Below are 45434 nucleotides of genomic sequence, written 5' to 3' on the forward strand. Positions count from 1 at the left end.
CTCAAGCTACTGGCCAAACCCGTCGAGCGCATGCCCGCATGGCACGGTGCCGCCGGCAGCAAAGCCTGGCTCATGGTAGACGAAATCGTGATCAACTAGTTGGTTACCAAAGGAAAGGGGAATCAAAGACGTGCTGTGGGAACTGAGAAAAAAAACAAAACGAAAGAATATCCAGGATGCAACAAGATAGAAAAGTTGAGTGCCAGGTAGCGTTGGTTTTATTTGTGTTGCTTTTAGCACTTCTAGGTTCCTGTTTTACAAAACGGGAAATTGGTATACAACCAATAACTACCTCACTTGAGGAACTCCGATTTTCCGTGACAGAGGCGCCGGATTATACAAATTTGTTTCAACGAACAACTGGTTGGTTTGGCGGTGATGGTGTTTTTACAATCCCGCTAAACGGTGTCGAACAAACCCGTTTCGATACCGTAGGTAGCGTATTGGTTTTGTTTAGCGATAGCCTTATCGGACAAATTACTGATGGAAAGCTTGACAGCCCGTTTGTCATGATCAATAATTCTGCCGCATGGATGGAGGCGGTGTGGGAGGATACTACGTCCATCTCCTTTCATTGGGCGACAGACATTCAGGGTGCTCCACAGTCACTGTTCGTGCCCCGTACACCGAATGCCATTCATGGACAATATTACTGGCTAGGTGATGGTTTTACGAATCAGGAAAAGAACTACGATACCTATCTGTTCGGTTACCGCATTATAACCACCGGGACGGATGCTTTTAATTTCAAAGAAGTAGGGAACGCATTGATCGTTATTCCCTCCGGAAGTAAGCCTCCCTTTGCAGACCATCGTCAATTGGATACACCATTTTACTTCGAGGGGACGGCAGAAAGTACCGGGTCCTTTGGAGCAGGTATTTTGGTCAATACAAAAGAAGCGGGAGCGCTGCGTCCAGACGGCTATGTTTACATTTACGGCGTCAAGGGTGCGAAAAAGGAAGTAATGGTAGCACGAGTGAAACCCAGGGACATAGAAGTATTTCATAGATGGAGGTTTTGGGATGGTATGGCATGGCAGGATGATTTCAAGAAAGCAGCTGTCATCGCCGATCGTGCATCTAATGAATTGAGTGTAACCTCTCTTGAGGATGGAAGGTATGCCTTAGTTTTCCAGAAAGACGGTATCGCGCCCACGGTAGGTCTGCGGTTGTCCCTATCACCGGAAGGACCATTTGGCCCAATCATCACAGTTTGGGACACTTCCGATGACATTCGTGCTGGAAGCCAGCTTATAAGCTACAATGCAAAAGCACATCCAAGCCTATCGAAACCTGGGGAGCTGGTCATTAGCTATAACATCAATTCCTTTGACTTTTTTGAAGACGTAAAGATTTCCCCGGATTTCTACAGGCCAAGGTTTATTCGAGTAAAATTTAACGAATAAAATAATTACTCTCTTGAGTACTCCCCGTATATTTCTACCACGTACCTACCCTTTCTGAGCGTCCACCCAGTTCTTTGCGTTGATAAAGGCTTGAATCCAGGGAGTTACCTCCTGCTGTCGATCGCCCTCCGGGAAATAGGGCCAGTTCCAGGGAGCAAGGGAGCGCTCAATATGGGGCATGATGGCCAGGTGCCTGCCATCTTTGGAGGCCAAACCGGCCACCGCACGGTCCGAACCGTTGGGGTTACCGGGATAGCTCGTGTAGGAATAGTGCATGCAACTGTGATAATCCGAGGCATCCATCGGTAGATGGAACTTGCCCTCTCCATGCGCTACCCATACACCCAGTCGCAGCCCGGAAAGGGAGTGCAACATCACCGAATTGTTTTCGGGTATGGTCACGTTGACGAATGCCGATTCGAATTTATGACTTTCGTTGTGCAACATTTTGGTTTTTTGCGCATGTTCTGGGTTGACCAGCCCCAGTTCCACCATCAACTGACATCCGTTGCAGACGCCCAGGCTCAAGGTATCCTCCCTTGCGTAAAATCGGTCCAGGGCCTGTTTGGCTGTTTCATTGTAAAGAAAGGCACCAGCCCATCCTTTCGCTGATCCCAATACATCGGAATTGGAGAAACCACCTACAAAAACGATCATGTTTACGTCCGCAAGGGTTTCTCTCCCCGAAATCAGATCGGTCATGTGAATGTCTTTGACGTCAAAACCAGCAAGCCACAGGGCATAGGCCATTTCCCGATCCCCGTTGACCCCTTTTTCCCGAATGATTGCCGCTCGGGTACCGGTGGCATTTTTTCGTGCCGGATTTAGATGCAGCGATTGGTAGGTGCCTTGCCAGGCTGCCGGAAAGGTGTATGCCAAGGGTTGATTTTTGTAGTGCTCGTACCGCTCCTTGGCTAATTGTTCGCCAGACTGTTGCCGGTCCAACAGGTAGGAAGAGCGGTACCAGGTATCCCGAAGCTCCGCTACGTTCCAATCGAGATCCAGCGCTGGAATGCGCAACGCGCCGTCGGAAGCAATGCTGGCAATGGAAATGGCGTCAATTCCTTCCGCTTTCAGGCGGGCGCTTACACTATCCGGGTTTTGGACCTGAATAACCAATCCCGGATTTTCCGAAAACAGGGCCTTTACCGGGTCTTTTTCTTTCAGGTTTTCCACATGCACCTGCAAGCCGGAATTCTCATTAGGGAAGCACATTTCCAGCAGGCTAGTGATCAACCCACCCGAAGAAATATCGTGACCGGCCAGAACCATATCCTCCCGGATCAGTTGTTGAACCGCTGCAAACGCACGAACGAAATAGGTCGCATCGATCACATCTGGCGCATCGGCACCGATGCGTTGACGGATTTGGGCAAAGGCGCTTCCTCCCAATCTTGCCTCGTCTTTGGAAAAGTCCAGGTACAGCAGGCCACTGCCGACTATTGGTTTCAGTGTGGGAAATACGATGCGGTTGATGTCGGCGCATTCCCCAACCGTAGAGATGATGACCGTTCCGGGTGCCAGCACGGTCTTCCCGTCCGGGTATTTTTGGGTCATGGAAAGGGAGTCCTTCCCGGTAGGGATATTGATCCCCAGATCGATGGCAAACTGGCTACACGCTTCTACCGCTCGGTACAAGCGGTCATTCTCACCGGGGTTTTTTGCCGGCCACATCCAATTCGCGCTCAAGGACACGCCCTTTAGCCCCTCTGTTAGTGGTGCCCATATCAAGTTGGTCAACGCCTCGGCGATCGCCAGCCGGGAGCCTTTCTCCGGACTGGATAAGGCCGCTACAGGTGCATGGCCGAGGGAGGTGGCTATACCCTTGGCTCCGCTGTAGTCCATGGCCATCACAGCCACGTTATTTAGCGGCAGTTGCAAAGGCCCGGTAGTTTGCTGGCAGGCCACTCGTCCGGTGACAGAACGGTCCACTTTATTGGTCAGCCAATCTTTGCAGGCCACTGCTTCCAACTGCAAAACCTGATGCAGGTATTCGCCTAGCTCCCGCTGGCTGTATTCGGGATTCGCAAAAGAAAGGTCGGAACGTTGGTCTTCCAGGACGGTTTTTGGAGAGGATCCAAACATGTGCTGCAAGCTCCAGTCAATAGGTTTTTCGCCCGTTTCGCTGTTTTCAAACCGAAAATGAAAATCTCCGGTGGTTTCTCCGATTTCGTAGAAAGGGGCTCGTTCGCGTGCCGCTATCTTTTTGATGGTTTCCAACTGCGATTTTTCCAGTACCAGTCCCATTCGTTCCTGAGACTCGTTGCCGATAATTTCCTTGGCCGATAGGGTGGGATCACCCAAAGGTAATTTTTCCAGATGGATGGTGCCTCCGGTTTCTTCCACCAATTCGGAAAGGCAATTCAGGTGCCCTCCCGCTCCGTGGTCGTGAATGGAAAGGATGGGATTGTCCTCGCTTTCGGCCATGGCGCGGATGACATTCGCCACTCGTTTTTGCATTTCCGGATTGGATCGCTGCACGGCATTCAGCTCCAGCGCATGCGTAAGTTCCCCCGTATTCAGCGAGGATACCGCACTGCCTCCCATGCCGATACGGTAATTGTCACCCCCCATCAATACGATGCTGTTCCCTTTGCTGGCTTGTTTCTTCAGGCTGTAGGGTGCCCGGGTAAAACCCACGCCTCCGGCCAGCATGATGACTTTATCAAACCCCCAGGTTCGGTCGTGTTCCTGATGCTCGAAGGTTACCAAACTCCCGCAAATCAGCGGTTGCCCAAATTTGTTACCGAAATCACTTGCTCCGTTGGAGGCTTTGATTAGGATATCCAGCGGGCTTTGGTACAGCCAGTTTCGTTCTTGCAGCCCGGCTTCCCAGGTTCGGTCGGGAGCTGTTCGCGGATAGGAGGTCATGTACACGGCGGTGCCGGCCAGCGGAATGGAGGCGGTACCTCCTGCCATCCGGTCCCGTATCTCTCCTCCGGAACCCGTCGCTGCGCCATTAAACGGTTCTACTGTGGTGGGAAAGTTATGGGTCTCTGCCTTTAGGGAGAGCACGGTTTCAATCTCCCGGATCGCAAAAAAGTCCGCTTTTTCTTGATTTACCGGAGCAAATTGGAGGGCTTTTGGACCTTTGACAAAGGCTACGTTGTCTTTATAGGCAGAGACAATTCCATTTGAATTGGCTTGTGAGGTCTTTTTGATCCACTGAAAAAGGGAAAGGGGTTTTTCTTCCCCGTCAATGACGAAGGTGCCGTTAAAAATTTTGTGTCGGCAATGCTCGGAATTCACCTGGCTAAAGCCAAATACTTCGCTATCGGTCAGGGGTCTACCCAGGGATTCGCTCACTCCCTGCAGGTAGGCCACTTCCTCGGCGTTGAGGGCCAGCCCTTCCTGCGCATTGTAAGCGTTAATATCGTCGATCGAAAGGATCGGATCGGGCGTCTTTTCAACGAAGAATAGCGCTTGATCCAGCTCGGGATAGAGGCGTTGCAACATGGGGTCCAGGGCGAGGTCTTCAGACCAGGGCACGAATGCTTCGATCCTTCGGATACCGCTAATGCCCATGTTTTGGCAGATTTCCACCGCATTGGTAGACCAGGGAGTGATCATTTCTTTTCTCGGCCCAAAAAATTTCCCTGGAATGCGGTCTTTTTCCAGAAACTCCGCCCCGCCGAAGAGCCAGCTTAGTTTTTGTAGGGTGTTTGAATCCATGGCCTGCCCGCTTTCCAGGGCGTATACCGTTTTTTCCGGCGATTGAAAAAAGAAAATAGTCATAGAGAATGTGATGGTAAAATGAAGCAGCAAAGGTACAAAATTGCTTTGGAAAATTACCGCCTATCGTCATCACAAACCGCTCTGCTGCGCGCGTACCTGTTCGCAATCGGATATTTTTTCCGTAATACGTTCATTATCGGACAAGGGAATGGCATTGGCCGGTACCGTTGCTCCGATTATTTGAAAGAATACGATCATTCTCCGGGTATCTATCGATGAATTCGGACAGATAGAAACGGGGTTTTGATGCGAAAAATGTAGCTTTTTCTTCTTTATTAAAAAAAATAGTTAATTTCACGGAAACTTTGAACCTTTCGAAAGTTTCCAGAGTTTTTTGGCAGGAAGTTTATAGAAGAATAGTTGGAAACAAGAGAGAAAATAATTCAGGTAGCTTTGGAGCAATTTTTTGTCTTTGGTGTACGTGCCGTCACCATGGATGAAATTGCCCGGCAGGCAGGCATGTCTAAGAAAACCATTTATGAGGAATTTGCAAGTAAAGAAGATCTGGTAACGGCTGCTTTCGATGCAGCGCTTGAAGCGGACGAGTGTGCGTTTTATGAAATGATGGAGTCGGAAGAGGGGGTGATTGATCACCTTTTGCAGATGACCCGGTACCTGCGGGAGCGTTTTTCCAAAATGAACCCTTTGTTGCTGCACGATGTGCAGCGGTTTTACCCCAAATGCTGGAAAAAGCTGGAGGAATTCAAACGGGAGCATGCCTGGAAAGGGATTGTGCAGATTTTGGAAGAGGGTAAACAATCGGGGGATTTCAGGAGCGAAATCAATTCAGAAATTTTGGCATTCATGCGATTGAATCAGATTACTAGTTTTATCTCCGGAAATTTACCCCAGGAAAAATACACGTTGCTGGATTACCACCTGCAGCTATTGGACCATTTTATACATGGAATACTTACCGATCAGGGAAGAAATACCTATTACAAAAAACTACAAACACAGGAATCTTAATTTTATGAAGTTTAAACCGGTAATTTTATTCGTTTTTGTTTGGGTGGTTGGAAGCAGCACGCTGGTGCACGCCCAACAAGTGCCGTTCACACTGGAAGAAAGTGTCGCCTATGCCCTGGAAAACAACGTGGAGGCCAGAAATGCCCGGCTGGAAATAGAAGCAGCAAGGGGCCTCGTGGGAGAACGTACCGCAGAAGGGCTTCCCCAAATCAATGCAAATCTCAATGCCACGAAAAATCTGGTCGTTCCGGTTACTCCGTTTCCGGCGATCATTTTCGACCCCGAAGCGCCCGAGGGAGAATTTATTGGCGTGCAGTTTTCCCCGGAATATACCGCGGGGTTGACGGCAACGGTTTCGCAGATGATTTTTAATGGCTCGTATTTTATCGGTCTGAAGGCAGCCAAAACCTACCGGCAGCTGGCAGAGGTCGACCGGAAATATACCGAACTGGAGGTGATCGAAAATGTCAAGAAAGCCTACTATTCGGTATTGGTCAGTCGGGAACGCGAAGCGTTGGTTCGGGCAAATTTAAGCCGAATCGATACCCTGTTGAAAGAGACGGAAATCTTGTACGAAGAGGGTTTTGCAGAGAAGATCGACGTTACCCGAATCCGGGTGCAGCACAACAACATTCAAACGGAACTGGACAAGGCTGAGACGGCAAGTCGCATCAGTTTGCGCTTGCTGAAATTTCAGATGGGGCTACCCCAAGACCAGGAAATCAACCTTGTAGACACCATTTTGGCTATGGAAGCCCTGCTCGATGCTGAGCGATTGCTTTTGGAAGAAGGAGAGCGCCGGATAGAAATCGACCAGATCAATACCAATTACGAGTTGGCCACCCTGGACCTCAAAAACAACCAGATTCAATACATGCCGCGCCTCGATGCAAATTTTACCTACCAACGAAACTCTTTCGGTGGTAATTTTCCTGGGCTTTGGTCCGGCGAATGGTTTACCGGTTCCGTCCTGGGGGTAACCCTACAGATCCCCATCTTTGATGGTTTTACCAAGAAATACAAAATTCAGCAGAACCGGGTACAACTGCGGCAGTTAGAGGTGCAGAAGGAGTCGCTGCTCCAGAATATCGTCGTAGAAAAATACCAAGCCCGTCAGAACCTGGTAAATAGCCTAAAGTCTCTGGAAGTGCAACGCGAAAACCGGGATCTGGCACTGGAGGTATACGATATGGCCAAAATAAAATACCAGGAGGGCGTAGGCTCAAACCTGGAAGTAGTCGAGGCGGATTCCGCGCTGAAGGAAGCCGAGACCAATTATTTTTCTGCCTTATACGATGCCTTCATTGCGAAGGTTGATTTGGAAAAAGCATTGGGAATTTTAAACTAAAGAAACGAATACCATACCTTTATGAAAAATACAATTAAGTTTTTAAGCCTGGCCCTGATCATCGGGGTAGTTTCCTGTTCGGCGCCTAAGGACGAGCTAACCGAAAAGAAGGAGCAGCTGGATGCGTATAAATCGGAGGCCGCAGCGCTGAAGGTAAAAATTGAGGAACTGGAAACCGAACTTTCCCAACTGGACCCCGAATTCCGGAAAAACCAGCGGAAATCGGTATTGATCACGACCCTCCAACCCGAAAAGGGAAATTTTGAGCATTACGTGGAAGTAACCGGCTCGGTCCTTTCGAAGAAAAATGTCAACATCAGTGCCGAAGTTTCCGGACGTATCGAAGAGGTGGTCACCCGGGAGGGAATGTCCATCCGAAAAGGACAGGTGATTGCGAAAATAAATGCAGAGTCTGTCGAACGAAACCTGGAGGAGATTGAGACCCAATTGGAGTTGGCCAGAACCATGTTTGAAAAGCAGGAGCGCTTGTGGAATCAGCAGATTGGGACAGAAATGCAATACCTGGAGGCAAAAAACCGGAAGAAGACGCTTGAAAAAAACCTTTCTTCCCTGCAGCTGCAAAAGGATCGTACCACCGTAAGGGCACCATTTGATGGCACCGTTGAGGAATTGCTGGTACGTGTAGGCGAGCTGGTTCAACCGGGGACGCCCATCGTCAACATGGTAGGAGAGGACGACCTGTTTATCGAAGGAGATATATCGGAACGGTACGTGGGCATCCTGGACAAGGGAGATTCTGTAAGTATTCACTTTCCTTCCATTGACAAGTCCTTGGATACGAAAGTAACCGCAATCGGCAGGATAATTGACCCCAACAACCGGACCTTTAAAGTGGAAGTATTTTTGCCAAAAATGGAAAATGTAAAACCCAACATGCTGTCGGTGCTCAATATACAGGATTACCAGAATACGGACGCTGTGACGGTACCTACTTACTTGATTTTGCAAGACAACAAGGGAAGTTATGTGTTCGTGGTAGAAGAGGGTATGGCGCGTAAGCGGTACGTGGAGCGTGGCATGACCTATGAGGGGAAAACCGAGATTCTGGAAGGATTGAATGGTTCCGAAACCCTCGTTGACAAAGGCTTCAGGGAAGTTGGAGATAATTTTAGTGTAAACATCGCATCCTAACGCATTTATGGCTATAGAAGAAAATTCAAAAAAAGGCGTGATCAGAGAGTTTGGGATATCCTCGCTTTCGGTAGACAACCGGACGAGTGTGGTCATCCTGACGCTAATCATCACATTTTTGGGCATTTTTGCCTACCGCACCATGCCGAAGGAAAGTTTTCCGGAGATCGTCATACCGACCGTCTACGTGGGAACGGCCTATCCCGGAAACTCTCCGGTGGACATGGAAAATTTGATTACCCGACCCATTGAGAAAGAACTCAAATCCATCAATAACCTGAAGGACGTGAGCTCTACTTCCATACAGGATTTTTCGTCCATCGTGGTGGAGTTCAATCCCAACGTGGATATTTCTAAAGCCCTTCAGGACGTGAAGGATGCCGTGGACAAAGCCAAAAGCGAGCTGCCTTCCGATCTGGACCGGGACCCCGATGTTTTGGAAATCAATACCTCGGAATTCCCCATCATGAACGTCAATATTTCTGGAAACTACACGGAACAGGAACTCAAAAAATACGGGGAGTTTCTGGAAGATGAGATCGAGAAGCTTTCGGAAATTTCCAGTGCCGACCTGAGTGGAACCATCGAACGGGAAATTCGCATTGATGCCGATTTGTACAAAATGGAATCGCACGGAGTGACCTTTTCGGACATTTCTGGTGCGGTGGCGGATGAGAACGTGACCATTTCCGGAGGGAATATCCTTTCCGGGGATTACCGCAGAACCTTGCGGATAGCGGGAGAGTTTACCGATCCCATGCAGCTTGAAAACGTCATCGTAAAAACGGAAAATGAAAAGATCGTATACCTGCGGGATGTGGCATCCGTGAGCGATACGTACAAAGAGCGGGAAAGCTACGCCCGAAGCAACAAACTTCCGGTCGTTACCATCAACGTGGTCAAGAGAAGTGGAGAAAACCTGTTGGATGCATCCGATAAAATCAAAGCGCTGATCGAAGAAGTAAAGATCAACCGTTTCCCGGAAGATCTGGAAGTGACGATTACCAATGATCAGTCCAAGGCTACCCGGTCGCAAGTGGATAATTTGGAGAATAGCATCATTTCCGGAGTGATCCTCGTGGTGTTGGTACTCATGTTTTTTCTCGGATTCAGAAATGCGCTGTTTGTGGGGATCGCTATCCCCTTATCCATGTTTATTTCGTTCCTGGTGCTAAACTCCCTGGGGGTGACCCTAAACTTAATGGTGTTGTTTTCCCTGATCCTGGCATTGGGAATGTTGGTCGATAACGGGATCGTAGTGGTGGAGAATATCTATCGCCTCATGCAGGAAGGCAAATCCGCCGTCCGTGCGGCCAAAGAAGGGGTGGGAGAAGTAGCCTGGCCCATCATTACTTCCACGGCCACCACGCTGGCCGCTTTCCTTCCCCTAGCTTTCTGGGACGATATCATCGGGGAGTTTATGAAGTACCTGCCGATAACGCTGATCATCGTATTATCTTCCTCCCTTTTTGTTGCCCTGGTGATCAATCCTGTGCTTACTGCCCTGTACATGAAGATACAGGACGTGGACCAAAACAAACCGGTAAAGAAACCGGTGATCGTAGCAGCAGTCCTTACGTTTGTGGCCATTGTCTGCTTCTTCGCTGGCTGGATCGCCCTTGGAAACCTGTTATTTTTGGGTGCATTGCTGACTTTGTTTAACGTTTTCGCACTCCGAAAGGCCATACGTTGGTTTCAAAATTCCTTTTTGGTGAAGCTCGAAAACCTGTACGAAAAAACGTTGCATTTTGCGTTGAAGGGAAAAGGGCCCTATTTGTTTTTTGGCGGCACGGTTCTGTTGCTGATAATATCGTTGGTATTGCTAGGGGTTCGGGCGCCTAAAATTCTATTCTTCCCGGACAATCAGCCCTCCCTTGTCAGTATTTACATGGAAAAACCCATTGGCACGGATATCGAAGCTACCAATGACTTTGTGAATAAAATGGAAAATGACCTGTTTGAGGTTCTGGAACCGTACGAGGACATCATTGAGTCGGTCATTACGCAAATAGGAGAGGGTACCGGAGATCCCTTGGAAGGCCCGAGTCAGGCCTCTACACCCCATAAGGCAAAAATTACCATCGGCTTTGTTGAATACCAATTTAGAAACGGTGTTAATACCAACGAGGTCATGGAGAAAATTCGGAAACTCGCTGAAGGTTATCCCGGGGTATTGCTGACCGTGGATAAACAGCGTAACGGGCCGCCGGTAGGAAAACCAATCAATATTGAGGTCAGTGGGGAGAATTTTGACCAGTTGATCGCCTTCGTCAATCAGATGCGGGAGCAGATCAACGAATCGGGAATCGAGGGGATTGAGGAACTGAAGACCGATTTGGAAACGGGAAACCCGGAGTTGATACTGGATATTGACCGGGAAAAGGCCCGTAGGTTTGGCTTGTCTACGTCCACCATCGCCAACGAGCTCCGGACTGCGCTCTTTGGCCTGGAAGTGTCCAAATTCAAGGAAGGAGAAGACGATTACCCCATACAACTTCGTCTGGCAGACGAATACCGATACGATATCGGTGCGCTGCTCAACAAGAAAATCAGTTTCCGGGATAAGTTTGGCAATCAAAAGGAAATTCCTATTTCTTCCGTAGCGAGTCTGGAATACAGCTCTACCTATGGTTCGGTGAAACGAAAAGACCTGGAGCGGGTGATTACCTTATTTTCCAACGTAAACGACGGGTACAATGCTACTGAAATCAATAACGAAATCAAGCGGCTCATTCAGGATATTGAGATTCCGGAGAGCATCGATGTGAGTTTTACCGGAGAGCAGGAGGAGCAGGCCAAATCTGCGGAATTTCTTACCCGGGCACTGGCTATTTCCATCTCTTTGATCTTTCTTATCATCGTTGCTCAGTTTAATTCGGTTACCACGCCCTTCATTATCATGGCTTCGGTGGTTTTTAGTACCATCGGCGTATTCTTGGGCTTGGTAGCATTTAACATGAACTTTGTGATTATCATGACCGGCATCGGGATTATCTCCCTGGCGGGGGTGGTGGTAAACAATGCCATCGTACTCATCGATTACACCAACCTGGTGCGGGAACGAAGGAGACAGGAATTGAATGTGCCGGAGGATGGGTTCCTTTCCAAAGAAGAATTGCTGGATAGCATCATTCAGGGAGGGAAGATTCGTTTACGTCCGGTACTGCTTACCGCCATCACTACGGTGCTGGGATTGATCCCACTGGCGCTGGGGATGAACATTGATTTCTACGGATTGCTCTCCTCCTTTGATCCCAAGTTTTACATTGGGGGGGATAATGCAGATTTTTGGGGGCCGATGGCATGGACGGTGATATTCGGCCTAACCTTTGCGACCTTTTTAACGTTAGTAATAGTACCTGTCATGTATTTATTGGCAGATAAATTAAATTCAATTGCTCGCAAGAGCAATCAATGAGTTTTAATTAAAGGTTGGTGGTTTTTTTAAGTGTTCAAACCTCCGGAACGTTGTTCCGGAGGTTTTTTGTGCTGTACCCGGTCAGCAGCCTTCTTGCCCATAATAGGCGCCTGCTCCGTGTTTTCGGTCGTAATGCTTTTGTATCAGTGAGGCTTTTAATGGGCGTGCATCGGGATTAATCTGCAGGGTCAGGTAGGCCATGCGGGCAATTTCTTCCAACACCCGGCTGTTGTACACGGCTTTTTGGGCGTCTTTTCCCCAGGTAAACGGACCGTGGTTTCCAATCAAAACCATTTCTACTTCCTGGTAGGACAACTGCTTGTCTTGAAAGCAATCCAGAATTTGCTGTCCGGTCATGTATTCGTAATCGCCGGCGATCAGGTCGTCGGCCATGGGTGGTGCACAAGGAATAGCCCGGGTGTTGTGGTCGGCGTGGGTGGTACCAAAAATGGGGATATCCCGCAGGGCCTGGGCCCAGGAAACGGCATAGGTGGAGTGGGTATGGCATATCCCGCCAATTCCCTTCCATCGCTGGTACAAAAATCCATGCGTACGTGTGTCGGAAGAGGGGCGCATTTTTCCCTCGACCACCTGGTTCTCAAAATCAACCACCACCATGTCTTCGGCTGTAAGTTCTTCGTACGGAATACCGCTGGGCTTGATGGCAAAAACGCCGGCGTCGGCATCTGCCTGGCTGACGTTACCAAAGGTATATACCACCAGGTTTAATTTGGGTAAGGCCATATTCGCCTCAAAGCAAGCCCTTTTTAGCTCTTTGTACGTACTCATAGTCTTCGTTCTATTGTAAAAAAAACTGCTGTCCTTCAGCAGCAGGCTCAGAAGAAACCGGCCCGTTTGCTACGGGAAGCCTGGCAAACGGGCTCCCATTTTTAGTAGACTTGCCGTCGGGGTTTTTCTGGCTTTCGGGAGAAAGTTAGCAATTATTTTTTATTCTATTTTTTTGTTTTCAAATTTAGGTGTAATTATGACATTTAAGAAATCCCAAGTACAGCGATGATGCAGTTAAACGCCCTAAAAATATGGTTGGTTACCGGTAGCCAACATTTGTATGGCCCGGAGGTACTTGCCGAAGTAGCCGATCATGCCCAAACGGTAGCCAGGTATTTGAATGATTCCGAAGCCCTGTCGGTTTCTGTGGAGTACCGACCAATAGTCACCCGGACAGAAGAAATTACCAGGGTCTTTCAGGAGGCCAATAGCGATGCTTCCTGCATCGGGGTGATTGCCTGGATGCATACGTTTTCTCCGGCAAAAATGTGGATTAATGGATTGAAAACCTTTCAAAAACCCCTGCTTCACTTGCATACCCAATACCGGGAATCAATCCCCTGGGCTACCATTGACATGGACTACATGAACCTCAATCAAAGTGCACATGGAGACCGGGAATTTGGACACATCTGCACCCGAATGAAGGTCCGAAGAAAGGTAGTAGTCGGGCACTGGAAGGATCCTCAGGTGCATAAGGAAATTGACTTTTGGAGCCGGGCAGCCGCTGGATGGCACGATTGGCAGGGGGCGAAATTTGTTCGGTTTGGCGACAATATGCGTCAGGTGGCCGTCACCGAAGGAGATAAGGTTGGTGCCGAAATGCAGTTTGGGTTTTCGGTGAACACCCATGCCGTGGGAGATTTGGTACAGCAAATTGATCAAATTCAGCAGCAGGCGGTAGACCAACTGGTCGAGGAATACGAATCTAAGTATATTTTGGATGAAAAGCTGAAAATGGGGGGAGCACAGCGTTCTTCTCTAGTAGAAGCGGCACGTATTGAGTTGGGACTGCACCATTTTTTGCAGGAAGGTGCGTACAAGGGCTTTACCAATACCTTCGAAGACCTGTACGGGATGCACCAACTTCCCGGAATTGCGGTGCAGCGCCTCATGCGAATGGGTTACGGCTATGCCGGAGAGGGTGATTGGAAAACCATGGCACTGGTACGTGCCATGAAGGTGATGGGTACGGGCCTGCCCGGAGGCAACGCATTTATGGAGGATTATACCTACGATTTCCAAGAGCAGGGAGGTCTGGTCCTTGGTGCGCACATGCTGGAAGTGGACGAGTGCCTGGCGGAAGGCCCGATCCGGTGCGAAATCCATCCATTGGGTATCGGAGGAAAAGCAGATCCGGTCCGGCTGGTATTTACCGCCGGCGAAGGAAATGCCCTGAATGCATCACTGGTCGACCTCGGGAATTCCTATCGTTTGCTCGTAAACGAGGTTCGTGCAATTCAACCTCCCCACGAGCTACCAAAGCTTCCGGTGGCACGAACCATGTGGCTGCCGCTTCCGGATTTTAAAACAGCTTGTGCAGCCTGGATTTTGGCAGGAGGTGCCCACCATACCTGCTTCAGCCAAAACCTGCCCGTTGAAATTCTGGAAGATTTTGCAGAAATCGCCGGATTGGAGTGTCTGCTTATTGATGCGCATACAACACTTAGGAGTTTTAAGGCCATCCTAAGGGCTGGCATCTGAGAAGGCCTGTTTTCAAGGTGCCCCCGGGCATGGTTAATCCGCATTAAACGCTTAGGGTTCTTCGCAGGGGAGTACCATCAGGGGGGTCTCCCCTTCGTGTACCAAATCGCTGATAAAAAATTTCCGGAAAAGTTGGTCGTTTAAGGTCCGTGACCCCTTTTGAAGCACAATATAATCGTCAGGAAAACCCCGCAACCTGTTTTTGATTGTATCAAAGGCATCCACGTGTTCATACAACGAAATTGAACAGGAGTAGTCAGCGCCTAGTTTTTTCTGAAGATCGTTTAAGTATTCTTCGGTTGCCTGCCTTTCCGACGGATCGGAGAGGATGGTCAGCAGTTCGATTTCCGTAAGGGTACTTCCGATGGTTTGCAGCAAAAGCGATAAGGCTTGCTCGTTAAAGGGGTACTTCACATGACAGGCCAGGACCAGTTTTTTTGGAATGGTTTGCTCGATTGACTTCGGCAAAGCGATAATAAGCCGATCAAGCCGATTGATAATATCGGTAGCAGTGCTGCCCACAAGCAGTTTTTTCAGGAAACCGGTACCTTTCAATCCCAGGAGAAGTAAATCTTCCGGGCTCGTTTTTTCCTGTAAAAACCGAATTAGTGGGTCACTTATTGCCAGGAAGGAAGCCTCATCTTCGGAGACACCCAGCTTTGTAGCTTGTTCCGAAAATTTGGTTTTTGCTTCCTTTTTCTCAAAATCAATGATTTCTTCTTTGCCGGGGGCGTTAGAAAGGGTGGGAGCCAGCCCAGCTACTTTGTAAACAAAAGTGAGTGAAAATCCGTACGTTTTTTTCCACTCAAATGCCAACCGTAAGAGGTTGGGGGTATACGGGGAAAAATCGATGAGTACGATAAGTTGCTTCATGGTAGGTAAAGAAAATGCCCATTCATAATGTGGAATTAAAGATAGGCATTTACCGGCAAATTACCATTTCGCAACTTTTTTTGTGGAACGACCCCTATTGGTCTTCGTACCATTTTTCCTCAAAGGTATGCGCAGGCTCAAAGACTGCTTTCAATACCCGAATGACCATCCAGATCATCAGGACCGGAGAGAGGGAAAACATCAGTAGAATAATGGCGGTATTGAGATTGACTGCGACCGCGACCACATATATCAATAGAAAGCCGGTCACGATGGCTACAGGGGTGAGGGAATTGTCCATGGTTTCGCGTTTTATGCTTAGAACAAACCTGAAAAGCAATTTGTTTGCCAATTAATTAGTTTCCGAAGTCAATCCATTAGCGCTATGCCACTCTCGGTGCCCAATAGGTGCAATAGGCACCCGCTTCTACCGGCCCTTTGAAAAGTTGGCAGCCACCGCATTTTCTTTCGACTGTCGGGGGGAGGTAAAGTTGGCAATTATCGCATCGATTGTCCGAGATGGGTGTAATCGATTCGTATCCCAGGCTTTTTCTTTTTTCCAGTTCCGCCGGATCAAGCCCCGTCAGGTCGGCGCAGTCGGTGATGTCTTCCAAGCTGTATTCCTTCTTTTTTGGTGCACATTGTGCAAGCAGGTAAACAAGTCCTGTCGATCCAAACAGGTAGGTGATAAGCTTTCTTCGTGTCATGTAAAGCGTTTTTCAGAGAAGTGCAACCAGGTCTTTCAATGGAAGATCGGAGGTGTTTGAAGCGGATTCCAATTGGGTTTTAAGGGAAGAAAGGGTATCGGAATGCCGGGAGGCGGACTTTTCCAGCCCTTTTTGCAACCCCGCCAATGCCACTCCCTGCCACTCGTCTTGCACGGTATCCGGTAAGGATGCAAGCAGGTCCATGTACGATTTGATGGATTCCTCTTCGCCTTTTGCCCCAAGGATATGCGCTACTTCATTGATATAGTCTTTTTTCCAACTTTCGGAATTCTCAAAAAAAGCGTGCTCTTTATCCAGAATGGCTAAGATTTCGGGTCCGGAACCGGCGTTTGAACTCAAAATGGCGGTGCGAAACCATTTGTTTTGGCCTTTTTCCACAAGCGAGGCCGCGAGGTTTTCCCGAACAAATGCATCCTCCTGATTTCCCAGACTTAAAATAGCTTGCAAGGCTACCATTTGGGAGGGGTCGGTGGTTTTTGCGGCAATTGCCCCTTGCAGCTCTGGATAGTCCTCGGCCAGGATTAGTGCGTTTTTTACCAGTCCCGGATGGTCGCTTTTCAAAGCACTTTCTACCATATGCTGCTCCAGGGCATTCATGGTTTGTAGTAAATACAGGGCTAGAACCCTGGATTGGGGCTGTTCTCCGGCCGCCAGCTCTTCCAGAAAAGGGATATATTCCTGCTTTGGTTCTTCCAAAATCTGGCGCTGTGCCGTACTTCTCCACCAGCCGTTTTGGTGGGCCAACTGTGCCACCAGTGTTTTGGCATCCATGGACGAAAAATCAATGGAATTGGCTGGTGTGGCAGCGGCACTTTTTGGCAAAATGCGGTAAATCCTCCCTTTGTCCGCTCCGTTCATAAAATCCATTTCTTCTTTCAGGTCATCCGGAATAGAGACGGGCGTTTCAATGTGTTGCCGGTAAAAATCCACAAGGTATAAATAGCCGTCCGGGCCCACGGTGAACCCCGCCGGACGGAACCAAGGGTCGGTAGAAGCGATAAATTCCCGATCTGACTCTTCACCTGCTCGCCGGGCGATCTGCGTAGGTGCATGTGCATCTGCCACCAACACATCCCGGTGGACGAGGTTTCCAGCCACGTCTCCTGTGAACAAATTGCCATAAAATCCTTCAGGAAAGGCCCCTCCATTGTATACCGTCCCTCCGGAAGCTCCGGTGAAATAATCTTCCGCATGTTCCACCCGGTCCAATTGCTGTTCCTGATATTGCTTGTTTCGCCGGTCCGTCCGCTCGGCTCTCCAGTAGGGCGGTGGTGTCATTTGAAACATTTCAAAATCATGGTCGGAGATGTTTTGGTTGACAGACATGCTGGACAGGTGCCCGTGACGCTCCAGGTACCTTCGGGGAATGGCCGCCTGTTGTACGTGCAGGGTGTTTTGGGTAAAGAACTTATTGCCCCAATCATCGAACGTCATCCCAAACTGGGCGGTGCCACTCTCCTTTTCAAATTTTTCTGTATCCAGGCGAAAGCGAAAATCGGCTCCTTGAAGGTTTAAAGGCTCGGCATCTGGGTTTTCGGTATAGGTCACCTCACTTCGCTGCCCGTTGTTTGCCGCATAGATCCAATTATCAATTCCCAGGCGCAGGTTGGTAATCTGTGCTTCGGAGTTGTTCTCAAAAAAGCCGGAAAAGATCGACTCTTTCTGGTCTGCTTTTCCATCCCCATCCAGATCCTTCATGTAATAGATATGGGGCGCTGCGGTTACCAATAACCCGCCCTTCCAGGGCATCAGGCTGGTCGCATCGGCAATCCCTTCCGCAAATACCGTAGAGGCATCGATGCGTCCGTCACCATCGGTGTCCATCAGTTTTTTGATCACCCCCTGCCCCTTTCCTGGTTCCGGTTTGTAGGGGTAATCCGGCATTTCCACCGCATAGGCGACGCCGTATTCATCAAACACCAGGTCCACCGGATCGTTGATATGCGGCTCTGCGGCGAATAGTTGCACCTCAAAATCTTCGTGAATCGCAAAGGTAGCCATGGAAGCATCGGGGCTGAGCGGTCCTGCGTACTTGCTGTCCTCGCATGCACCAAACGCTAGCAGCAATGTCAAAAGGGGAATGGTTGATCGTGTCATGAATTCGGTTCGTGTGTTCGTAGTGACTACAATATCCTATATAAATGCAAAAAATAAAATTATTTTCAGATCAAATAAGCAGACAACGTAACATTTTATGCAAGCGGAAAATAACGTGGATCGGTTACTCAAAAGCCAGCCTTCTAGTCGGGACAAAACCAAAATAATCGTCCAAAAACGCATACGCTTCCTTCCGTACGCCGGGAGGAAAATCATGTTCTGCATCGGGATAGCGGACCATAAGGCGTTCCGGAAACCCGAGCCAGGAATACACCGGCTGAACCGCTTTCATACCAGATTTTACGCCTTCTACATCGAAGTTACTGTCTCTTAGTGGCGCGTTGGTAAACACCGGGCGCGGAGCAATTGAGGCAATAATGTCTGTAAAATCAAAGGGCAGATTGGCATCCGGGAGTAGTTTTTTTATGGCGGGCATGTACCGTTCTTGCGCCCAGGGCCCAAGCTTGCCACCATATCGTTCTGTACCAGCCTCCCCAATGTCATAATAGGCAAAGGGAGTCCAGCCGCAACTGCTGACTACCGCCTGAATCCGTTCGTCATGGGCGGCGGCGAAAAGTGCATTGTGGCCACCCAACGAATGACCAATGACTCCAATTCGGTCTGGATCCACTTCCGGCATCTGACTCAAGACATCCACGCAACGCAGGTGATTCCATACACCCAGGAGCGTGCCGGAAGGAAATCCATCCGTGCTGAAATCGTGATCCGTTTGCTCCCCGAAGCTTGGGTAATCGGGTGCCATGACCACATATCCCCGCTCGGCCAGTTCCCTGGCTACGGCCCGATTGGCGAGTGGCCCCTGTCCGTCCACGATCTTTTTACCCAGTTCACCGGTGCTGTGAAGCGCCAGCATGGCCGGCCGGCGGCTGCTTTCGTGAGGAACGTACAGGTAGGCCGTGACCTGGTTGCGATCGTCCGAGGGGAAAGATACCTGGTAGCGGTTGAAGGTTTCGTCCTTCAGGGTATCCAGGTAGGTGAGGGTAGGTATCCCAAGGCCTTTTCTGGAGGGAAGGGTGCCCATAATTGCCGCGCGGTTGTTTTCCCAGCTGCGTTTTTTTTCTTCCCATTCGTCCAGGGTTGTGATCGGCCGGGCTGTTTCGTTTTGTAGCACGTAAGGGTTGTTTTGTCCATAGTCGGCCGGAGGATCCTGCAGCAATTTTCGGATGGCTTTCATCAAAATCGGTTCGGCTGCCGCGGTTACCGGGCTGACATTGATCTCGTATCCGTCTTCCGCATAGGCCGCTGCCGTACCGATGTAGAAAGGACCGTAATCGCCGTAGGCAGCCAGGGCCACAAAACGATCCGGCCGCTCTGCTTTTGCCGCCAATTGGTATTCCACAAAGAGTTCTCCAGGAAGGTGCAGGATCCGGGCATTGCCCAGGGAAAGGCGGCTAACCGAAATTTTCTTGCCTCGTTGCTGTCGGTGGTACCAGGCCAGTTTTTGCATGTTATTGGTAAGCCATCGGGCATTTTGTTGGTACATCTCCCGGGCAATTTTCGGGACGTTTTCGTTGGCTGGAAGCAACACGTCCTCGTGCGCCCAATGGACCGAAGTGGGTTCAATGGCTGTTTTAACGGTGGTTTTCCAGGCCTGTTCCATACCTGCCGCCAATCGTTCGGCCAATAGCTTTCGATTTATTTTTGCACCGTCATTGTACTTGCCAGCGGTTACGTTTGCCCCGGCTCCGTTGAAGTGTACGTGGAGGGCCTCCGGAACGGCTAGCTGCCTCAGGTACCGCGCAATTCCGGGGAAATCCGGATTGGCGATCCGTGTCAGGTAATAACTCTGTGGATGCACAGCGTAGTAACTGAGTACCGCCAGCGGCTGCTCTTCGTTCCAAAAACTAACCAACGATACCTCCGGGTCAATAAGTCCCTCCGGAAAATCCCTGATTTTTGGATCTTTGGTGGAAGAGGTTCGCGAGTACTGTATCTTCCCATCCGGTCCTTTGATGCGGCGATTGGAAGCGACCCGTTCAACGGTCGCTTTGCCAGTACCGATATGGGTCAGGGGCTGGGCAGTTTTTAGGCCTTTTTCGATGGCGTCGTCCAGTCTGTCCAAAAGAACCCGGTCAAAGGAACTATCAAATGCGTTGGCATCCAGTCCTGCAGATACCAGAAGGTTCTCGGCTCCCCAATCGCTGATCGGGGCATCGTGTTGATGCACCGTATGAACCGCCACGCGTGAGGGGAGGGTAGATGCAGCCCTTGCGAGCCTTGCTTTGAAGGCATCCTGGCTCTCGTTTCCGATTCCTATCCAATCTACTGCGCACAGGACGATGGGTAAACCACTCCCCATCAGTACGATTCCTCTGGCACGCAGGCCCAGGTCGTCGCTCTTTTCCATGGGATCGTAGGCAAGCAGACTCCCTACCGGAGGCGTGGCATCCACATCAAAAACAGCCAGGGAGAGGCCTTCGGTCGGAGGGGTGCCGGATTGCCGGCAATTACCGGGAAGGGTGAATGCAAGGCAAAAGAGGCCTGTAATCAGAAGGCAAATCGATGGGGTACGGAAGTTCATATTAGTCATTGGTTGATTGGCTTTTCTCGTGAATCCACCCGATCAGGTGCTGCTGGGAGGCGGTTCCAAAACGGTTAAATCCGGGGGGAACATACTGAGACGATTCCATCGGAAGCCCTCGTTTTTTTGCCAGCAATTCCAGCATTTCCATGGTTTGGCTAATGTCATGCAGGCTAGCATGGCGGTCCTGTTCCGGGCTGATGACGAGTAGGGGTCGGGGAAGAATGGCCGACAGGATTTCGGGAAAATCTACCGGGATAGCCGAAGGGCGATCGGCAAAAAAAACCCAATTCGGAACGAGACCATACAGGTGTGAATACGCTTTGATGCCCTCCATGGAGGCATCGGCGCTGCGTAAAGACGTAAAGGCAGATGCCACCGCAACACCAGCTACTCGATCATCCAGAGCGGCTGTAAACAAGGCAACCGTTCCGCCCAGGGCATATCCCGCGAGAAAGACTCGGTTGGCATCCAGCCCTTCCACTTGCTGGAGTGCCTGTATGGCGTCCCGTGTGTCTTTGACCATTTTGCCCATTTTGGACCAATGGGGATACCGCTCGTAAAAGGAAGCACCTTCCTCGATGCGGCTGCCGTATCCGAGCAAGTCCATGGTAAATACGGCCATTCCCTTGTCCAGGCATTCCCGGATAAACGGGTTCATCGCCTCATCAAACCCGGTATTAACGTACTTATGCAGGTAAATCACGACAGGAATGGCCTTTCCGGTAGCTTCCGGTTTCGTTAGGGGCAGGTACAAGGCGCCGTGTTGGTAGTCGCCCAGTGCATTGTAGGGTGCGATGTTTTGTCGTTTTCCATTGGCTACTTTCGGACGGTTGAGCAATAGGTCCATGTAGTCCGCATTGGTACTTAGCGCCTTGATGGGGGAGGCGTTCAGCCCTTCCGGCTCCCGGCCCAAGGTCCACTGGGTCCATTTTCTTACCTCTCCCTGCCAATCCTCCAAGGGTGTGCCCGCCGCGCCTGAACTTTCGTTCACAAGCGATTCTATTTGAAGGGGGCTGTCCGGCACGGTATCGGCTGGATTTTTGTCTTGTTTCCATGCATCAAAATCATAGGCATAGTACCGCTGGTTTTCCCAGGTCTTATCTGATCTGCCAAACTGGATATCCAGCCAGTCGACGTAACTTTCGATATCCCGTGCGGCGACGGCATGTTTTCCGTCCCGAAAGCGCAGGCTTACGTTTTCGGGGACACCAAGAAAGGTGTAGAGTTCTTTCAGGGAAACATAGGTTTGCTCAATAGCCCAGGGATCGCCGCCGCCGGCTTCCCGGATGGAAGAGCTAAGCAATAAAGAATTGGGGGCAATGAGGGCCATCAGGGAGTTTTGGTCAATGGGCAGTTTGTGCTCGCGTCCGTTGAAAAAACGCAGCCGCGGGTGGAACCACTGCGGACGGATGGAATTGAGGTAGTCAATGGATTCGTTCGCATGCCGTTCATCGGTAAAGCGGTAGGGGATCTCCCCACCGGTGCCCCCGCTGCTGCTGATGACGGCCCTGATTCGTGGGTCAAAAGCCGCCGCGAACAAGGATAGTTTTGCGTTTCGGGAATGCCCCGTCAACGCGATTTTTTCTCGATCCACCTGGGGTACGGTATAGAGATAGTCGACTGCCCGCTGGGCTGCCCAGGCGCGGGTCATCAGTGCCGACCAATCGTATTCCGGGTACACCTCCTGGTAATGGATGGACTCATCAAATACGTCTGCCCCAGCATAAATAACGCCCAGGTACCCTCTTCTCACGGCAATCTGCACCCAGCCTCTGTGGTTCCATTGACTCATTAAAACAGGGTGGGGCCCGGGTCCGGGAGGCAGAAAGACTTCCAGGGTCAGCCTAGCCTTTGGGTGATCGCCAAATTTGAGTACCACGGTCTGTACCCGGATGCGGCCTTCCATGTGTTCTTCGGTAATTTCTGCGGTCAGGTTTCTGGGAGGATCTGGAAAGGTACCGGAAAGCAACTCCTTTACCTGCCGGGCTATTTTTTCCCGTTTTTGCTCCCACTGGGACAGGGAGGTAATGCGGAACGGCTGCCCTGATTCGTAGTCGACCAGAAGTTCGGGGAGAAAGGGGATATCCGGCAGCGTGGAAAAATCAGGAGGGAGCTCTCCCGTGCGTTGTTGCCAGGCATCCCAGGTACTGTCTGTAAAACTGAGCCTTTCAAAGGAGGCAAATACGTTTCTTGCCCGTTCATGGGGTAGGGGGTGCGGACGGTTTTGTTCGCGAAGGTTGTTCAAATACGCTTTTCTTTTCAATGTGTCCTGGGATTGGGCGTTTCCCGAAGGGATGCTTAGGGAGAACAGACCTGTTTGAATAAAAATTACCAGGAGGAAAGCCATTTTTTGGCGGCGATTTTTCATAGCAGAGCAAGGGGGTGTCTTTCAAATTAGGCACTATTTTTTCACAAAACCCAAATCATATACCTTAAACGGTTAAAATTTCCCTTGAATAGAGAAGAGTACGGTTTTTTCACCAAATACCCACTCATACTGGTAGAAACCCAAGGTGATTTGGCTGAATTCCGGAAATAAACAAGAAAAGTAGCTAAAAAACAGGGTGAACAGCAGGTTTGAAGCGGTCCCTGCCATCTTTTACCAATTCTTTCTTGAAAGGATTAGGAATAATAATATCTTTGTCGAAATTAAAAAAAACATAGATTTCTTTAATAGCTGATATGGAACAATTATTTCTCTATTTGGTCCCTTTTTTGGGTATTGTTGGGCTAGTGGTAATGGCCATAAAATCTGCCTGGGTGACCAGACAACCTACCGGTGAAAAGAACATGGTCGAGCTGGCCGGATACATTGCCGACGGCGCAATGTCGTTTTTGAAGGCCGAATGGAAGGTAATGATTTATTTTGTTATAATTGCCGCCATCATTTTGGGCTGGTCCGGGACCCTTTTGGACAACTCCAGCCCCGTTATCGCTGTTTCCTTTATAATAGGAGCAGTACTTTCTGCATTTGCGGGCTACCTGGGAATGAAGATTGCTACCAAGTCCAACGTGCGAACCACCGAAGCCGCCAAGACCAGCCTGGCCAAGGCGCTGAACGTTTCGTTTACCGGAGGAACCGTTATGGGACTCGGTGTGGCAGGTCTTGCCGTGTTAGGGATGGGTGGTTTATTCATCGTCTTTTACAACATGTTTGTACTTTCAGCAGGAGGAGGCGTCAACGGTCACGAAATGGAAACGGCCCTGGAAGTATTGGCGGGCTTTTCGTTGGGAGCTGAATCCATCGCACTATTTGCGCGCGTTGGGGGAGGAATCTATACCAAAGCCGCCGATGTGGGGGCGGACCTGGTAGGGAAAGTGGAAGCGGGTATTCCGGAAGACGACGTTCGCAACCCGGCCACGATCGCAGATAATGTCGGTGATAATGTGGGCGATGTAGCGGGTATGGGTGCCGATCTTTTCGGGTCCTACGTGGCTACGATTCTTGCCTCCATGGTTTTGGGAAGGGAGATCGTCAGTGACGATAATTTTGGCGGTATTGCACCAATTTTGCTACCCTTGGTTATCGCCGGATTGGGATTGGTATTCTCTATTATAGGTACCTTTTTTGTGAAAATAAACTCCGAAACAGGCAACGTGCAGGCGGCGCTAAACCGGGGTAATTGGATTTCGATTCTACTCACCGTGGCGGCTTCGTTTTTTGTGATTCAGTACATGCTTCCCGAAGGCGATCTGGTCATGTCTCGTCTGAACTCCATTCCGTTTACCAAGATGGGAGTTTTCGGTGCCGTGTTCATCGGTCTGATTGTAGGAGCACTTATGAGTATCATTACCGAACACTACACAGCCATGGGCAAAGGTCCGGTTAACTCCATCATCCGTCAGTCTTCTACCGGACATGCGACAAATATCATCGGAGGTCTGGCAGTTGGGATGCAATCGACGGTCTTACCCATTCTGGTATTGGCTGGAGGGATTTTCACCTCCTATATGGCCGCAGGTCTTTATGGGGTAGCCATTGCAGCAGCGGGGATGATGGCTACCACGGCCATGCAACTTGCAATTGATGCATTTGGCCCAATCGCTGACAATGCAGGCGGGATCGCCGAAATGTCGGGTCTTCCAAAAGAAGTTCGGGAACGAACGGATATTTTGGATGCGGTAGGCAATACCACGGCTGCCACAGGAAAAGGTTTCGCGATCGCTTCTGCTGCCCTTACCGCACTAGCCCTATTTGCGGCGTATGTGGGCATATCCGGCATTTCCACCATAGACATTTACAAGGCAGACGTGTTGTCCGGCCTATTCGTGGGCGCCATGATCCCCTTTATTTTTTCCTCGCTTGCGATCGCAGCGGTGGGACGTGCCGCCATGGACATGGTCAATGAGGTGCGACGGCAGTTTAAAGAGATGCCCGGAATCATGGAATTCAAAACCAAACCGGATTACGAAAAATGCGTGGAAATTTCCACCAAGGCGTCGATTCGGGAAATGGTCGCACCCGGCGCCATTGCCCTGGTTTCGCCCATTATTGTAGGCTTTCTATTCGGTCACGAAGTATTGGGTGGCATGTTGGCCGGTGTGACCGTCTCGGGAGTTTTGATGGGTATCTTTCAAAACAATGCCGGCGGTGCCTGGGATAATGCGAAAAAATCCTTTGAAAAAGGTGTGGAAATAAATGGAGAAATGTACTACAAGGGTTCTGAACCGCACAAGGCATCGGTAACTGGAGACACGGTGGGCGATCCGTTCAAGGATACCTCCGGTCCCTCCATGAATATCCTGATCAAACTTACATCCATCGTGTCGATCGTTATTGCCCCCTTTATTCCCCTGGATAGTCCTTTGGGTATCTCGGATTCGGTCGGAACGGATGTGATTCCCAAGGTGGTACAGGTACAGCAGGAGCTTCCGGAGGTCATCGAAACCCTGGAGGTAAATTGATAGCACATCTGTAACGAACGTACGCTTTTGCCGGTTTTTAACCGGTACGAATGAAAATCCCCTCCGCTATTGCGCCGAAGGGGATTTTTTTTGGCGCATACACGCGGTTCGGTAACGTGCCTGTTGGACCCTTTTGTATCGATTTCTAGCAGAAAATGGTCGTGGAAGCATCGCTTCCTTCCTTATTTAAGGCCTGGCAAGCATCGGTTAGTTTATTCTTCTTTTCGAAACGTATAACGTAGACCCACCAACGCCCGAATCGCAAAAGTGTTTTCGTAGAATGGAGTCCCTTCCAGTAGCAAGGCAAACTGCCGGTGAGCCGCAATGGGCTTGAAACTGAACCCCAGGGGTAGACCTATTTTCCCATTGTCCAACTCGGAATACCCCAGCATCAGGCCGGCATGCAGGTTATACCAGGTAGTTTTTCTAAGGTTGTAATGCCCCAGGATTTCGGCACCCAAAAAAGGATTCACTTCCCCACCGGCGAGTAGGCGCGCTTCGGCAAAAAAGGACTTCTCCGGATCCGTTCCTGCGCCAATATGGCTAAGAATCCCTCCCTGATACAATCCCACATGTACCTGGGAAAAAGCGGTGGAAAAAAAGCCAAAAATAAAGAGGAAAGTAAGCGCCTGTTTCATAAGTGTTTTTTTTGCCAAAATTAATGAAATATTTCGTTTGAAGAAACTTTGTGTGAAAAGTCACCGTATGACGGTGGATAGAGGCTTACATTTGTTTAAAATTTTTGCATATGAACTGGAAAAAAGAAATAAAGAGTTGGGCAATCATGTTGGGTGTTTTTGCAACCTTGTATTTTACAGGACTGATAACACCCATCGTTGGAGGCGTCCAATCGTTGGTTCTGGCGACCGGATTGATCAAACCTAAGGTGTTGCTGGAAAACAAAACCAACGAGGCCTTTGATTTTAGCGGGCAGTTTCTCGATACAGACGGTGACCGGGTAGGGCTTTCTCAATACCGAGGCAAAACACTTTTTATCAACCTGTGGGCCACTTGGTGTCCTCCCTGTAGGGCCGAAATGCCACACATTTCCAACTTATACGAAAAACTCCAAGACAATGATTCCATTGCCTTTTTAATGATCGCACTGGACGATGATTTCACAAAAAGTAAAAAGTTTGTGGAGAAAAAGGGATTTTCATTTCCCATCATCCACGCAGCCTATGGCCTGAACCCCTCCCTCCAAAGTCAGGCGATTCCTACCACATTGGTGGTGAGCCCTCAAGGAGAAATTGTTTTCTATCAGGAGGGAATGAGTAATTTTGACAACCAGGAATTTCAGGATTTCCTGGAGGGATTATAGCAGGGATAGTTGGTAGGAAATCGTTTCCGGCAAGTCGTTATTTTTTTAAAAATTCAGTAGAGATACGCACGTATTTTCTTTGTCATTTTGGGGTTCAATTTGCTGCCCTACCCGTACACATATTAGCTGTGGAATTGCCGAAAGGTGGCGGGACTTTTTGGACGAAAAAAACATTGTAAAATATTGGAATAAGGAAATTTTTAGCAAACAATTACAACCGGCATCGAACCATGTTCTCACCTAGATGGAGAATAATGGTTCGATTTTTTTTGGATATTCTTCGGGAAAAGAAACTAAATAAAATATAGTTTGAATTTTTTTTTTCGGATTTCATTTAGCGGTGCAGGTGCCCGATTAAAAAGTAATCCTGCCAAATTAATAGTATTATTCGTAGAATATGAAATTTTTTTTTTAGTGAAAATGCTGTGAAAAATGGAAACAAATTGTTGGGATTTGGCTACATAAAATTTTTTTAAAATAAAATATTTGTTTTTTAAATACACATATACGTCTTTTGAATCTGTAGGAGGTTTTAGTTTATCGATAAATTGCATTTTGCCGGAGGCTTGTCAGGATGCAATTTTCAAACCTCGTTCCAGCGCCAAAAAAAGATGTACCAATTAGTTTGATTCTTATGAGCAACCGTTACCTGTCCTCGTTTCTCTTTGTCTTGTTGCTATTTTTTAACGCAGCAGCCATTTCGCCAAATCTGATACCGAATACCGGCTCCGAACTTTTCGGAAGTACTTCCGATGAAGACGGCCGAAACATCGGACCACTGATTCTTTCGGGAAACAACCGTTCCCTGGAGGCGCCATGTCCCGGCATAAGTCCGCTGGATTGCAGCGAGATTTTGCAAGCATTACCGGTAAACCTGGACTTTACTCAGGACCAGGGAAACCTGGCGGGTTCGGGATTTACCATGGTGCTCGAGCCCAGCGCACCGCTGACTCCACCCTCCGACCCGGCGGTACCCGGGTACGAGCCTGGGTTGATCAGCAGGGATGCTACTGGCCTAACGATTACGAGCACCAAGGGGATATTTTTTAGTCAGCCTACGGGTTCACCTTCCAGCAACAACACCAATTCTCAGGTAAATGCCCTCGGGGTGGGACTGGATGTTCCTACCGGAAAGTTTAGCGTTTCGACAACGCTGATCAATCCGAACTTTCAGGTGAGTACGGGAAACAGTTCCCAACAGGCAGGTATCTGGATGGGTCAGGACGAGGATCAGTACGTAAAACTGGTAGTAGTGAAAAACGGTACCGGCAATCAACGCAAGATTCAACTGCAGGTGGAAAATATGGACAACACCACCACGCAAACGGCATTTCTTGAAATCAACACGGGCAATTTGCCCATAGAAACGGGACCGATTACCCTTCGTCTGGAGTTTGACCCTGTCGCCAATTCGGTACAGGGTTTTTACCGTTTGGGGGAAGGAGAAGAGCTACTGGTGACGGGACCTGAAGGAGACAGCCGCCCCGTTCCGGCATCCTACTTTTCCGGGCAAACCTACGCGGGAATTTTTACATCCCACCGAAATGCACCCGCAAGCGAACCCATTACCGTGCTGTTTACCGATTTTTCCATTGAGGAAGTCGCCGTTCCCGATCCGGATCTGATCGCCATTCCTTACCGCATGAATGTGGCGGGCTTTGACTACACCAAAGACGGCGACTTGTTTTTGCAGGAAAACACCGATTTTCTGGTGGAGACCGAAGAAACCACAGCATCCCTCGGTTCCTTTGGCCCTTATTTGGTCGAAGGAGGGCACATGGATCTATATTATCCCCGAAGGTTTGGTGCTAATTTCGGATACAACTTTCCCATTGCCAATGGCCAATATACCGTGCGAATCCACATGGTGGAGAATTTCCACGAAGGTGCCGGACTTCGCATTTTTGACATCTTGATGGAAGGCGAACTGGTCCAGGATGACCTGGATCTATTTGCGCTTTACGGAAAGGGAGTACTGGGAATCACCCAAAATAACGTAACGGTAACTGATGGAGAGCTGAATCTACAGTTCCTCGCATCGGTAAACAATGCACTGATTCAGGCGATAGAAGTTGTACCGCTTACCGTCAGTTCGCAAAAGGAAATGCTTGGATTTACCCTGGACGGACAGCTTGATTCCCAGACGGATGCCCCAGCGGGTACCATTGAGGTTCAAATGCCTGCAGGTAGCGATCTAAGCTCGCTCGCACCAACGTTTACGCTTTCGGACAACGCAACGTCAGCACCAGCTTCCGGCAGCGTTCAGAACTTTAGCAATCCGGTGACCTACACGGTTACAGCGGAAGATGGCAGTACCAAAGAGTGGACAGTCACCGTCACCGCGGCACCCTCGGACTTCTCATTCATCGAAAATTTTGACAGCTACGGTGTCGGCAACCTGCACGAAATCGCTCCCAGCCAATGGTTGAAAGAAAAAGCGGCCGATGCTTCCATACCCGTAACAAATGAAGGACTAAGCGCTGGCAGCAGTCATTCGTTGGATTTTTCTCTTGGGAGTCATGCACACGACCTCATTCCGCTAACAAACAATCCCGCAACGCTAACGCCAAATGTACCCTTCTACTTTACCACTTATTTTCAGGTAAATGGATTTGGAACAGGTTCGGGGGACCGAATCCGAACGGCGATTCGGATTGATGAGAATTCCTCCGCTACGCCCTGGGTGCGCCTTCAAATGGCCAAGGGTGGCAGCACAGGCTTGATCGCACGTATTGGATTGGGAGCGCCGGCATCTAACAACGGTACCCAAGAAGTGCCTTTCGGAGAGACCGTTCAGTTTCTGGTGAAGGGCGTATGGGACGGTGCGTCCAGCATTGCCTATGAATGGACCCTGGCGCCCAAACTCACGGAGGGCGAAACATCCTGGGTAAACGCCGGTAGTCAAACCGTATCCGGAACGCCACAGATCGGTCGGCTATTTATAAGTTCAGTCGGTACCAACGACGCCTCAATCGGTCCGGTTCGCTTAAGTACGGATTACACGCAGGTGGTGACGGAAGACCTTATTTCGGTTCCCCTTCTTTCAGGAAATGCAATCGAGTCGTTTACCCTGGCCGAACAGATCGAAGCAGGCTCAATAGATTCCGAAAATTTTTCCATAGCGGTACAAGTTCCTTTTGGGACGGATCCGGGCAGTCTTATTCCGACCTTTACCCTATCTGAGGGAGCAACTGCGCTGCCAGTTAGCGGGGAAGCGCAAGACTTCACAAATCCGGTGGAATACACCATCACGGCAGAAGATGGCAGCGTGCAGGTATGGACGGTATCGGTAACGGTAGCCTCCGGATTCACAGCCAATATCAACTTCCAGGACAAGACCACGATTCCTCCTACCGGCTACCTGGTGGACTATGGGAAGCAATTTGGGCATGCAGCGGTTGCATTTGAAGGGACAGATTATGCGTATGGTTGGAAACTAAAGTCGAATGGAACGCCGATAGATGCCTCGGATGAAGCAGCAAATAATTCGAATGGAGTAGGTAGAAACCGCATTGTGGCGAGCTATGCCGGTGCGAGCGAACAGCAAAAATTAGAAGGTACGCTGGTTCATTTTCAGGGAGACAACATCCTCAATGCTACCGGAGGCGTTCAATCCTGGTCGGGCCAACCCCGAGGGAACGAGCTGATTTGGGAAATGGAAATTCCAAACGGGATTTACGAAGTGACGATTGGCTTGGGAGACGCAGGCTCGGATCTGGATAGTCGACACAGCGCGGCTGTGGAAGGCTACACGGTGGTACCGGCTTTTGCTCCAGAAGCAGGAGAAAACAGAAGCGGAACCATCGTAGTAGAAGTGACCGACGGTCTGCTAACCATGACCGGCCTTGGCGGCTACAATTCGAAAATAAATTACATTCAGGTAACGGAAAGTACCGATACGCCCGTGTCGGGTCAGTTGATTTTTGACCCGGCCACGGTTAGTTCCAATCTGGCACCGGGTGCGAGCGGGCAATTTGGCAGCACGCTTTCCGGAGCAGGAGCCGGCCCGATCGGATTGGTGATCGACGACAACATCAATGCGGTAGATAAAAACCTTACCGGCAGCAATGACTGGATGAGTTTACCCGCAACGGCCGCATTGGGAGCGATTGACTTCAGCATGGACGCGAGTGCCCTGGCAGAAGGGGATACACGCAGCAATACGATCATAGCCACCGCTCAGGGCTATCAGCCTGCCGTGTTGGAAGCGAGTCTATCGGTGGCTACGCCGTTGTCTTCGGACACGTCCATAGATAGTTTTGCCCTAGCGGGCGGTTTGGGTACGAGCAGCATTGATGCCGCGAATAATGCGGTGAACATACAGGTTCCGTTCGGAACAGACATTACCGCTTTGACCCCGGAATTTACGATATCGGGTGCTTCGGTGACACCCGCCTCGGGTACGGTACAAGACTTCACCAATCCGGTGGAATACACCGTCACGGCGGAAGATGGCAGCGTGCAGGTATGGACGGTATCGGTAACGGTAGATGCACCCGAGCCTTGTTCGCCCTGGAGCTTACTTGATTGCAACGGTATTCCCAAGGCTCTTCCGCTTCGGTTGGAATTTGATGGTACCGAGGGCGGACTCGTTGATGGCAATGGAGTAGGTACCGGGTTTACCATGGTCGATCCGCATTCCGAAGCCCGATTGACAGCTGATTTGCCAGTAACCTATCCGAATGTAATCGGATACGAACCCGACAAGATCACGGTAGACGGAGGAAACCTAAGCTTGACTGCTTCCAAAGGCATTGCTTATCTCAATCCCGGTCAAAGCGCCAATACCAATACCCAGGTAAATACACTGGGTGTGGGAATAACCGACCTTACGCAACCACTGGTGATTGAAACCCAGATGCTCGGAATCACTACCGGAGGAAATGCGGCCCAGTCGGGCATTTGGTTCGGATTGGACGAGGATAACTTTGTAAAACTAAATGTCAACTCCAATAACGTCGAACTTCGCAAGGAAGTCAATGCCATTTCAGTGAATGGGGCGGGCACACCGGACCAGATACAGGTGACGAATGTGGGAGTTACCGGCCAAAACGTAACCCTTCGTCTGGTTATTGATCCTCTGGATAGGACCATCCGTGGATATTATGCAATTGGAACCGGTGATTTTGTGGAATTGACCAAAGCCGGTTTGGAAGTCATGACCTTACCTCAGGAATACCTTGACGGAATTACGGTCGGATCAGAGACGGGAATTGCATTTGCAGGTATTTATTCCTCCTACCGAAACGGCACCACACCTTTTAATACCGATTTTGCCTATTTTTCAGTGGATCAGGAAAGTCCGGTTTTAAGTCTGGATTTCTCGGTATCCCAACTCAACTTTACAGCTGAGCAAGGGGCAGTCGTTGCTCCACAAACCGTGGAATTATCGGCGAGCAGCGGCAATCCGACAATTGTTTTATCCGACGATCCGGATGCCGGGGAATGGTTAAATTTGCCGGCAGGACCCGTTTTAGGTCCGTTGGAATTCAGTATAAAGGAAGATCTGCCGGTAGGTACGTATTCCACCATGGTCATCGCCATTGACCAGCCGGATCTCGGCTATGAAAATGCGGAAATGGAAGTTTTCCTGGAGATTACGGAAGCAACCGTGGATCCAGGCACACCGGATTTTGAAGCAAACATTAACTTTTCTGATCCCGAAACGGCACCGCCAGCCGGTTATGTTCGAGACGCAGGAGACGCCTACGGGGACCGGGGCAATGGATTCAGTTACGGCTGGGTCGATGCTGCCAACAGTACCCCGGCTGACCTTACCTTGAACGGAAGGAACCGGGAATTGGCAGGCGTGAGCGTATTGGAAAATACGCTTATCCACATGCAATACGGGGATGTTTCCAATAATGCGGCCAACGGCTACTTGCCGGATGCCAGTTGGGAAATCGAGGTTCCTAACGGTTCTTACGCGGTAACGGTAGGCGTTGGAGATCCGGCCGTTGATGGTTCGGTAGAAGACACGCCTTCCCATACGATCGACGTGGAGGGCGTCAGCGCCATCGCTGCATTCGTTCCCAGCGGAGCCGCGGGAACGACCGGACGGTTTACTTCCGGAACGGTTCAGGTAACCGTTACCGACGGGCGGTTGACACTGTCGCCCGGAACGGGATTCAATACCAAAATTAATTTCGTACGCATTCTTCCGGGAGCGGGTGGTGTGCAAACTCCACGCATCCTGGGTGTAAACCCCGCTGACGGGGCAGGGGGCGTATCGGTGAATACAAGCGTATCGGCAAATAGCCTTTTCCTCCCCAATCCGAATGAGGATGGACTGACCAGCGTGGACAATAGCACCATCACGAACAGTACGGTTAAGCTATTTAAGCAGGGAAGTACCAGCCCGGTTGGAGCGAGTGTAAACGGTACGGGTGGTGGCGATGCCATCAATCTGGTTCCAAATTTGCCATTGGAAGCCAATACCACGTATGTTTTTGAAGTAGATGGGGTAAAAGACCTTGCCGGTGAAACCTTTGAATTTTTTAGTTCTTCCTTTACTACCGGGTCGGGGGGAACCACCGGTCCCACGACCGATCTGGACAATGTATCCTTTACGAAACAGGGGGCAGTAGCCACGGGAGCGAAATACACCACGCTTACCATAGGGCCAGACAGTAAATTATACGGGTTGACCATCGGCGGTGACATTCACCGTTGGACCATCAATGCAGACGGTACGCTCTCCGGGAAGCAGACGCTCTCCGCTTGGAAAGCGGCCTATGGCGGGCGCACGGCTGTCGGGCTGGAATTTGACCCCAACGCCACCGCCGGCAACCTTATCGCCTATATTTCGCACAATTCTTCCGGCTTGAGCAGTGCACCGGATTGGGATGGCAATCTTTCCAGACTGACCGGAGCAAATCTGGAAAACGAGGAATTGTTGGTTACCAATCTTCCCAGGTCTCTTCGGGATCACCTTACTAACAGCATTGCTTTCCGACCCGGCGAGCCCAACATGCTGTATTTCAACCAGGGAAGCAACAGTGCTGGAGGTGCACCGGATGGCGCCTGGGGTAACCGGGAGGAGAGCTTGCTTTCTGCGGCTACCCTGAAACTGGATTTGACCAAACTTCCATCATCGCTTCCCCTGGACGTGATGACCACCCGCAACCAATCGGCTATCAATGCGGTAGATATCAATTCGCCTACACTTGACGGGATGTACAACCCCTACTACGTGGAAGCACCGCTAACCTTGTTTGCTACAGGGGTTCGAAATGCGTACGATTTGGTTTGGCATTCCAACGGACAACTGTACGTGCCCACAAACGGAACGGCGGGAGGCAGCAATTCACCCGCCTCTGTCAGTGGCACCAGAAGACCCGACGGAACGGTTTACGACCATGCCAATGCCGATTATCCACCCATTTCGGCATCCAATAATAATAACGTACAGCGGGATTGGCTGTTCCGAATGGATCCGTCTGCCGGATTGGGCTATTACGGACATCCCAATCCTTTCCGGGGAGAGTACGTGTTGAATCGCGGCGATGTGGATGTAACCAATAGTGTGTACAACGGCGTGGAACCAGACGTCAATTACAGGGGTACGGCCTTTGATTTTGAATTCAATAAATCGCCAAACGGCGTTATCGAATACCGAAGCAATGCCGAGAATGGCAACCTGACCGGCGCTCTGCTGGTGGCTCGATACAGCGGTGGAAGCGATATCATCGCGCTGGTTCCGGACGGACCCAACGGAGACATCGCCTCATTTAAAGAAGGCATACCAGGTTTCACGGGATTTGTCGATCCGTTGGATTTGATTGAGGATGTGGCTACGGGCAATATCTACGTTTCTGATTACGCCACAAGCGAGATTATCCTGCTCAAACCCAGCAACCAGGCTGCTCCTGCGCCTTCCATAGCTGTAAGTACCGAAACCATCAGTGGAGATGCCATCACCGGACAGAATTCCTACGAAGAGGAGATTTTGTTGTCAAACCTGGGTAATGCTCCATTGAATGGCATCGAGGCAAGCATTTCCGGAACGCATAGCGACCAGTTTGCCGTCACCGGATTACCCACAACTGTAAATGCGCAGAACTCAGCATCGTTTACGCTGGTATTCACGCCGACCAGCAATGGTCCGAAATTTGCCCAATTGACGCTGTCCGGAGAGGGAGCCGATCCGGTTCAAATCAACCTGAGTGGGCTGGGCAAAACCGGAACGGGTGGAAGTTCAGAGCCTTCTTTGCAGTGGATTTTGGATACCCAATTGGGTCAGGGCCTGATCGATGTAGGAGATTCAGATCCGGCTACCAACCTTATCAACTTGCCGGCCGGAAGTTCTTACAATAATTTGCTGGGAGATGAACTGGATATTCAGGCATTTCAGCGTGCCAGCGATGCGCCTGTAGAACTTGAAGTGTTGGCCGTTTACGGCCCCGAAGCCAATAACCCGATCACGGGCTTTGGCTGGTATGCCAGTGGAGATGGCGGTTCTACGCAGGAATTGTTCACGGTTCAAAATACCGTTGCCGGAAACGGGCAAACCCTGAATCCGGTCATAACAGGGACTACGTCATTTGATCCTGGAACCGCAAGCTTTGGTTTTTACAACCGATGGCCGTTCTTCGGCAACCGCTTCCTGTACAGCGAAGATGCGCTAAACACCTTCACCGGGGCCATCCCGCACCACATTCGGGTATACGCCTTGCCGGGTGAAGCAGATGCCTACGTCATCGCTACCGAGGAACATGTGAGTGGATTTGATTACCAGGACATCGTGGTCATTGCCCGAAATGTGCGGCCATTTGAGGGGATTTTGGACGGATGTTCGCCGATTAGCTTGCTGAACTGTGACGAGTTGGAGGCTGCCTTGCCTTTCAGCCTGCAGTTTAGCGGAGACGAAGGAGGATTGGGCAATACCGGCTTTACCATGGTGGACGACCCCTCCGCCCGGTTGGTGCTAGATGGTCCGGTTTCCTACCCGAACGTGCCGGGATACGAGCCTTCCAGGCTTAGCTTGACCGGTGGAAACCTACAGATAGATGCCGCTAACGGGATCGCATACCGTACCAATGGCACCACAGCTACCACTAGTACGGATGTAAACTCTCAAATCAATACATTGGGAGTGGGTGTGGATGCCAACGGCTACGGCAATTTCAGCATTAGTACGACGGTAGCAAACCCCTACAGCGACGGTACCAATAACTCCGAGCAGGCAGGTATTTGGTTCGGTTTGGACGAAGACAACTTTGTTAAGTTGGTGGTAGCCAACGGTGGCAAGGTAGAGCTGCTTCGGGAGCTCAATGGCCTGGCCCCTGCGGATGCTGCCAACAACGTGCAGGCGAACAATGTGGCGGGCCTTCATAGCAGTGCGGTTACCTTGCGCTTGTACGTGGACCTCGAAAACAGCCTGCTTACTGCCTACTACAGCCTAAATAGCGGGGCCGAAGTGGAATTGGGTTCGGTGGCACTTCCTGCGGTATACCTGAACGGCAATCCTGCCCATCAGGACCTGACCTTTGCGGGAATTTTTGCGAGCAAACGTCGGGAGGAAGTATCCGAAGTCGTGTATACCTTTACCGAATTTAAAATCACTCCAGATCAATTGCCTCCAAGCGATTTTGATCCCATAAAAATCAATTTCTCGCGGGCCATCGACGACGTGCCAGCCGGCTACATTAAAGATGCAGGTGCTGCTTACGGTGATCGTGGAAATGGATATGCCTACGGTTGGTTAACCACAGATGGGCAAACACCACTTAACCTGGAGGCCAATACCCGAAACAGGGCATTGGCAGGGGTGAGCCTGGTGCAAAACACCATTATTCACATGCAATACGGTGATGTTGGTGGAACAAACGGAGTGAACACCGAGGGAATCTGGGAAATCAGCGTATTAAACGGCACCTATGAGGTGACCGTTGGTGTCGGCGATCCGGAGGTAGACGGTCAGGAGAACACCACTCCTTCTCACACCGTATCGGTTGAAAACGTTAACGCGGTAAACGCCTTTGTTCCAACCGGAACGGATGGAGCATCCACGCGGATGACGTCCACTACCGTGACCGTCACCGTGTTGGACGGCAGGCTCACGGTGGACGCCGCTGGTGGGTTCAACACGAAAATTAATTCTATCGAAATCGTACAGGTATCGGGATCGGATGTGCCGGTGTTTACCAACGTAACTCCCGCAAACAACGCCACCAATGTTTCGCTGAATGACCTACAGGTGAATGTGGAGATATTGACTCCTGATGGCTACGAGTTGGATAACGGTACGCTTGCCGGAAACGTCAACCTCTACGAATTGACGACAGACGGGGAGGTCCTGGTACCAAGCAACTCCAACGATACGGGGGGAGGGGATGCAATCACCCTGACGCCGATCAACCAATTAAAGGAAAACACGCCGTATCTGTTCCGAATTTCGGGGGTAGAAGCAAACCGTTCCGGTGACCTATCCGATCGGCTTACCTTCGCCACCTTTGAGTCCCGCTTTACAACGGGTTCATTGGATGACTTGCCCGTTCCCATCCGGGATCTGGAAGGAGTGGCGTTTACCATCGTTCCTGGAGGAACGGCTTTGGGAGAAGGTACAGAAAACGAACGATTCTCCAGTTTGGTCGTAGGACCCGATGGGAAATTGTATGGAAGTACGATTGGAGATTTCCAGTCGGATGGAAAGATCTTCCGTTGGGACATGGCGGCCGATGGTACCTTAAGTAACCTGGAGGTGTTGAGTCCCGAACTAAACGGATCGCCGCATCCTGTATCCGGAGTGATGGCAGGCAATAACCGCTTGATTATCGGATTGGTCTTTGATCCGGCTTCTACGGCCGATAACCTGATTGCCTACATCACCCACAGCGCTGCCTCGCTGACCAATGGTCCCGAATGGGATGGCAAGCTTACTCGTCTTTCCGGTCCGGACCTTTCCACCGTGCAGGACCTGGTAATTCATTTGCCGCGGTCTTCCAAGGATCACCTGACAAATAGCCTTGCCTTTGACGACAGCGGCCTAATGTACATTGCTCAGGGAAGTAACTCAGCAGGCGGAGATCCCGATCCGGCCTGGAATAACCGACCGGAACGCTTGTTGGCAGCTGCTGTACTAAAAGTTGATCTGGATAAATTGCCGGCCAATCTACCGCTAAGTGTGTACACGACAGACGATATCGCGGTTATCAACGCCGCACCGGCTACGGGTCTCTTGATGGGTGATGGAACGACCTACAACCCGTATTCGGCCGATTCTCCGGTCAGCATTTTTGCCACCGGGGTCCGCAATGCCTACGACCTGCTTTGGCACTCCAATGGATGGTTGTATGTACCCACCAACGGAACGGCCGGGAATAACAACAATTCACCCAACTCGCCAAGCACTGCGGATTACCCGCTTGCCAGGAGAATTGACGGGTTGACCAGTATTCCTTTTGCGCCAAAACTAACGGGCGGAGAAACTCAGAAAGACTGGTTGTTTAAAACCCAGGGAGGAAGCTACCACGGACACCCCAATCCGTACCGAGGGGAGTTTATTCTGAACCACGGCGGCTTGCCATACAGCGGGGTGCCAGGGCAGGAAACCGAGCCCTATAGAGATGTGGCGAAATACCCGATCACCTTGGGCCCTGATCCAAATTACCGAACGCCTGCTTACGATTTCGGCAACAACAAGTCGCCGAATGGAGTCATCGAATACAAAAGCGATGCCTTTGACGGAAAACTTCAGGGCTTGCTCATGGTCGTACGATTCAGTGGTCAGAACGATGTTTTGGTGATGGAGCCAAATAATAACGGGAATATTGGGGAGGTTTACAATCAGATTCCGGGCATGCGTGGATTTGACGATCCCCTGGATTTGGTGGAGGACCCCAAAACAGGTAATATATACGTTTCGGAATACGACCGGGATAACAACGGCACACCGCGACTGACACTGTTGCGGGCAGCCATACCTGCTACGCTCAAGGCAGAGTTGGTAGCTGCGCCGAACGAGTTGCTCTTCGAAACTACCAATAATACGCAAGGCGATCAGTCTCAGTCCAAGACGGTGGAAATCACCAATGAAGGAAACGAAGGAGTCACGATCACTGGCGCGACTGTAGCCGGGACGTTTGCTGATCAGTACGATCCGGTCACGCCTGCGGGTCCTGTTACCCTGGAGGCGGGTGAATCCATCACGTACACGGTTACTTACGCACCGGATCTGACTGGCAGTAACCTTGGATATCAGGAAGCAGTGCTGGAGATTGCAACGGACAATCCGGATCAGCCATTGCTGGAAGTAGGGCTGCATGCCTTGAAGAAAACCGGTTACGAGGGTGGCAATGAGCCTCCGTTGCAGGATGTGGTGGATGCCTTGGGTATTTCCATCAATGTGGGCTGGACCTCCCTCTCGGACGGTACCCAGGCCGTATTGAAAGGAGACGAAGTACTGGTGCAGCAATGGGTGAAAGCAGGGCCTGAAGCAGTGAAAATCACACCTGTTGGCAGGTACTCGCCAAACGAAGAAATTCCTTTCGGGTGGTATACCCGGGATGAAACAGTGACCCTCAATGAGGTGGGCGTGATGTCCGGTGTATTCGGGCAACACCAAACCCTTTACCCGGAAATTTCATCGGGTACTGACACTTTTGATCCTCTGGGAGCCGTGTTCGGTGTATACGTCACCTCGCAGGTATTCAATCGCACCAATTACACCGAAGACGACCTGAATACAGGAGGCGTAGCGCGACGGGTGCGGACCTATCCAGTGATCGACAGGGAAGGTAATCCGGTAGAAAATAGCTACCTGATCAATTTTGAAGATGCCACAAACGGTGACTACCAGGACTACATGTTCGTCATCGAGAATGTCATTCCGTTTGAAGACGGCACGCTACGTTTGGAATTCGATCCGGAAGTAGTGGTGCTGAACGGAAGCATCAATGATCCGGATCCCCTGCTGCAGCAGATCAGCCTGTCTGCAAACGGTGGATTGACTGCAGGAGAGGTTACGCTTACCAGTTCGGATCCAAGGATCACCCTTCCATCCAGTTTTGAACTGGGTACGCCCTTTGAAATCAGTTTTGACAAGGAAGGATTGGCCATTGGTAATTACACGGTTACACTTACAGCGGATGCGCCAAATTACGAGCCCGCTACGCTGGAAGTACGGGCCAATATTACCCAGGAGGCCGTCTATGTGTACCAGTTCAATTTCCAAACACCGGAGCAGGTGTCTGTATCTCCAGAAGGATATATTGACGATTTGGGCGCGCCTTACGGCTTGCAAACCACCGATCTGGGACAATTGAACTTTGGCTGGGTACTTCCGAATACAGAGACTCCAGCGGATGCCAGTGCCAACGGTCGAAACCGCAATACCCTGGCAGATGAGGAGCCACTGCTGAATACCTTTACCATTATTGGTCACCGTACGGCGGCTACGTTCCCGCAGCGGGACTGGTTGCTGGAGGTTCCGAATGGATTATATAACGTAAACATCAGCGTGGGCGATCCCGACTTCACCGATAGCTACCATGCGCTCAATGTCAACGGCACACGGGTAGTCGATTTCAATCAGGAAGCGGGTAATCCGGATAACCTGTTGAATTTCGAAAACACCGAGCTCGTGGAGGTGACCGATGGGAAACTTCGATTGAGCCTGGCGCCGGAAGGTGTGAACGCCAAGCCGAACTACATCCGTATTGCGCCAATCAACACGGCAGCCCTGCCACCCACCCTACGGGCAGAATTTGAGGGGCTGGAGGCAGCAGAAGGAGTCTACCGAGGACCGGTGACTGTGACCCTGTTTGCTGAAGATCAAAGTGAAAGCGGTGCCATTGAGCGCCTGGAATACAGTATCAATGGCGGGGCATTCACTAGCGTTGACGGACCGTTCGTTTTGGATGAATTAGGAGCGGTTCAATTGTTGGTAGAAGCAGTGGATGCCAATGGCAATACCACTACCCGGAATTATTCCTTTAGCATAGAAACGCCCACGGGAGCCCTGGTGGAAATGGAAAACATGACCAAAGTACCAGGTACGGACCGCGGATTCCCGGCAGAGGATTACTTTACCTTCTACCGAATCAACAACACCGGATCTACCGGAGCTCGTTTCCATGATGCCAATGTCATGAGATTGAATAATACGGGAACGGAACCGTTGGTGATCGAAGCAATCAATATCTCGGATGAGAACCGGTTTATCTATGCGATCGTACCGCAGGGAATTGAATCTACAACGCTGCCATTGACCATACCAGCCGGCGGTTCGCGGGATCTTTCCATCACCTTCATTGGAGCAAACGGTAATACCACTACCATGATGAAGGAAACCATCGAAATTGTCAGCAATGCCGACAATGGAGCCGCCGCATTGGCAACGCTTCACGGTGGTTACGTACCGGTGCCCGAGGGAGGTAAAGAAATCGATGCCCAGCAGGTCTTTGATGCCTTTGGATTCAAGTCCAGTATGCTGAGCATTGTCAATGACGATGGAACCATAGATCCACCGAATACTATCACCTTCAGGCCAAGTTCCAATTATCCGGATCCGGCAAATATTGATGCCGGGTACGAAGGGGACCTGATTCTGTCCGATAACTTTGTGCAGGCAGATCCTACCAAACCGGTGATTGGAATTCAATTGTCGGCCCTACACGGAGGACCTTCGAGCAACAGCTCCCGACTGGTGGAGGTAAACGGAACCGGAACGGTCGGTGGCATAAGTTTTGGGCACCAGGCCGACTGGTACCAAACCCTGCTTCCGAAAGGCGGAGACAACGAGACCATCAATTTTGATGTGGCCAATACCATTTCCGTTCCTTTCCGAATAGCCGTTTCCAACTACCTTTCCAGTGGAGGAAACAACATTAACGGAGACCGACCGGACCTGTTGGGTCTGCGGATTTACAAGGCAAATGACAGGGATGGCAACATCATTCCAAACGAGTACATCGTGTTACAAGACTTTGTACAAAACGGATGCGGTGCCGGATCGGCCAATTGTGACTGGAACGACAATACGTTCTATTACATCAACATACGTCCGGAAGCTGTGCCTACGGCATCAGCCATCGACGATTACCTGGTAGATCTGGGAGCAACGTTCAGTACGGATCTTTCGGGATCCTTTGACAAGGGATATCCAGGCAACAAGCTGCAATACAGCGCGACGCTTGCCGACGGATCAGCCCTTCCGGGATGGTTGAACATCTCTGGACAGGGAGTACTCTCCGGAACGGTGCCAGCAAACGAGGAAAACAACTACCAGCTTTCGGTAACGGCAACGGACTTGAATGGATTGACTGCTGATGCACAAATGAATCTGTTGATCAATAAAGCGCCGGTGGTTGTTCTGGAAGCATCGGTTACGGAAGGAAGGGTACCGCTTACCGTGGAATTTAGCAGTGAGAACTCCACCGATGAAGGTGAAATCGTTGCTACTGAATGGGATTTCGGGGACGGAACAACTTCCGAATTGCCCAATCCTACCCATACCTTCACCAGCATCGGAGAATACACCGTCGAACTAACCCTTACCGATGATCGCGGCCTTACAAGTTCTGCCACGCAACTCATCAACGTGGTGGATTTGCAAGAACCGATAGCGGTGGCTACGGCGGATGTGCAGCAGGGAATTGCACCGCTGACCATTCAGTTCGATGCCAGCGAGTCTGAAGCCAACGGCATTATCGTGTCCTATGCATGGGATTTTGGCGACGACAATAGCTCCACCCTGGTTAGTCCGGTGCATACCTTTACAGCGCCCGGTACCTATACCGTGACCCTGCTGGTGACGGACGATGCCGGGGATACTGCGGAGACAACACTAACCATAACGGTTCAGGAAAACTTACCACCAGTGGCAGTACCTGAGGCCAATGTGACCAGTGGAAATGCGCCTTTGACGGTCTCCTTTGCTGGAGATGGCAGCAGCGATGACCTGGATGACCTGACGTATTTCTGGGATTTTGGAAATGGCGATTCTTCGAACGAAGAGAATCCAACCTATACCTTCACCGAGCCAGGTACCTATACCGTCATCCTTACCGTTACGGATGGAATTGGAAATGAAGACGAAAAACAACTACAAGTAGTCGTTAACGACCCCGGATCTGAGCCAGCATTCGCCTTGCGAATCAATGCAGGTGGACCGCAGGTGTCTTTCGACGGTAAGGTGTTTGAAGCAGATAACTTTTTTGAAGGAGGTAAAACGTATTCCAATACCAATGCGACCGTGCCAACCCTGTACCAGACCGAGCGTAGTTCCACACCTCAGGTGTTTGGCTACAACGTTCCGGTGCCCAATGGTACCTATGAGGTAATCCTGCACTTTGCGGAGATTTACCACGGTGCTACTGGCGGCGGCGGCGGCGGAACCGCCGGTCAGCGTGTATTCGACGTTAGTCTGGAGGGAAGCCTGGTTCTGGACGATTACGATATCAATGATTTGGTAGGGCCACAAACACCGGTAACAGAAGTTTTCGAAGTGGAGGTGAACGACGGGCAACTAAATATGGATTTCTCTGCCCTGGCAACAGTCGGCGGCACCGATCAACCCAAATTGGCTGCCTTCGAAATTCTCAGTGTGGTCGAGGAACCGGTAACCCCGGACTTCTCGCTCTACCTTAATACCGGAAGTGCGGCGGATGTAAGTTTCGAGGGCAAGACCTTCATTGGGGACGTAAATCTTCCGGCGTACTACGATGTCAATCATACGTATACCAATGCCGCTGCCAGCTCAGAGCCACTTTACCAAACGGAAAGAGGATCGGGCGCTAATCTGGCCTCCCTCACCCTGAGTATTGCGGTGCCAAATGGAACCTACACCGTAAGCACCTATCACAACGAGCTTTATTTTGGTAAAGTAGTGGCAGGAGGTGCAGGTAGTAGGGTATTCGATATCCTATTGGAAGGCGAACTAGTGAAAGATGACCTGGATCTATTCCTTGAGTCAGGAAACAGTCCGGTGAAATTGACTTTTGCAAATATCGAAGTTACGGACGGCCTGCTGGAGATCACCATGAATCCAAGTGCAAACCGTCCAAGTATTTCCGGTATTGCGATCGAAGGAGCCACCACTGCGAACGAACCGCCGGTAGCCGTGGCAGAAGCAGACGTAACAACTGGATTCGCTCCATTGACCGTAAGCTTTACCGGCTCCAACAGCACAGATGCAGAAGGAGCGGTTACGTACCTCTGGGATTTTGGTACCGGTGTGACGAGTACACAGGCGGATCCGGAATACACCTTTACTGAAGCGGGTACCTATGACGTATCGCTGACGGTAACGGATGCGCAAGGCGCAAGTAATGCGACCACGATCAGCGTGGAAGTGGTTGCGAACGAACCGCCGGTAGCCGTGGCAGAAGCAGACGTAACAACTGGATTCGCTCCATTGACCGTAAGCTTTACCGGCTCCAACAGCACGGATGCAGAAGGAGCGGTTACGTACCTCTGGGATTTTGGTACCGGTGTGACGAGTACACAGGCGGATCCGGAGTACACCTTTACTGAAGCGGGTACTTATGACGTATCGCTAACCGTAACGGATGCGCAAGGCGAAAGCAATGCAACCACGATCAGCGTGGAAGTGGCAGCGAACGAACCACCGATAGCCGTTATTGAGGCAGACGTGACAAGTGGATTTATTCCACTCACGGTAAACTTCACTGGCTCCAACAGTACGGATGCAGAGGGAGACCTTACTTATCTCTGGGATTTTGGTACCGATGTGACCAGTACATTGATGAATCCAGCCTATACCTTTGTCTCGGCAGGCACCTATGAGGTATCGCTGACAGTTACGGATGAGCTCGGATTGACCGATGAGGCTACGATCACGATTGAGGTTTCATCGAATCAGCCACCCACCGCTGTTGCGGCGGCAAACATAACTTCGGGCACCGCACCGTTGACGGTGAGTTTCACGGGAGATGGAAGCAGTGATGCAGAAGGAGCGATTAGCTACTTCTGGGATTTTGGAAATGGATTTAATTCAAACCAGCCAAATCCGACCTATACGTTCAATCAGTTTGGTACCTTCGACGTGGTACTGACGGTAATGGATGAGCAGGGAGAAGAAGCCAGCGATCAATTGACGATTGTGGTGTCTCCGGAAGTGGTACCGCCAGTTGATCCGGCATTCGAGTTGCGTATTAACGCAGGCGGACCAGCACTGACGTACGAAGGCAAGGACTTTGCTGCGGACACGTACTTTGTGGGAGGAAAAACCTATACGAACAGCAGTGCATCGCTTCCGACCTTGTACCAGACAGAGCGAAGTTCGACAACGAAAACGTTTGCCTACGAGGTACCGCTAGCGAATGGCGACTACCAGGTAGTGCTTCACTTTGCGGAGATCTACTGGGGAGTGGCAACCGGCATTGCCGGAGGCAGTGGCAAGCGGGTGTTCAATGTGAACATCGAAGGGGATCCGGTGCTGAGTTCCTTTGACATCAACGCGGAAGCGGCACCGGGTACGGT

The 45434-nt window shown here is 50.5% G+C and carries 18 protein-coding genes; 9 read left to right on the plus strand and 9 right to left on the minus strand.

The features are described 5' to 3' along the window. Positions 1-176 precede the first annotated feature (176 nt). A complete protein-coding gene (locus tag GCU44_RS10835) occupies positions 177-1406 on the plus strand; it encodes a DUF4185 domain-containing protein (protein WP_154856420.1) in 1230 nt (409 codons plus the stop codon). Between the two features lie 45 nt (positions 1407-1451). On the opposite strand, the gene purL is transcribed toward GCU44_RS10835, so the two are convergent. Then, a complete protein-coding gene (gene purL / locus GCU44_RS10840; protein WP_154856421.1) occupies positions 1452-5141 on the minus strand; it encodes a phosphoribosylformylglycinamidine synthase in 3690 nt (1229 codons plus the stop codon). Positions 5142-5501: 360 nt separating this feature from the next. Between purL and GCU44_RS10845 the strand changes: the two genes are divergently transcribed. The 4 genes from GCU44_RS10845 to GCU44_RS10860 are packed head-to-tail and all read left to right on the plus strand — an operon-like array spanning position 5502 to position 12028. Beyond that, on the plus strand, positions 5502-6110 hold the full coding sequence (locus GCU44_RS10845) for a TetR/AcrR family transcriptional regulator (protein WP_154856422.1): 609 nt from the start codon (positions 5502-5504) through the stop codon (positions 6108-6110). A gap of 4 nt (positions 6111-6114) precedes the next feature. Continuing rightward, positions 6115-7458, plus strand: coding sequence for a TolC family protein (locus GCU44_RS10850; protein ID WP_092178249.1), 1344 nt, complete (start codon positions 6115-6117; stop codon positions 7456-7458). Between the two features lie 21 nt (positions 7459-7479). Then, a complete protein-coding gene (locus GCU44_RS10855) occupies positions 7480-8610 on the plus strand; it encodes an efflux RND transporter periplasmic adaptor subunit (protein ID WP_154856423.1) in 1131 nt (376 codons plus the stop codon). A gap of 7 nt (positions 8611-8617) precedes the next feature. Further along, positions 8618-12028 carry an efflux RND transporter permease subunit gene (locus tag GCU44_RS10860; RefSeq protein ID WP_154856424.1) on the plus strand — a complete coding sequence of 1137 codons (3411 nt, stop codon included), beginning with the start codon at positions 8618-8620 and terminating at the stop codon, positions 12026-12028. A gap of 81 nt (positions 12029-12109) precedes the next feature. Here the strand turns inward: GCU44_RS10860 and GCU44_RS10865 are convergent, their stop codons facing one another. Then, positions 12110-12817, minus strand: a complete 708-nt coding sequence (locus tag GCU44_RS10865) for an L-ribulose-5-phosphate 4-epimerase (protein ID WP_154856425.1) — start codon at positions 12815-12817, stop codon at positions 12110-12112. Between the two features lie 225 nt (positions 12818-13042). On the opposite strand from GCU44_RS10865, the gene araA reads away from it, so the two are divergent. Further along, positions 13043-14521 carry an L-arabinose isomerase gene (araA, locus tag GCU44_RS10870; RefSeq protein WP_154856426.1) on the plus strand — a complete coding sequence of 493 codons (1479 nt, stop codon included), beginning with the start codon at positions 13043-13045 and terminating at the stop codon, positions 14519-14521. A 51-nt stretch (positions 14522-14572) separates the two neighbouring features. Here the strand turns inward: araA and GCU44_RS10875 are convergent, their stop codons facing one another. From GCU44_RS10875 to GCU44_RS10900, 6 genes are all read right to left on the minus strand, one after another. After that, on the minus strand, positions 14573-15394 hold the full coding sequence (locus GCU44_RS10875) for a universal stress protein (RefSeq protein WP_154856427.1): 822 nt from the start codon (positions 15392-15394) through the stop codon (positions 14573-14575). Between the two features lie 94 nt (positions 15395-15488). Further along, positions 15489-15695, minus strand: a complete 207-nt coding sequence (locus GCU44_RS10880; protein WP_092178238.1) for a hypothetical protein — start codon at positions 15693-15695, stop codon at positions 15489-15491. A gap of 82 nt (positions 15696-15777) precedes the next feature. Continuing rightward, a complete protein-coding gene (locus tag GCU44_RS10885) occupies positions 15778-16101 on the minus strand; it encodes a high-potential iron-sulfur protein (RefSeq protein ID WP_154856428.1) in 324 nt (107 codons plus the stop codon). Positions 16102-16113: 12 nt separating this feature from the next. Further along, the gene (locus tag GCU44_RS10890; protein ID WP_154856429.1) at positions 16114-18219 is read right to left on the minus strand and encodes a PVC-type heme-binding CxxCH protein; all 2106 of its coding nucleotides are present in this window, start codon (positions 18217-18219) and stop codon (positions 16114-16116) included. 124 nt (positions 18220-18343) lie between these two features. After that, a complete protein-coding gene (locus GCU44_RS10895; protein ID WP_241684909.1) occupies positions 18344-20770 on the minus strand; it encodes an alpha/beta hydrolase family protein in 2427 nt (808 codons plus the stop codon). Further along, entirely contained in the window at positions 20763-23111 is a 2349-nt protein-coding gene (locus GCU44_RS10900; RefSeq protein ID WP_154856430.1) for an alpha/beta fold hydrolase, read from the minus strand. The genes GCU44_RS10895 and GCU44_RS10900 overlap by 8 nt, the downstream gene beginning before the upstream one ends. A 335-nt stretch (positions 23112-23446) precedes the next feature. Between GCU44_RS10900 and GCU44_RS10905 the strand changes: the two genes are divergently transcribed. Then, the gene (locus GCU44_RS10905) at positions 23447-25669 is read left to right on the plus strand and encodes a sodium-translocating pyrophosphatase (protein WP_154856431.1); all 2223 of its coding nucleotides are present in this window, start codon (positions 23447-23449) and stop codon (positions 25667-25669) included. Positions 25670-25881: 212 nt separating this feature from the next. Here GCU44_RS10905 and GCU44_RS10910 read toward each other — a convergent pair whose 3' ends face one another. Continuing rightward, positions 25882-26307, minus strand: a complete 426-nt coding sequence (locus tag GCU44_RS10910) for a hypothetical protein (protein WP_154856432.1) — start codon at positions 26305-26307, stop codon at positions 25882-25884. A gap of 110 nt (positions 26308-26417) precedes the next feature. On the opposite strand from GCU44_RS10910, the gene GCU44_RS10915 reads away from it, so the two are divergent. Both GCU44_RS10915 and GCU44_RS10920 read left to right on the plus strand, forming a co-directional pair. Continuing rightward, a complete protein-coding gene (locus GCU44_RS10915) occupies positions 26418-26990 on the plus strand; it encodes a TlpA family protein disulfide reductase (RefSeq protein ID WP_092178226.1) in 573 nt (190 codons plus the stop codon). Between the two features lie 634 nt (positions 26991-27624). Further along, on the plus strand, positions 27625-45434 hold a 17810-nt coding region (locus GCU44_RS10920), incomplete at its 3' end, for a PKD domain-containing protein (RefSeq protein WP_161993923.1).

Source organism: Cyclobacterium xiamenense, assembly GCF_009467825.1.
Taxonomy (GTDB): Bacteria; Bacteroidota; Bacteroidia; order Cytophagales; family Cyclobacteriaceae; genus Cyclobacterium; species Cyclobacterium xiamenense.

Excerpts from the sequence above, each read along its gene's own strand:
- GCU44_RS10910 (WP_154856432.1), bottom strand. The coding sequence starts at position 26,307 with ATGAAACAGGCGCTTACTTTCCTCTTTATTTTTGGCTTTTTTTCCACC.
- GCU44_RS10895 (WP_241684909.1), bottom strand. The coding sequence starts at position 20,770 with ATGACTAATATGAACTTCCGTACCCCATCGATTTGCCTTCTGATTACA.
- GCU44_RS10905 (WP_154856431.1), top strand. The coding sequence starts at position 23,447 with ATGGAACAATTATTTCTCTATTTGGTCCCTTTTTTGGGTATTGTTGGG.
- purL (WP_154856421.1), bottom strand. The coding sequence starts at position 5,141 with ATGACTATTTTCTTTTTTCAATCGCCGGAAAAAACGGTATACGCCCTG.
- GCU44_RS10855 (WP_154856423.1), top strand. The coding sequence starts at position 7,480 with ATGAAAAATACAATTAAGTTTTTAAGCCTGGCCCTGATCATCGGGGTA.
- GCU44_RS10900 (WP_154856430.1), bottom strand. The coding sequence starts at position 23,111 with ATGGCTTTCCTCCTGGTAATTTTTATTCAAACAGGTCTGTTCTCCCTA.
- GCU44_RS10885 (WP_154856428.1), bottom strand. The coding sequence starts at position 16,101 with ATGACACGAAGAAAGCTTATCACCTACCTGTTTGGATCGACAGGACTT.
- GCU44_RS10880 (WP_092178238.1), bottom strand. The coding sequence starts at position 15,695 with ATGGACAATTCCCTCACCCCTGTAGCCATCGTGACCGGCTTTCTATTG.
- GCU44_RS10865 (WP_154856425.1), bottom strand. The coding sequence starts at position 12,817 with ATGAGTACGTACAAAGAGCTAAAAAGGGCTTGCTTTGAGGCGAATATG.
- GCU44_RS10875 (WP_154856427.1), bottom strand. The coding sequence starts at position 15,394 with ATGAAGCAACTTATCGTACTCATCGATTTTTCCCCGTATACCCCCAAC.
- GCU44_RS10835 (WP_154856420.1), top strand. The coding sequence starts at position 177 with ATGCAACAAGATAGAAAAGTTGAGTGCCAGGTAGCGTTGGTTTTATTT.
- GCU44_RS10915 (WP_092178226.1), top strand. The coding sequence starts at position 26,418 with ATGAACTGGAAAAAAGAAATAAAGAGTTGGGCAATCATGTTGGGTGTT.
- GCU44_RS10860 (WP_154856424.1), top strand. The coding sequence starts at position 8,618 with ATGGCTATAGAAGAAAATTCAAAAAAAGGCGTGATCAGAGAGTTTGGG.
- GCU44_RS10850 (WP_092178249.1), top strand. The coding sequence starts at position 6,115 with ATGAAGTTTAAACCGGTAATTTTATTCGTTTTTGTTTGGGTGGTTGGA.
- GCU44_RS10890 (WP_154856429.1), bottom strand. The coding sequence starts at position 18,219 with ATGACACGATCAACCATTCCCCTTTTGACATTGCTGCTAGCGTTTGGT.
- araA (WP_154856426.1), top strand. The coding sequence starts at position 13,043 with ATGATGCAGTTAAACGCCCTAAAAATATGGTTGGTTACCGGTAGCCAA.